The sequence below is a fragment of the Peloplasma aerotolerans genome, assembly GCF_030012175.1.
GTDB lineage: Bacteria > Bacillota_I > Bacilli_A > Acholeplasmatales > Acholeplasmataceae > Peloplasma > Peloplasma aerotolerans.
The window spans coordinates 57672-115342 of the sequence record NZ_JASCXW010000001.1 but is presented as its reverse complement, the minus strand read 5'-3'; the positions used below and the strand labels follow the sequence as shown (position 1 = coordinate 115342).

General features: G+C 32.8%; 52 protein-coding genes and 1 other RNA gene (1 of these 53 only partly in view). 21 read left to right on the top strand and 32 right to left on the bottom strand.

Going from position 1 to position 57671, the window contains the following annotated elements; genetic code table 11:
- Positions 1–745, top strand: partial view of an RluA family pseudouridine synthase gene (locus QJ521_RS00515; protein ID WP_282838420.1) — the 3' portion only. 176 nt of this gene lie to the left of the window's left edge; only the last 745 of its 921 coding nucleotides appear in the window; its start codon lies off the left edge, out of view; its stop codon occupies positions 743–745.
- On the opposite strand, the gene rnhC is transcribed toward QJ521_RS00515, so the two are convergent.
- A complete protein-coding gene (gene rnhC / locus QJ521_RS00510) occupies positions 723–1580 on the bottom strand; it encodes a ribonuclease HIII (protein WP_282838419.1) in 858 nt (285 codons plus the stop codon). The genes QJ521_RS00515 and rnhC overlap by 23 nt on opposite strands.
- A 57-nt stretch (positions 1581–1637) precedes the next feature.
- On the opposite strand from rnhC, the gene QJ521_RS00505 reads away from it, so the two are divergent.
- The 9 genes from QJ521_RS00505 (at position 1638) to rnpB (ending at position 10292) form a co-directional block, all read left to right on the top strand.
- The gene (locus tag QJ521_RS00505; RefSeq protein ID WP_282838418.1) at positions 1638–3959 is read left to right on the top strand and encodes an endonuclease MutS2; all 2322 of its coding nucleotides are present in this window, start codon (positions 1638–1640) and stop codon (positions 3957–3959) included.
- Between the two features lie 77 nt (positions 3960–4036).
- Positions 4037–4345, top strand: a complete 309-nt coding sequence (gene trxA, locus QJ521_RS00500) for a thioredoxin (protein ID WP_282838417.1) — start codon at positions 4037–4039, stop codon at positions 4343–4345.
- Positions 4346–4406: 61 nt separating this feature from the next.
- On the top strand, positions 4407–5255 hold the full coding sequence (truB, locus tag QJ521_RS00495; protein WP_282838415.1) for a tRNA pseudouridine(55) synthase TruB: 849 nt from the start codon (positions 4407–4409) through the stop codon (positions 5253–5255).
- 8 nt (positions 5256–5263) lie between these two features.
- Positions 5264–6154 (top strand): bifunctional riboflavin kinase/FAD synthetase, encoded by an 891-nt coding sequence (locus QJ521_RS00490; RefSeq protein WP_282838413.1) that lies wholly within the window; start codon positions 5264–5266, stop codon positions 6152–6154.
- Between the two features lie 36 nt (positions 6155–6190).
- Complete coding sequence (locus QJ521_RS00485) at positions 6191–6514, top strand: cyclic-di-AMP receptor (protein WP_282838412.1); 324 nt, start codon at positions 6191–6193, stop codon at positions 6512–6514.
- A 111-nt stretch (positions 6515–6625) separates the two neighbouring features.
- Complete coding sequence (rpsO, locus tag QJ521_RS00480; protein WP_282838410.1) at positions 6626–6895, top strand: 30S ribosomal protein S15; 270 nt, start codon at positions 6626–6628, stop codon at positions 6893–6895.
- 117 nt (positions 6896–7012) lie between these two features.
- On the top strand, positions 7013–9145 hold the full coding sequence (locus QJ521_RS00475; protein WP_282838409.1) for a polyribonucleotide nucleotidyltransferase: 2133 nt from the start codon (positions 7013–7015) through the stop codon (positions 9143–9145).
- Positions 9146–9293: 148 nt separating this feature from the next.
- Positions 9294–9920 carry a 50S ribosomal protein L25 gene (locus QJ521_RS00470; RefSeq protein ID WP_282838408.1) on the top strand — a complete coding sequence of 209 codons (627 nt, stop codon included), beginning with the start codon at positions 9294–9296 and terminating at the stop codon, positions 9918–9920.
- Positions 9921–9959: 39 nt separating this feature from the next.
- Positions 9960–10292: RNase P RNA component class B (rnpB, locus tag QJ521_RS00465), an RNA gene on the top strand.
- Between the two features lie 74 nt (positions 10293–10366).
- Here rnpB and QJ521_RS00460 read toward each other — a convergent pair.
- Positions 10367–11368: a calcium/sodium antiporter gene (locus QJ521_RS00460; RefSeq protein ID WP_282838407.1), complete on the bottom strand. Its 1002-nt coding sequence runs from the start codon at positions 11366–11368 to the stop codon at positions 10367–10369.
- A 435-nt stretch (positions 11369–11803) separates the two neighbouring features.
- Between QJ521_RS00460 and QJ521_RS00455 the strand changes: the two genes are divergently transcribed.
- Together QJ521_RS00455 and QJ521_RS00450 are read left to right on the top strand one after the other, a co-directional pair.
- Complete coding sequence (locus tag QJ521_RS00455; protein WP_282838406.1) at positions 11804–13111, top strand: hemolysin family protein; 1308 nt, start codon at positions 11804–11806, stop codon at positions 13109–13111.
- Positions 13112–13122: 11 nt separating this feature from the next.
- A complete protein-coding gene (locus tag QJ521_RS00450) occupies positions 13123–14391 on the top strand; it encodes an HlyC/CorC family transporter (RefSeq protein ID WP_282838405.1) in 1269 nt (422 codons plus the stop codon).
- 90 nt (positions 14392–14481) lie between these two features.
- Here QJ521_RS00450 and QJ521_RS00445 read toward each other — a convergent pair whose 3' ends face one another.
- Positions 14482–15426 (bottom strand): hypothetical protein, encoded by a 945-nt coding sequence (locus tag QJ521_RS00445; RefSeq protein ID WP_282838404.1) that lies wholly within the window; start codon positions 15424–15426, stop codon positions 14482–14484.
- Positions 15427–15629: 203 nt separating this feature from the next.
- Between QJ521_RS00445 and lepA the strand changes: the two genes are divergently transcribed.
- The 5 genes from lepA (at position 15630) to QJ521_RS00420 (ending at position 21668) form a co-directional block, all read left to right on the top strand.
- Positions 15630–17453 carry a translation elongation factor 4 gene (lepA, locus tag QJ521_RS00440; RefSeq protein ID WP_282838403.1) on the top strand — a complete coding sequence of 608 codons (1824 nt, stop codon included), beginning with the start codon at positions 15630–15632 and terminating at the stop codon, positions 17451–17453.
- A 64-nt stretch (positions 17454–17517) separates the two neighbouring features.
- Complete coding sequence (gene hemW / locus QJ521_RS00435; protein ID WP_282838401.1) at positions 17518–18615, top strand: radical SAM family heme chaperone HemW; 1098 nt, start codon at positions 17518–17520, stop codon at positions 18613–18615.
- On the top strand, positions 18612–19523 hold the full coding sequence (gene xerD, locus QJ521_RS00430; protein WP_282838400.1) for a site-specific tyrosine recombinase XerD: 912 nt from the start codon (positions 18612–18614) through the stop codon (positions 19521–19523). The genes hemW and xerD overlap by 4 nt, the downstream gene beginning before the upstream one ends.
- The gene (gene deoB / locus QJ521_RS00425) at positions 19516–20697 is read left to right on the top strand and encodes a phosphopentomutase (RefSeq protein ID WP_282838399.1); all 1182 of its coding nucleotides are present in this window, start codon (positions 19516–19518) and stop codon (positions 20695–20697) included. The genes xerD and deoB overlap by 8 nt, the downstream gene beginning before the upstream one ends.
- A gap of 2 nt (positions 20698–20699) precedes the next feature.
- Positions 20700–21668, top strand: a complete 969-nt coding sequence (locus QJ521_RS00420; protein ID WP_282838398.1) for a hypothetical protein — start codon at positions 20700–20702, stop codon at positions 21666–21668.
- Between the two features lie 75 nt (positions 21669–21743).
- Here the strand turns inward: QJ521_RS00420 and QJ521_RS00415 are convergent, their stop codons facing one another.
- From QJ521_RS00415 to QJ521_RS00355, 13 genes are all read right to left on the bottom strand, one after another.
- The gene (locus tag QJ521_RS00415) at positions 21744–22115 is read right to left on the bottom strand and encodes a hypothetical protein (protein WP_282838397.1); all 372 of its coding nucleotides are present in this window, start codon (positions 22113–22115) and stop codon (positions 21744–21746) included.
- 328 nt (positions 22116–22443) lie between these two features.
- On the bottom strand, positions 22444–23424 hold the full coding sequence (locus QJ521_RS00410) for an asparaginase (RefSeq protein WP_282838396.1): 981 nt from the start codon (positions 23422–23424) through the stop codon (positions 22444–22446).
- A gap of 1183 nt (positions 23425–24607) precedes the next feature.
- Complete coding sequence (phaZ, locus tag QJ521_RS00405) at positions 24608–25495, bottom strand: intracellular short-chain-length polyhydroxyalkanoate depolymerase (protein ID WP_282838394.1); 888 nt, start codon at positions 25493–25495, stop codon at positions 24608–24610.
- Between the two features lie 17 nt (positions 25496–25512).
- Positions 25513–26334, bottom strand: a complete 822-nt coding sequence (locus tag QJ521_RS00400; protein ID WP_282838392.1) for an alpha/beta fold hydrolase — start codon at positions 26332–26334, stop codon at positions 25513–25515.
- 2 nt (positions 26335–26336) lie between these two features.
- Entirely contained in the window at positions 26337–27647 is a 1311-nt protein-coding gene (locus QJ521_RS00395; protein WP_282838391.1) for an acetyl-CoA hydrolase/transferase family protein, read from the bottom strand.
- 77 nt (positions 27648–27724) lie between these two features.
- Complete coding sequence (locus tag QJ521_RS00390) at positions 27725–29467, bottom strand: ABC transporter substrate-binding protein (protein WP_282838389.1); 1743 nt, start codon at positions 29465–29467, stop codon at positions 27725–27727.
- A gap of 75 nt (positions 29468–29542) precedes the next feature.
- On the bottom strand, positions 29543–30316 hold the full coding sequence (locus tag QJ521_RS00385) for an ABC transporter ATP-binding protein (protein ID WP_282838388.1): 774 nt from the start codon (positions 30314–30316) through the stop codon (positions 29543–29545).
- A gap of 1 nt (position 30317) precedes the next feature.
- On the bottom strand, positions 30318–31751 hold the full coding sequence (locus tag QJ521_RS00380; RefSeq protein ID WP_282838387.1) for an ABC transporter ATP-binding protein: 1434 nt from the start codon (positions 31749–31751) through the stop codon (positions 30318–30320).
- Positions 31738–32814 carry a branched-chain amino acid ABC transporter permease gene (locus QJ521_RS00375; protein WP_282838386.1) on the bottom strand — a complete coding sequence of 359 codons (1077 nt, stop codon included), beginning with the start codon at positions 32812–32814 and terminating at the stop codon, positions 31738–31740. The genes QJ521_RS00380 and QJ521_RS00375 overlap by 14 nt, the downstream gene beginning before the upstream one ends.
- A 2-nt stretch (positions 32815–32816) precedes the next feature.
- Positions 32817–33746: a branched-chain amino acid ABC transporter permease gene (locus tag QJ521_RS00370; protein ID WP_282838384.1), complete on the bottom strand. Its 930-nt coding sequence runs from the start codon at positions 33744–33746 to the stop codon at positions 32817–32819.
- Between the two features lies 1 nt (position 33747).
- Complete coding sequence (locus tag QJ521_RS00365; RefSeq protein WP_282838382.1) at positions 33748–34773, bottom strand: 3-oxoacyl-ACP synthase; 1026 nt, start codon at positions 34771–34773, stop codon at positions 33748–33750.
- 32 nt (positions 34774–34805) lie between these two features.
- The gene (locus QJ521_RS00360) at positions 34806–35528 is read right to left on the bottom strand and encodes a beta-ketoacyl-ACP reductase (protein ID WP_282838381.1); all 723 of its coding nucleotides are present in this window, start codon (positions 35526–35528) and stop codon (positions 34806–34808) included.
- Between the two features lie 26 nt (positions 35529–35554).
- Positions 35555–36763 (bottom strand): acetyl-CoA C-acetyltransferase, encoded by a 1209-nt coding sequence (locus QJ521_RS00355; RefSeq protein ID WP_282838380.1) that lies wholly within the window; start codon positions 36761–36763, stop codon positions 35555–35557.
- A gap of 435 nt (positions 36764–37198) precedes the next feature.
- Here QJ521_RS00355 and QJ521_RS00350 point away from each other — a divergent pair, with 435 nt between their 5' ends.
- Positions 37199–37804, top strand: coding sequence for a TetR/AcrR family transcriptional regulator (locus QJ521_RS00350; RefSeq protein WP_282838379.1), 606 nt, complete (start codon positions 37199–37201; stop codon positions 37802–37804).
- 45 nt (positions 37805–37849) lie between these two features.
- Here QJ521_RS00350 and QJ521_RS09695 read toward each other — a convergent pair whose 3' ends face one another.
- The 7 genes from QJ521_RS09695 to parE all read right to left on the bottom strand — a co-directional run bounded on the left by QJ521_RS09695 (position 37850) and on the right by parE (position 48880).
- On the bottom strand, positions 37850–38065 hold the full coding sequence (locus QJ521_RS09695; protein ID WP_430757343.1) for a YgaP family membrane protein: 216 nt from the start codon (positions 38063–38065) through the stop codon (positions 37850–37852).
- A 47-nt stretch (positions 38066–38112) separates the two neighbouring features.
- The gene (locus tag QJ521_RS00345; RefSeq protein WP_282838378.1) at positions 38113–40572 is read right to left on the bottom strand and encodes an ATP-binding cassette domain-containing protein; all 2460 of its coding nucleotides are present in this window, start codon (positions 40570–40572) and stop codon (positions 38113–38115) included.
- Positions 40573–40670: 98 nt separating this feature from the next.
- Positions 40671–41522, bottom strand: a complete 852-nt coding sequence (tsf, locus tag QJ521_RS00340) for a translation elongation factor Ts (protein WP_282838377.1) — start codon at positions 41520–41522, stop codon at positions 40671–40673.
- A gap of 89 nt (positions 41523–41611) precedes the next feature.
- A complete protein-coding gene (locus tag QJ521_RS00335; RefSeq protein WP_282838376.1) occupies positions 41612–42664 on the bottom strand; it encodes a hypothetical protein in 1053 nt (350 codons plus the stop codon).
- 15 nt (positions 42665–42679) lie between these two features.
- On the bottom strand, positions 42680–44317 hold the full coding sequence (locus QJ521_RS00330) for a nucleoside kinase (RefSeq protein ID WP_282838375.1): 1638 nt from the start codon (positions 44315–44317) through the stop codon (positions 42680–42682).
- Between the two features lie 10 nt (positions 44318–44327).
- Positions 44328–46916 carry a DNA topoisomerase IV subunit A gene (gene parC, locus QJ521_RS00325; protein ID WP_282838374.1) on the bottom strand — a complete coding sequence of 863 codons (2589 nt, stop codon included), beginning with the start codon at positions 46914–46916 and terminating at the stop codon, positions 44328–44330.
- Entirely contained in the window at positions 46916–48880 is a 1965-nt protein-coding gene (parE, locus tag QJ521_RS00320) for a DNA topoisomerase IV subunit B (RefSeq protein ID WP_282838373.1), read from the bottom strand. Before parE ends, parC begins: the two co-directional genes overlap by 1 nt.
- Before the next feature lie 144 nt (positions 48881–49024).
- Here parE and plsY point away from each other — a divergent pair, with 144 nt between their 5' ends.
- Positions 49025–49702, top strand: a complete 678-nt coding sequence (gene plsY, locus QJ521_RS00315; protein ID WP_282838372.1) for a glycerol-3-phosphate 1-O-acyltransferase PlsY — start codon at positions 49025–49027, stop codon at positions 49700–49702.
- A gap of 23 nt (positions 49703–49725) precedes the next feature.
- On the opposite strand, the gene QJ521_RS00310 is transcribed toward plsY, so the two are convergent.
- Both QJ521_RS00310 and QJ521_RS00305 read right to left on the bottom strand, forming a co-directional pair.
- The gene (locus tag QJ521_RS00310) at positions 49726–50643 is read right to left on the bottom strand and encodes a hypothetical protein (RefSeq protein ID WP_282838371.1); all 918 of its coding nucleotides are present in this window, start codon (positions 50641–50643) and stop codon (positions 49726–49728) included.
- A 61-nt stretch (positions 50644–50704) separates the two neighbouring features.
- Positions 50705–50923, bottom strand: a complete 219-nt coding sequence (locus QJ521_RS00305; RefSeq protein WP_347568064.1) for a YneF family protein — start codon at positions 50921–50923, stop codon at positions 50705–50707.
- Between the two features lie 135 nt (positions 50924–51058).
- Between QJ521_RS00305 and QJ521_RS00300 the strand changes: the two genes are divergently transcribed.
- Both QJ521_RS00300 and QJ521_RS00295 read left to right on the top strand, forming a co-directional pair.
- Positions 51059–51898, top strand: coding sequence for a hypothetical protein (locus QJ521_RS00300; protein ID WP_282838370.1), 840 nt, complete (start codon positions 51059–51061; stop codon positions 51896–51898).
- A gap of 103 nt (positions 51899–52001) precedes the next feature.
- Positions 52002–52454 (top strand): VanZ family protein, encoded by a 453-nt coding sequence (locus QJ521_RS00295; protein ID WP_282838369.1) that lies wholly within the window; start codon positions 52002–52004, stop codon positions 52452–52454.
- Between the two features lie 19 nt (positions 52455–52473).
- On the opposite strand, the gene QJ521_RS00290 is transcribed toward QJ521_RS00295, so the two are convergent.
- From QJ521_RS00290 to infC, 7 genes are all read right to left on the bottom strand, one after another.
- Positions 52474–53007 carry an RsmD family RNA methyltransferase gene (locus QJ521_RS00290; RefSeq protein WP_282838368.1) on the bottom strand — a complete coding sequence of 178 codons (534 nt, stop codon included), beginning with the start codon at positions 53005–53007 and terminating at the stop codon, positions 52474–52476.
- Positions 52998–53189 carry a heavy-metal-associated domain-containing protein gene (locus tag QJ521_RS00285; protein ID WP_282838367.1) on the bottom strand — a complete coding sequence of 64 codons (192 nt, stop codon included), beginning with the start codon at positions 53187–53189 and terminating at the stop codon, positions 52998–53000. Before QJ521_RS00285 ends, QJ521_RS00290 begins: the two co-directional genes overlap by 10 nt.
- A 121-nt stretch (positions 53190–53310) precedes the next feature.
- On the bottom strand, positions 53311–54378 hold the full coding sequence (locus QJ521_RS00280) for a M42 family metallopeptidase (protein ID WP_347568063.1): 1068 nt from the start codon (positions 54376–54378) through the stop codon (positions 53311–53313).
- A 307-nt stretch (positions 54379–54685) separates the two neighbouring features.
- Entirely contained in the window at positions 54686–56143 is a 1458-nt protein-coding gene (locus QJ521_RS00275) for a hypothetical protein (RefSeq protein WP_282838365.1), read from the bottom strand.
- A 64-nt stretch (positions 56144–56207) separates the two neighbouring features.
- A complete protein-coding gene (gene rplT, locus QJ521_RS00270; RefSeq protein WP_282838364.1) occupies positions 56208–56816 on the bottom strand; it encodes a 50S ribosomal protein L20 in 609 nt (202 codons plus the stop codon).
- Between the two features lie 15 nt (positions 56817–56831).
- On the bottom strand, positions 56832–57032 hold the full coding sequence (gene rpmI / locus QJ521_RS00265) for a 50S ribosomal protein L35 (RefSeq protein ID WP_282838362.1): 201 nt from the start codon (positions 57030–57032) through the stop codon (positions 56832–56834).
- Positions 57033–57049: 17 nt separating this feature from the next.
- Positions 57050–57580 carry a translation initiation factor IF-3 gene (gene infC, locus QJ521_RS00260; RefSeq protein ID WP_347568067.1) on the bottom strand — a complete coding sequence of 177 codons (531 nt, stop codon included), beginning with the start codon at positions 57578–57580 and terminating at the stop codon, positions 57050–57052.
- Positions 57581–57671 lie beyond the last annotated feature (91 nt).

The following is a 57671-nucleotide window of genomic DNA, read 5'->3' as shown; positions in this document are numbered from 1 at the left end:
TGATTTTATTCAAATAGAAGAAATCGAAGCGAAAGAACTGGACTTAAAAGCAGTCGATTTAAACCTTGATATTGTTTATGAAGATGATGACTTATTAGTGATTAATAAACCTCAAGGAATGGTTGTTCATCCTGCTTCGTCTTATCATGAACCTACTTTAGTACATGGATTACTTCATCAAGTAGATGAGTTAAGTTCAATCAATGGAATTATTCGACCAGGAATCGTTCATCGCATTGATAAAGATACTTCAGGATTGCTTGTTGTAGCTAAAAATGATACAGCACATCAATCTTTGAGTTCCGATTTAGCACTTCATGAGATTGAAAGAGAATACATTGCTTTAGTTTATGGTGATTTCACAGAAACTGAAGGAACAATCACAGCCCCGATTCAAAGACATCCTAAAAACAGATTAAAAATGGCTGTTATTTCAGGTGGAAAAAAAGCAATAACACATTTTAAAGTTCTTGAAAGATATGGTAAGTATACTTTAGTATCATGTAAATTGGAAACTGGAAGAACACATCAAATCAGAGTGCACATGGCTTACATTAACCATCCTGTTGTAGGTGACCCAATCTATGGTCCAAAAGAAGTTGTTGGCTCAACTGGTCAGTTTTTACATGCTCAAAAACTATCCTTCATGCATCCGACAAAAAAAGAGCAAATGACTTTTACAGCCGAGTTGCCCCAAGTGTTTACAGATTTTATAACGGAACTTAAGAAAGATTCTGTTTCGTAATATTTTTGAAATTCATTTTCGCGATCAAACCTAAAGTTTGTAATCCCTTCTTGTCATGAAGTTCATTAATTTGTTCATCAACTTCTTTACTTGCACCTTTGAGTAATGTCACTCCAACTTTTTCACTATATTCATTCATTTTCACTAAAAATGCATATCTTGCTACGATTGAAGCTGCAGCAACACTTAAGTGAATTTGTTCAGCCCTAACATGAAAATCAATATCTCTATAAATTAGGGTTTCATCTTTAATATAATTAAAGTATAATTGAGGTGTGCAGAATTGGTCAACAATTACAGGGACTGTTTCTTTTAACTTAGAAGAAGTCTTGACAATTGCTTGATTATGAAGCAACGCCTTTATTTTATTTAAGTTATAACCTTTTGCTACTAATGAGTTATACTTCTTAGGTGTTAAAATAAGTAATGAGTGAATCAAACGCTTTGCAATTTTAGGTGCAACAGCAATAATTGCTTTATCATTCATATTTTTAGAATCTCTTACGTTAAGACTTTCTAAATATGTAATGTCTGTTTCACTTGCGTATGCTGCACAAACCACAATAGGTCCGAAGACATCACCAGTACCAACTTCATCTGATCCGATTGCTGCATAATCTTCACGATTTAGATGAGTTTTAATTGATACTAATTCATGAGTGACTTCCTTACCTTGCATTAACACCTTTCCGGTCTTATATGCAAGAATATCGATGCCATTATGAACAGCATGAAAAAGCAAATAGGGGTTATTATCCTCTATTTGGTGATATTGATATACACGATTGAGTTTTTCTAGTTCGCTATCTGTAACAGATATAGTATAATGTTTCATTTAAAATCTCCTATCAAAGTATATTATACCATAAAAAACGAAAAAAAGGTGTTACTTATGCGATTCATGACAAAAACATTAGAATTACCCCAAATTTTGGATATGATTTCTAAATATGCCAAATCGGATACGATTAGAAATGAAATTCTAAACATAGAACCTATGACAGATTTAGTTATGATTAATAAGCAGCTTGATGAAGTCATGGACATGACCACGCTTATCCAAAGAGCTGGTCTTTTACCGTTAATTGAAGATTATGATGTCCATGAATTGTTGAAATATGCAGGTATGGACCGTGTTTTTTCAATTCAGGAATTACTCTATATTAGATTGTTTTTAGTTATGGAAAGAGATATATTAAAATACTATAAAGAGATTCAAAAAAATAAGATATCAACATTGTCTTTATCTGAGTATTTTTCATCTCTACATTCACATGAAAGATTATTAGAGTATATTCAATCTAAAATAGATGAAGATGGACAAATATTGGATGATGCAACACCAGAGCTGCTAAAAATTAGAAGAGATTTGAGTAGATTTGATAAAAATCTTCAAGATAAATTACAGAAACTTTTAACAACATATAGTTCATATTTAAATGAAATGGTTATTGTTATTCGTAATGAACGGTATTGCATTCCAGTAAAAGATACATTTAAGAATCGAATTAAAGGTGTTATCCATGATGTTTCATCTAGTAAGCAAACAGTTTATATCGAACCAGAAGCTACTAGACAAATCACAGCAGAAATTGAGCAATTAAAAATCCAACAGGAAAAAGAAATTCAGAAAATTATTGCAATGATGAGTGAAGAAGTACACCAAGCTCACGCATCTTTAAAGGATAACTTAGATTTATTTTTAACATTTGATTTCATTTCAGCAAAAGCACAATATGGCATTTTATTAAATGCCGTGAAACCCAAAGTAAATACTGAAGGAACGATTTCATTAATTAAGGCAAAACACCCCTTATTAGATCAAAAAACAGCGATACCTATTCAGATGGAGCTGAATAAAGATTTTAAAACGCTTTTGATAACAGGTCCAAATACAGGTGGTAAAACAGTAGCTTTAAAAACCGTTGGGTTATTAACATTAATGACACAATCTGGTATTCTAATACCAGCAAATGAAGCTTCAAATATCGCTATATTTGATCAAGTGTTCGCAGATATTGGTGATGAGCAATCCATCTTACAATCTTTATCAACATTTTCATCACATTTAAATAAGATTATAGAAATGATTAACCATGTTCAAGATAATACTTTAGTTCTTTTAGATGAAATCGGAAGTGGTACAGATCCTAATGAAGGTGTTTCTTTAGCAATAGCTTTATTAAATTATTTTAAATCATTTGATGTTCGGATGATGGTAACTACTCATTATTCTGAACTAAAAAGCTATGCTTATGAACAGAGTCATATGGGAACTGCTTCAGTAGCCTTTGACAAAAAAACTTTAAAACCATTATATTATCTTCAAATGGGAACAACAGGATCATCACATGCTTTCTTAATTGCAAGACGATTAGGGTTAAAAGAAGAAGTTGTTGCTGATGCTGAAACAGTTTATCAAGGCAGACAAACTGACTTGGCCAAAGTGATGGAAAAGTTAAATGATGAAATGCTATATATTGAAAAGCAAAAAGAAAAGCTCGGTCAAGAGATTAATGAACTTAAAACAGCGAAGCAAGAATATCAACTATCTCGCGAAAAGTTAATGAAAGATCAAGAAAGAATTATCGAAAACATTAAGATAAAAGAACAGAAAAAATGGGATGATTTAAAAGATGAAGTCAGGGATCTTATCAAGGAACTTCAAAATAAGCAAGAACTATCAAAACCAGAAGTTGCAGCCTTGAAACACCAAATAAATCAAGGTATAGATCCAGATCAATCACATCGATTCATCGATGAATTAAAAATTGGTGACGAAGTTTATATCATTCCTTATCAACAATATGGTAAAATAGAATCAATTAAAAATGATGAGTATCGAGTCATCTTTGGAAAATTCGATCTAGAGTTTCAAGCATCAAATTTGAGAAAAGAACAACCTAAGATAGATTCAAAAAAGCGAGTACAACCAGTAAAGACAACACAAGGAGAAACACCAGAAAGAAATGCAAAACTTGAGCTTGATTTAAGAGGCTATAGATTCGAAGAAGTTAAAGATGCGATGGAACAAGCTATCGATCGTGCTTTACTTAGCGGCTTATCATCTTTAAGAGTTATTCATGGCTTCGGTAGCGGAGCAGTCAGGAAAGCTGTATATGATTATATCAAGAGTTCTCCATATGTTAAAACTCATCGATTTGGCGGTGAGGGAGAAGGATTAAATGGGGTTACTATTATTACCCTAAAATAATGCGAAAGGCTTGAATTAATCACTTATATAGCATATAATGAGATATATAAAATTGATAAAGAAATGAGGAAAATTGAATGATTGAATATCAAGGACAAGAGTATCAAGAAGTCATTGGACAACAAGGGTTAGTTGTTGTTCAGTATTATGCAACATGGTGTGGACCATGTAAGATGCTTAAACCAGTTTTAGATGCTTTAAGTACTGAGATGCAAGAAATTAAGTTTTACCGCTTAGACATCGATCTTTATAGAACACAAGCAATCGAAGCTGGTATTCGTAGCGTTCCTACAGTTGTTTTATACAAAGATGGAGAAGAAGTAGATCGTCAAAGTGGATATCAACCAAAAGAAAGAATTTCTGCTTGGATGGATCAATACAAATAATTAAAGCACTTTGGTGCTTTTTTTATTGTTATAAATTTAGTATAATAGATATGGTGATATCATGGATGGATTCTTATTAATTAATAAGCCTAAAGGATTGACATCACATGATGTCGTTTTCAAGATTAAGAAAAAGCTTCATGTTGATAAAATTGGTCATACAGGAACCTTAGATCCATTTGCTTGTGGTCTTTTGATTTTATGCCTTGGTAAAGCGACTAAACTTGCGTATATGTTTTCAGATTTAGATAAAGCATATGAGGGGACTATTGTTTTTGGCAAGCATTATGACACATATGATACAACCGGTCAAATCATGGATGAAAAAGAACCTCTTTTTAATGAAGAAGACTTAAAGAATGCAATGGATTCACTTAAAGGTAGATATCAGCAATTACCACCAATGTATTCTGCGATAAAAGTAGATGGTCAAAAACTTTATCAACTTGCTAGAAAAGGTCTAGATGTTGAAAGAGATACTAGAGAAGTCCAAATTTATGAGTTTGATATGAAGTCCAAATTGAGCACTAATCAATTTGGTTTTTATACATCAGTTTCTAAAGGTACTTATATTAGAAGCTTAGCTGTTGATTTAGCTAAAAAACTTAATACGTTTGCTGCATTATCATCATTAAATCGTTTATCTATTGGTAATTATCATCTTAAAGATGCAAAAACGATTGAAAATGTAGCGCCAGAACATTTAATATCTTTAAATGATTACTTCAAGACATATCCAAAAATTGCATTAAACGATTATATGATAAAATTAGTAAAGAATGGTGTATATCTTGATGAAAGACAAACAACGATAAACAAGCCTTTTATTGTTATTGATGAGCATAATCAAATGATTGCATTTTATGATGTTATTGGGCTTAACAAATATAAACCTATGCTTATTTTTTAGGAGTTTACATGAAAATTATTTCCGCAGCTTACAATTTAATACAAAATACAGATGCATTAACATTAACGCTAGGTAATTTTGATGGCTTACATTTAGGTCATCAACAGCTTATTGAGCGTGTTTTGTCTTATAAAGATACTAAACATGCTGTATTAACATTTGATCCACATCCTTCATTAGTTTTGAGAAAACAACCTTTTCGTACACTAACCCAAAAAGATGACAAAATAGAGTTATTCGCAAGATACCCATTAGATTACGCATTTATTGTTGATTTTGATTCGAAATTTTCAGAGTTATCGACAAAAGATTTTATCGATTTTTTACGAGGTATCAATGTTAAAAGATTAGTCATCGGACGTGATGCACGGTTTGGGTATCGTGGAGAGGGCACAATCCAAGATTTAAAAAGATATTTTATAGTTGATGTCGTTCCTGATCTCGTATATAACCACACAAGAGTCTCTACTACGTATATTAAAGACTTTTTATCAACAGGAGACCTGGGATCAGCAAGAAAGCTGTTAAATCGTCACTATCATATAAAAGGTTATGTCGTTCATGGTAACAAAGTCGGTCATAAATTAGGTTTTCCAACAGCGAATATTGATTATGATCATTACTTTTTACCAATGAGTGGTGTATACTATGTAAAAGTACTTGTTGATGATGTTTGGTATCATGCAATGGCGAACATCGGAAATAATCCGACTTTAAATTTTACCTTTGAAAAAAGGCTTGAAATCTACATCCTAGATTTTAACAAAAACATTTATGGTAAAAACATAAATATCGTATTTATGCACTACTTACGCAACGAATTGAAGTTTAAATCCCGAAATGAACTGATAGAACAACTAAAAAAAGATGAAACTTCAGTACGGAAATTAACAATTTAAAAAAATATGCTATAATAATTATAACGAGGTGGTATTATGAAGTTGATCATTGCTATTGTATCCAATGATGATGCAAACAAAGTTCAAAAAGCATTAGTGAAAGACAGATTCTTTTCAACTCGCTTGTCAACTACAGGTGGTTTCTTAAGAGCTGGTAATGTGACATTCCTCATTGGTGTCAATGATGAAAAAGTTCCACAAGCCTTGGAAATTATCGAAGCACACAGTAAAAAACGTACAAAACTGGTACCAAACACAATCGTAAACGAATTTGGTTCATTCTCTGCTCTACCAATTGAGGTTGAAGTAGGAGGAGCAACTGTATTTGTGGTCAATGTAGACCAATTTGTAAAAATATAATTGAATATCGTTGCATTTAAACAAAAAAATGCTACAATATAAAAGGCGGTAACAAGGATTAGGGAAAGCCAACCCAATCTTTAGTTATTCGAGAAAGGAAGAATACATCATATGGCACTATTAAAAGAAAAGAAGACAGAAATCATTAAGAAATACGCAACCAAAGAAGGTGACACTGGTTCGCCAGAAGTTCAAATCGCAGTTCTTAGTCAAGAAATTGCTGATTTAAACGCTCACTTACAAATTCACATTCATGATTTCCATTCACGTCGCGGTCTTTATATGAAGATTGGGCAAAGACGTCGTTTACTTAAGTACTTACGTAGTAAAGATGTTGATCGTTATCAACAATTGATACAAAAATTAGGATTACGTCGGTAAAAAGGTTGCTTATGCAATCTTTTTTTTTAATTTCTATACATCTAGGTGTTTTTGTGGTAATATATATAAGGCTATAGATAAGAAAATAGACATATAAAATGAAGGAGATTTTATATCATGGAAAGAAAAATTTATGAAACGACGCTTGGCGGTAGAGTTCTACGTGTCGAAATTGGTGAGGTAGCAAAGCAGGCAAATGGTGCTGCATTGATAACTTACGGAGACTCTACAGTATTAAGTGTTGTAACAGCAAAAAGTGAAGCTTCAGCTCAAGATTTTTTCCCTTTAATGGTAGTTTATCAAGAGAAGCTTTATGCAGCAGGTAAGATTCCTGGAGGATTTTTAAGAAGAGAAGGTAGACCATCAGAACACGAGACATTAACTTCTCGTTTGATTGATAGACCACTTCGTCCATTGTTTCCAGAAGGATTCAAGCATGACGTACAAATCATTAATACGGTATTATCTAGTGATCCACAATGTACTACTGAAATGGCTGCAATGCTAGGTTCATCCCTAGTATTAGGTATTTCTAACATTCCATTTAATGGTCCAGTAGCAGCTGTAATGGTTGGTCGTATTGATGGAGAATTTATCATCAATCCAACACCGGAACAAGAATTATTAAGTGATATTGATTTGATTGTTGCTGGGACAAAAACTGCGATCAACATGGTTGAAGCAGGTGCAAAACAAATCGCTGAAGATGTTATGTTAGATGCTATGATGTTTGCACATGAAGCGATTAAAGAATTAGTTGCATTCCAAGAAAAGATTCAAGCAGAAAATCCTAAGGAAAAAATGGCATTTGATGATTTTGCGATCCCTGAAGATATTCAAAAAGATGTTTCTAACTTTGCAGAAAAACGTTTGGTTAAAGCAGTATCTATTTTTGATAAATTAGAAAGATATCAAGCACTAGATGCAATTACAGAAGAAACTGTAGAACATTTCTCTAAAAAGTCGTTTTTTAAAGAAATTGATGGCATCAAAGTTTACGATGAAAAAGCTCAAAAAGAATATTTAGAACAAGTTGAAAAAACATTAAATCAAATCGTAACAAAAGAACTAAGAAGATTGATTACTGAAGACAAAGTACGTCCAGATGGTCGTAAAGTTGATGAAATCAGACCCTTATTTTCTAGAGTTGATGTATTACCTAGAACACATGGTTCAGCACTATTTACTCGTGGTCAAACACAAGCTTTAGGAGTTGTAACATTAGGTTCATTAGGTGAAAATCAAATCATTGATGGACTTGGTTTAGAAGATAGAAAACGTTTCATGTTACATTACAACTTCCCACCATTTAGTGTTGGAGAAACAGGTCGTTACGGTTTCGTAGGACGTCGTGAAGTTGGACATGGAGCACTTGGAGAACGTGCATTACTTCAAGTTTTACCAAATGAAGAAGAGTTCCCATATTCAATTCGTATCGTATCTGAAATATTAGAATCTAACGGTTCTAGTTCACAAGCAACTATTTGTGCTGGTTCACTAGCATTAATGGCAGCAGGTGTACCAATTAAAGCTCCAGTTGCAGGTATTGCAATGGGTTTAATCATGGAAGGTAAACATTATACGATTTTAAGTGATATCCAAGGAATGGAAGATCATGAAGGTGATATGGACTTCAAAGTTGCTGGTACTAAAGATGGTATTACAGCGCTTCAAATGGATATTAAGATTTCAGGGATTACTAAAGAAATCTTAAAAGAAGCATTAGAACAAGCAAGAATTGCTAGATTGCACATTCTTGATCATATGAACGAAACAATACCTACAGTACGTGAAGAATTGTCTCAATATGCACCTAAGGTGATGATGATTCAAATCAATCCTGATAAGATTAGAGATGTTATCGGTGCTGGTGGAAAAATTATTACTCAAATTATCGAAGATAACAATCAAGTTAAAATTGATATTGAACAAGATGGACGTGTATTCTTAATGCATTACGATCGCGCATGGTTACTTAAGGCAGCAGAAAAAATCAAGCAATTAGTTAGAGTAGCTATTGTTGGCGAAATCTATGAAGGTAAAGTTACAAGAGTTGAAAAATTCGGTTGCTTTGTTGAGTTATGGCCAGGAACAGAAGGTCTTGTTCACATCTCTAGATTAGCTAAAGAACGTGTCGAAAAAGTTGAGGATATCGTATCAGTTGGAGATCAAATTTTAGTTAAATGTATAGGTATCGATGACAAAGGTAGAGTTGATTTATCAAGAAAAGATGCATTGGTTGCCAAATAAAAACAATAGAAAATGAAGTTCAATGAACTTCATTTTTTAACAAAACGGCCTTATTAAGCCTTTATATTTAAAGTATTTATGTTTGTTAATTTACAACAAATGATAAAAATGATATAATATTATGGAGAACAATAAAAGGAGCACTAATATGAAATTAGAATTAAGAACTCAGAAATTAAGAGAAGTAAGAAAACAAGGTTATGTACCTGGTGTTATGTATGGAAAATCAATTCAATCGACTTCTGTACAAGCACTAGATAAAGACTTTAAAAATGCATTAAAAGAATTTGGAACAAGTATGACATTTAAAGCAAAACTTGATGGGAAAACACATAACGTATACATTAAAAACTTTCAATCAAATATTTTAAAGCCTAGTGAAATCATACACTTTGATTTACATCGTGTTACCGCTACTGAAAAGATTTCAGCACACATTCGTATTGAATTGATCGGTAAAGAGCAATTTCATGACACTGATGTATATCCAGATTTACAATTAAATGAGATTGTAGCTGAATACGTTCCAGGTCAAGGTATGTCACATATTGACATTGATGTATCAAACCTTGTATTGGGTGATGTTGTTTATGTCAAAGACTTAGTCATTGGTGAAAATGTCACATTAAAAGAAGATCCTGATAAGGCAATCGTTGTCATGAAGGAAGTTCATATCGTTGAGGAAGAAGAAGTTACTGAAGATACAGATGCATTAGGCGATATGATTAGAGAAGAACAAGAAGCTCAAGAAGAAGATACAAAAGAAAAAGAGTAACTATCAATTCAAAAATGAATATGATATAATAATTCAGTCAGTGGAAGTGATCGAGCCTGTTTTAACAGGTTAGGAAAGTCCATGCTAGCACATCCTGAGATGGATGTAGTGTTTGTGCCTAGGGAAATCATAACCTAGGGTACGAGAAATCGTAACGGCGATCGATGATCTAAGGGAAACTATGATCTAGACTTAATGTGCCACAGAGACGAGCTATTTAGAAATAAATAGATGAAACGCGGTAAACCCCTCAAGCTAGCAACCCAAATTTGGTAGGGGCACGTATATAGATGAATCAAAATCGATATACGCTACTTATGTAGAGATAAATGGTCACACCCTTTTTAAGGGAACAGAACATGGCTTATGAACATTGACAAAAATTAGGTCCCTCGCGGGACCTTTTTCTTATGTAAAAAAAAACCTCCATGTGGAGGTTTGTTTGATTAAAATGGTAGAATACTTAATGCTCTAAGGATGATATACAAAATATATGAGAAGTAAATACCTAGTAAGATATAACCTTCAAGTTTTGATATTTTACTACCCGTGATACAAAAGAAAATGGTTATTGCAGTTATACCAATCAGTAAGACTGTATCAATTAAGACATCATTGTTAAGCCCTAATGGTGTCACTAATCCAGCTAGACCTACGATAAGAAGCGTATTAAATACATTCGATCCAATAACGTTACCTAATGCAATTTCACCTTCACCTTTTTTAGCTGCCATAATGGATGTTACAAGTTCTGGAAGTGATGTACCTAATGCGACAATCGATAAACCAACAAGTGTCGTTGCTCTTGATATATTCATTGAAAATGCAGAAACCAAGAGTTCAATGGCTATAAACTCAGCACCAGTAGTAACTAAATATCCGCCTAATGATACACCACCTAAACCAATAAGTAACAAAACAATAGCTTTTTTAGTGTCAACAACGTGTATCTCATCAACCTCAGAAGGCGTTCGTTTAGTTCTAAACATTAAATACATATAAAAAGCAAAGAATAAAAGTAAAATTAGTGATTCCCACCAAACGATTTGTGCATCACTTTGAAAAAAGAATGCAAGTACTGAGATTAATATCGTAATAATAACTAAAAATGGGAACTCTTGTTTGTGCATGGATTTTCTAACAGCAATTGGCATCATAATCGCACTGAAACCTAAAATCAACGTTAAATTAGCAACATTAGAACCAATGACATTACCCATTGCAATGTCAGCTGTTGTCCCAGCTGCTCTAGCTGAAATGGATGCTGCAAAACTCACTGCCAACTCAGGTAAACTAGTACCAAATGCGACTAATGTTAAACCAATAATTAAAGGAGAAACATTTAGTTTTTTTGCAATGGACACAGATGAGACGATAAAGAAGTCTGCACCTTTTATTAGAAAAGCAAATCCCACAAGTAAAAACAAAATATGAATAAATATATCCAAAATGTTAACCTCCTGATGATCTGATAATTTGATTGACTTTTGTCTTTCCCATATATAAATAAAAACCATTCAAGACAAGAAAAAAGTCTTGAAGGTCTCGTTACAAGGTATACTTGAAATTAACCGGGTTTTTCAACCGTACTGACGATTAATTTAGGGCTAACTACTCCCCTTCATGTCTCTATTTTAGCATACTTTATAACACATGACAATATTAAATAAAATAATGTTATTCTGGCTCTTAATCCAATCATTTTATTGACTTATACGACAAAAAATAGTATGATATATCTATCACCATGTGATGGAGGACTGAACAACTAAAATGGAAGATTGCAGTAGTAGGATCGACGATCCAATATATCCGAGTCTTAAAACGAATGAGCATGACGCTTTTTTTGGTGTCTTTTTTTGTTTAGAGAGTGAGGAGCATATATGATAACATCTAGTGTTTTCATGCTCTTTTTGATTATTATGTCTGCTGTTTTTGCAGCATCAGAAGTCGCTTTGGTTGCGATTAGTGACAACAAAGTTAATGTTGATGCAGAAACCGGAAATAAAAGAGCTTTAAAAGTTCAACGATATACAGAAAACCCTAAAAGTTATATTACAACGTTAAGAGTTCTTATAACATTAATAGCCATTGTTAATGGTGCGATTGCCTTAGATACATTTAGTCTTCATGTTATCAGTTGGTTTAATGTAACGAACCCGATTGTTGAGCCATTAGTTATTACAATTATAGCTTTGATATTGCTTGTTTTTCACGTTGTTTTGGGTCAAATGATTCCAACAAGATTAGCCAATAAATACCCTAATCAAATCGCTTATGGAACGATTGGTTTTGTCACTTCAATGACTAAATTTATTTCACCGTTTGTTTGGGTTCTTGACAAGCTTTCAAGCCTTGTAGGTCGGTTAGTTGGATTGGCACCAAACGAAGGGACTAGAACGGTTACTGAAGAAGAAATTAGAACAATTGTTGAGGAAAGTAGTAAAACCGGAAATATCGATGAACAAGAAAGTGAAATGATTCAAAATATATTTGATTTCAGTGATACTGATGTCGATGATATTATGACACATCGTACTGAAATATCTGCATTAGATGTTAATGCAACTAAAAAGGAATTATTTGAATATGTAAGTAAGGAGCAATTCACAAGATTTCCAGTGTATGAGAAAGATATCGATCATATTGTTGGAACTTTGCACGTTAAAGATTTACTTAAATACATAGATAACAATGAAGAAACATTTTCAATTAGAGCATTACTTAGACCACCTTATTTTATTCCTGAATCAAAAAATACAAGTGAACTTTTTAAAGAAATGCAACAGCAAAAAAACCATATCGCTATTGTACTTGATGAATATGGTGGGACGGCAGGTATTGTAACGATTGAAGATTTAATAGAAGAAATCGTTGGTAATATATTTGATGAGTACGATATTGATGAAGATGAGATTAAACAAGTTGATGATTTAGTTTATGAAATTCATGGGTTAATCAATATTCATGACGCTGAAGATTTCTTAGATGCGAATCTACCAGTCGATGATTATGATACATTAAGTGGTTTTATGTTAGGGCAGTTAGGAAGATTTCCTGAAGAAAATGAGCATGTATCAATCGTATATAATCAGTTTACATTTGAAGTGATTAAAGCAGAAGATAAAGTGATTTCTAAGATAAAAGTTACAAGACCAGAAATCTTTGAAGATAGCAATGATGCATTGTAGAGTGAGGTATTATGGGTAAAGAAGAGTTTATAAAAATAGGTATACTTGCAGTATTGATCTTGTTGTCATCATTTTTTTCTGCAACTGAGACAGCTTTTTCATCACTAAATCCTATTAAATTGAAACATCGCATTCAAAATAAAGAACATAGAGCTAATAAAACTTTAGCTTTAACATATGATTTTGAGAAAGTATTAACAACAATCTTAATCGGAAATAATATCGTAAATATTGCTGCTGCATCGCTTGCTACAGTGTTATTTGTTCAATATTGGGGAAATGCAGGTGTAACCATTTCTACAGCTGTTATGACAACATTAGTTCTTATTTTTGGTGAAATAACACCAAAAAGTATTGCTAAAAAAATGCCAGAACAATTTGCGATTGCAGTGACACCAATTTTAGTGTTTTTTATCTATCTCTTAATGCCGCTAAACTTAATTTTTGGCTTAATTCAGAAGTTAATGAATAAATGGTTTAAATTTAAGAAAGAGCCGGCTATTACTGAAGATGAACTTTTAACTTATGTATCTGAAGTTCAACAAGAAGGTGGGATTAACGAAAACGAAGGTGAGTTAATTCGTAGTGTTATCGATTTTGATGATTTAAAAGTAGAAGATATTTTCACTCCACGGGTTAAAGTTATTGCTGTGAATGAAAAAGATGATTATAAAAAAATAACTCATGCATTTAAACATTCAGGGTATTCTAGATTACCAGTATATGGGACCAATATCGATCATATTGTTGGAACAATCAATCATAAGGATTACTATAATAAAGTTTTAATCGATAAAGAACCACTAGATTCGATTATAAAACCTCCAGTTTTTGTTACAGAATATATGCGTGTTACGAATTTATTAGAAATGCTTAAAGAACATAAATCACATATGGCAATTGTAAAAGATGAATTTGGGGGAACGCTAGGTGTCGTGACAATGGAAGATATCTTAGAAGAAATTGTTGGTGATATTTGGGATGAGCATGATGAAATTGTCGAACAAATAAATGAAATTGATGAAAACAATTATCGAGTTAAGGGAACAGCTGATCTAGAAGATGTATTCGAGCAGCTCCATATCGATGAAGACGAAGACGAGTTAGAATATTCTACAGTTAACGGTTGGGTTCTTGATGAGTTAGGAAGAATTCCAGTTATTGGTGATATGTTTGAGTATAAAAATTTCAAGATTACAGTGACAAGTGCAGATACGAAAAGAGTTCTTGAAGTTAATATAGAAGTTTTACCTAAAACAAAGGAAAATATGGAAGAATAGAGTTTTTAACTCTATTTTTTTAATTCAAAAATAAACAAAAAAAGGCTGTACTTTCGTACAACCTTAATTTTTTAGATAACTACTAGTTATTTATTTTACTGAATCTCCAGCAAAATCAAATAAAGTCTTAAGAATAGTGAAGTAACCACCAGTGCGGATTGTTGCAGCTGCTAATTCATCAATTAACGTAGTTCCATTAAGTGATCCACCACGTTGAGCAACAGGTTGTAAATTATCATTCCAGCCATTTGCTAAAACATAATCAGTAATTAATGCAGCTTGTTCAAACCACTCTAATGTACAAGTTCCTTGAGCAACCCATGCACCATCAACGAATGCATAACCACCAGCTCCAACCATACCATAATCAAATCCTAATTCTTGCTTAGTTTTTTCATTCCATACGAATGTACCAGCAGAAGCATCTCTAGTTGATTGACGTACATCTAATAGTAACTCTTCAATTTCACCTTTTGGTGTAACGATCATATGAGCACTGTATAAGTCAGTTCCAGAAGTGTAAACAGCTTGGAATTTTCCTAATTTAGCAAGTTCAACTGCTTCTTGAGCTAACTTGATGTATTGATCAACAGTAATAGAAACGCTTGCACCTAAATCAGTTGTATATCCATCATTATCAAAAGTGATAGAATCAACACCATTTTCAAGTAAATGTGCTTCAATTAAAGCAGCTTGTTCGTACCATTCAAGTTGATCTGGTTCAGTAACCATACCATAATCATCACCTAATTCTTTCTTAGTCATAGCATTCCATGCCCATGAATAAGTTGTTACAGCATCTTCACCTTCACCAGTAGTCGTAGCTGTTCTACGAGCTTGGCGTGTGTCAATATTGTAACCTACAATTTTTCCATCTTCAATGGTAACTGTAACCATTGTAACTTGTGGTGCATTTCTAGCAACTGTTTCTTCATATGCCATGAATTCACCATCTACTTTAAACTCGCTGCTGTTGCAACCGATTAGCGTAATTGCTGCAAACGCAACAAAAAACATCAATAATACTTTTTTCATTTATTAAATTCCTCCTATGAATTGTTTCTTAACACACTTATTATACTACAAATGTCAAGTAATTTGCAATCTATTTTATGCATAATTAAGTAAAAGCGTTTTACTAGTTAACAAATAGAAGATATTTAACAAAATGAGCGATTTATACTTTCATATTATATAAAATAATGATACAATAATTAAGCGGAAAGGTATGTGTATAAATGAATAAAACAACTTTGAATGAAAGACAAAAGAAAATCAGAAACTTTTCGATTATTGCTCACATCGATCATGGCAAATCTACGCTTGCTGATCGTTTGTTACAAATGACAAATACTGTGAGTGCAAGAGAAATGAAAGAGCAACTTTTAGACTCTATGGATCTTGAAAGAGAACGTGGAATAACGATTAAATTAAACGCAGTTGAGATGCTTTATAAAGCCAAAAATGGTGAAGAGTATATTATGCATTTAATTGACACTCCAGGTCATGTCGATTTCACTTATGAAGTCTCAAGATCACTAGCAGCTTGTGAAGGTGCTATTTTAGTCGTAGACGCTGCTCAAGGTATTGAAGCACAAACATTAGCGAATGTCTATTTGGCGATTGATAATGATCTAGAAATCATCCCTGTAATTAATAAAATTGACTTGCCAAGTGCTGAACCTGAGAAAGTAAAAAAAGAAATTGAAGATATCATTGGTATTCCAGCTCAAAATGCAGTATTAGCTTCAGCAAAAGAGGGCATTGGAATTGAAGAAATATTGGAAAGAATTATAACTGATATTCCTGCTCCAAAAGGAGATTCAGAAGAACCTTTGCAGGCACTTGTTTTCGACTCATTATTTGATGCCTATAAAGGTGTAATTCCTTCTGTAAGAGTTGTAAATGGTACAATAGCAAAAGGTGATCAAATTCAGTTTATGGCATCTGGAGCAAAATACGAAGTTGTTGAAGTTGGTGTACTTACACCTAAAATTTTAAAAAGAGATGTATTAGGTCCGGGTGATGTAGGATATCTAACAGCAGCTATTAAAGACATTAATACTGTCCGTGTAGGTGATACAATCACTGGTTTACATAATCGTGCAAAAACTGCTTTACCTGGTTATAGAACGATGAACTCTGTTGTATTTTGTGGATTATATCCAATTGATAGTGACCGATTCAATGATTTAAAAGAAGCATTGGAAAAACTCAAATTAAATGACGCATCTTTAATCTATGAACCTGAGACTTCGCAAGCCCTGGGTTTTGGATTTAGAACTGGTTTCTTAGGATTACTTCACATGGAAATCGTCCAAGAACGTATTAGTCGTGAGTTTAATATTGAATTAATCGCAACCGCACCATCGGTAATCTATAATATTTACTTAACGGATGGATCAATGATGAGTATTGATAACCCGTCTAAACTTCCGGATCCTCAAAGAATAGATTATATTCAAGAACCATATGTCAAAGCATCTATTATGACGCCTAAAGAATATGTTGGAGCCGTTATGGATATCTCACAAAAGAAACGAGGTATATTTGGCAACATGAATTATGTTGACCAAAACAGAGTTCATATCACCTATGAGCTTCCGCTATCAGAAATTGTTTATGACTTCTTTGATAAATTAAAATCATCAACAAAAGGTTATGCATCATTTGATTATGAAATGTCAGGGTATAGAACATCAAAATTACAAAAGATGGATATCTTATTAAATAACGAAGTGGTAGATGCATTATCAGTCATCGTACATAGAGACTTTGCTTATCAAAGAGGAAAAATCATTTGTGAAAAAATGGTTAAATTAGTTCCAAGACAAATGTTTGAAATTCCTGTACAAGCTGCTTTAGGTAATAAAATTATAGCAAGATCAACCATCAAGGCAATGCGTAAAGATGTCTTAGCGAAATGTTATGGTGGAGATATTACTAGAAAGAAAAAACTTCTGTCCAAGCAAAAAGAAGGTAAGAAGAAAATGAAGTCAATTGGGCGTGTAGACGTACCTCAAGAAGCATTTATGGCAATCCTATCCAATAGCGATGAGTAATTACTCTTCGCTATTTCTTTATTATGTAAACCAAATAGGGTATAATGAATATAGAAGGACGTGATTGATTTTGAAGGGACTTTATATCCATATTCCATTTTGTGAATCGATTTGCCATTATTGTGATTTTGTCAAGAGGGTTCCTAAAAATAAAGAAATGATTGAAACATATATAAATGCGCTGATTAAAGAGATTAAAAGCTATAAAGATCACTTCAAAACTATTGAAACGATCTATATTGGTGGAGGAACACCAAGCATGTTAGATGTTAATCAGTTCGAATTATTATTTGAATCGATTAAGGACATATCTCCAGTTGAGTATACAGTAGAAGTCAATCCAGAAAGTTATACAAAAGAAAAGGGAAATCTTTTTAAGAAATATGGAATCAATCGAATCAGTTTAGGCGTTCAAACGTTTAATCAAAAATTATTAGATTATTTAAATAGGAAACATACAAAAGAACATGTTTTTGATGTTGTTAAACATCTAAAATCGATAGACATACCAAAGATCAGCGTTGATTTAATTTATGCAATTCCTGGACAGACACTAGATGTTTTATATAAAGATCTTGAATATATCAATGAATTAGACATTACACATGTTTCATGTTATTCATTAATATTAGAAGAAAAAACATATTTTTATCATCAATATTTACGTGGTAAATTCGAACAAATGGATGAAGATATGGAAGCGAAAATGTATCAAATTGTTATGGATGAGTTAAAAAAACAAGGTTTTGAACATTATGAAATATCTAATTATGCAAAACAAAATCATTATTCATTACACAATATGATCTACTGGACATTAGGTGAATATATTGGCGTTGGTTTAGGGGCTCATGGCTTTATTGATCAGTATCGGACTCTAAATCATAAAGCTTTACCTAAATACTTAAGTCAACCTCTTGAGAAAAAAGATCTACAAAATCAAGAAACGATGCTGCAAGATGAAATGATTTTTGGATTAAGAAAAATGAAGGGTATTTCATTGTCGTATTTAAAAGAAAGATATGATGTAGATATTTTTGTTAAATACCCCAGACTTAAAGAAAAAATAGAACTAGGACTTATTAAAATTGAGGATGGACGACTGATGCTAACGGATAAAGGCATATTCTTAGGAAATCAAGTCTTTATGGTGTTTATATGAAATATTTGTTAAAAGATTTTGAGTATTATTTAAAAAACGAAAAAGGTTCTAGTAAAAATACCATTGAGTCCTACTTAAGAGATTTAAAACAATATGCACTATTTCTGGAAAAATATCATTCAATTACTAAACCTAGAGATATCGAAAAAAAACATATTGAAGGATTCCTAAAAAGTTTAAAGAAACAAGTTGGATCTAAGAGTTTAGCAAGAAAGTTGACAGCACTCAAGAGTTTTCATCATTTTTTAAGTATTGAAAATGAGATTGAAGAAGATATTACAAAAAAAATAGTGTCGCCTAAAGTTCAAAAGTCTTTACCTAAGGTTTTATCGGTAGATGAGGTTGTAGCAATCCTAGAACAAGTCGATAAAAGTAAACCTTTAGGGTTAAGAAACCTAGCTTTATTAGAACTAATTTATGGTTCAGGATTAAGAGTTAGTGAGCTCTTAGATATACTCATGGAAGACATTCATTTAAACCAAGGATACATTATGGTTAAAGGCAAAGGTAGTAAAGAACGTATGGTACCTATTTCTGATATGTCAACAATTGCATTAAGAAATTATATCGTTAAATCTAGAGATCAACTTATAGCAGATACAAAGGTTAATTATCTGTTTGTGAATCAAAATGGACAGCGATTATCGAGACAAGGCTTCTTTAAGGTATTGAAAAGACTTGCTCAAGATGCTGGTGTTGAAACTGATTGTTCACCACATACGCTTAGGCATTCATTTGCCACACACCTATTGGAAAATGGTATGGACTTAAGGACTTTGCAGTCATTATTAGGTCATGAGGATATATCAACAACTCAAATATATACACACATAAGTCAAAAAAGAATAAAAGAGATTTATAAAGGCGCACATCCACGCGCTCAAAAGAAGGAGGAAGAACATGTATAATAGAATATTTTTAATCATCTTGGATAGTTTGGGAATTGGAGAAGCTCCAGATGCTAAAGCTTATAACGATGAAGGAGCTAATACACTAGGACATATTGCAGAGTTTATGAACCTAAATATACCTAATTTACAAGGGTTTGGTTTAGGTAATATTGCTCCTATTAAAAATGTAGAACCAGTAGATACACCAAAAGCTTTTTTTACAAAAATGCAGGAAGCATCTTTAGGTAAGGATACCATGACAGGTCACTGGGAATTGATGGGTTTATACATAACTAAACCTTTTCAAACCTTCACTGAAACAGGATTTCCTAAAGCATTAATTGATGAACTAGAAAAAAAGACAGGTCGGAAAATAATTGGGAATGTTAGTGCATCAGGTACGGAAATCATCAAAGAACTTGGTGAACAACACATGAAAACTGGAGATATAATCGTCTATACTTCCGCTGATTCAGTGTTACAAATTGCGATGCATGAAGACATTATTCCGATTGAAGAACAATATCGAATTTGTGAAATAGCAAGAGAAATAACGATGAAACCAGAATGGAAAGTCGGTAGAGTTATCGCAAGACCATTCAAAGGAAAGAACAAAAAAGATTTTGCAAGAACTTCAAATAGACATGATTATGCTTTAAAACCAAGTGAAAAAACAACACTTAACTTTTTGAGTGAAGCAGGATATGACGTCATTGCATTGGGGAAAATCAACGATATTTTTGATGGTTATGGTATAACAGAATATAGTAAAACTGTCTCTAATGATGACGGAATGAGACAAGTTACAAAAACCGCAAAACGAGAGTTTACAGGATTATGCTTCTTAAATTTAGTGGACTTTGATGCACTATATGGTCACCGTAGAGACCCACTAGGTTATGGCAAAGCTATAGAAAAATTTGATGAACAACTTCCTAAATTAATTAAAGAGCTTAAAGAAGATGACTTACTAATTTTGACTGCAGATCATGGAAATGACCCTACAGCACCTGGGACAGATCATACAAGGGAATACGTTCCATTACTTGTCTATTCTAAGAAATATTTGGTCGGTAACAAGATGCCGATATTGAAAACTTTTGCGGATGTTGGTTATACAATTGCTGACAATTTTGGAACCGAGAAACCGAAAAATGGAAGCTCGTTTTTGAAGCATATCGGAGGTAAATGATTATGCTAGAATGGATTCAGGAGTTAGAACCAGAGTTTCTAATTATATTTATTACTTTGTTTTTCTTGTTAGTATTTTCAATATTTACAATCGGAAAAGTACAAAGAGTTTTAAACTTAATTGGAAAAAGAGCTTTAAACTTAACAGAGGATTTATTGGTTAGAGACGGTGAAGATGTCGTTGACATTATCATCGCAAACACGAGTTTTGTGAATGTAGAAACCGGTGGAATTGGGTTTGTCTACAAGAAGGTTTTGTTACCTCTTAACGAGGAAGGAATTATGGTGCTTGCTAGAAATACGCATAAGATTTCTATCCCTTTGAAAGACTTGAGATCGTTTGTATTAGGTACAAGTGATAGAGTTAAAAGGGTTAGTATTTATGTTGAAGATACACTAGGAAGACGTAGTTTCAAGAAAGCAAAAAACAGCATGAGGATGCTAAAAAAAATAATGAGAACTGAAAGAAAATTAGCAAGAAAAGAAGCAAAACGTGAAAGATTCGAGAGCGGTAATTACCTGTTTTTCGAACGGATCGGACTTGCATTTAAGTTTATTTTTAGTCCAATAACTAAAGGTGTAAGAGCATTTAGAGTATGGACAAACCGTAAATTTAAAGAGCGAGAAGTTAGAGTTGAGATTAGAAAAAAAGAGAAAAAACATCAAATTGAAATGCAACTTTTAGCTGATGAAGAAAGACATGAAAAAGAAATGGTTGAAGTAGAAGCACGAATCAATGAGGAAAGAAAAGCTAAAGGTGTTGACGTTAGACAAGCTGCATTGCAACGTAAAGAAGATGAACGAAACGATGAGAAAGAAGCAAAAATAGCCTCAGAAGAAAAGATTGAATCTGATAAAAAAACAGTTAAAGATGATGCTCAAAAAGCGAAGTTGAATGAAGAAAAAGTTAATGCTGAAGAAGATAGCACACAGGGAAAATCGTCGAAAATAGATGAGGAAGATGGGAAATAATTTTTAATAATACAATCAAATATAACAAAAGAAGACTATTAATTTTCATGTTAAAATAGTCTTTTTTTCATGTTCTTATTGATTGAATTTTTTATCAAATAGTCGTTTAAAATAAATGATTAAAAGAGATGTAGTACATATGATTGGTGTTAGTATACCAAAAATAAAACCTATCAAACCGAGAAAACTTCTTTCATAATTTCCAGGATCCAAGAAAGGGTATACATATCTAATACCTGATATATCACCTAACATGTTTTCAAACATATCACCGAATATTGGTTCGATTAATGTGTATAAAAATAGAAGGAAAATAAGTGGGTGAATCAAGGAAATCCAAAAATACTTGTACTGGATTTGGTCATCTAAAAAGATGAAGTATAGACCGAAATAAAGGATGGGAATAATCGTATGTAATACTTGCTGTAAAAATGAAACTTCTGTCATATATGGCACAAGCAATATATGAAAAATGAGACATGTAATAACTATGTTTATCAGTCCAATAAAAGACAGATATTTAAACCAATATTTTTTTGAAAATCCTAGAAGAACTAGTAATGAAATGATTGTGATTAACACATTACTTTGAGTTGTAAAATATGTCGCTGTAATAATAAATGAAGCGGAAGTATCTTCCGCTAAAAGTGCTCTTAAAATGAGAAGTACAATACCTGTAATTCCCCATAGAAAAACGAAAAGAGAATAATAAAATTTTAGGTAATCATTGTTTCTAATTTTAAGATATGCGTTACTCAATATTCATCACTCAATCTCATTTAAAATATTGGACTAGTTTTGTAAGGTCACTTGTCATACCTAATGCAAGCATTAATTTAATTCTCGCTTTTTGACTTGATAGATTATTAGTAAAAATTACACCAAGTTGTTTGAGGTGATGTCCACCACCTTCATATCCGTAGCTATCAAGTACTCTACCTTTCGGGCATCGAGAAGTTATAAGAACAGGAATACCCTTTTCAATTGCCCTTGTTATACCAGGTATCATTTGTGGAGGAACGTTACCTCTGCCTAGTGCTTCGAGAACAATTCCTTTTACATGACTGTCTATAAGTAAGTTTAGTATAAGTGAACTAGATCCTGAGTAGACTTTAACAATTTCAATTTCAGGGATGATATATTTTGGAGATAATAAAACGCGTGGATAATGTGTTTGTCTATAGTATAAAACGTTCTCTTGCTCAACAATTCCGATAGGACCAAACTCCATTGACTTGAAAGTATCAAGTGCTAAAGTGTGAGATTTTGTAACTTCAGCTGCAGAATTGATCTCGTCATTCATCATCACAACAACACCTCTTTTGGTTGATTCAGGAGACGCAGCGACAAGAATTGAGGAAAGCAAATTACTTAATCCATCAAATCCAAGCTCTGAAAAGTTGCGCATAGATCCTGTAAAAACTACAGGTTTTGTAATGTCTAAATAGAGGTCCAAGAAGTAAGCTGTTTCCTCTAGAGTATCGGTTCCATGGGTAATAACGATACCATCAATCTCAGGATTATTCAATTGTTCTTTGGTAAGTTTAGCAAGCGTAAACATATCTTCAGGCGTAATCGCTGGAGATGGTTTAAGCGAAAACTGAATTGACAATAAGGAAATATCGCTTAGTTCCGAGGATATACTCTGCAAGAGCTCATCTTTATTATCTTTAAGTATTGTTTTACTGGTCTCAATATTTTTCGCCATGGATATGGTTCCACCAGTAAAAATGATTAAAATCGTCTTATTTTTCATATGATCACCATCAATATTGTATCATAAAAAGCCATTTATTGAGTATTGAAAAAGATAAGTTTACTAATAGTCAATTTTCGATAGTTCACACCATACACACCATCAAGAAGCCGAAATTAGAAGGTAAGCGATTAACAAACATATCCACATAAAACCCAATGTTCGCACAACTAGTGTATTAACTATAGGTTAACATAATATATATTATACGAACAAATAAAGATTAAAAAAATGTATGAATAGAGGTTTAATCATCTTTATGATTTCCTCATTCATATGTTTGTTAACACTTTTGGGTGCTTCTATTGTTGATAAATATGCTCATATATTCGATATGAGTATAATAAAGAATGTGGAGAGTACGTTTTAAGGGATTGAAAATATAAAACACGTATTATTGTCCTTCTGGAGCTTTCACAGGCTGAAATTACGTATTTTAGTGTTTTTTGCTATTTTCGAACTTTCTCTAGTTTCACTCAAGTTCTTCTTCTTTTGATGGGTATACATGTGTGTATGATTTAGAATTGGTCAATGTACTGTTTATAAAAATTCGATTGCTCAAATCACGTTGTCTAAATTTGCATAATTGCGATGACCTTTATTTTCGTTTTATAAAATTTGACAATCATAGTTTATGGATGTAACTGTAAAGTTTGATTTTTGTAAACTTAGATTTCTTGTCACTTACAAATTGTTACCTTTTGTTATTGGAGGTTTCAGGTATTCCTATTTTATGATTCTCAAAATTTTTGATATGTAGATTTTTATCAGAATTGATTTTTATACGCGATTGTATTTTTCTCACATAGAATTTTCAAATGATCTACTATATCGTATTTCACATCTTTTGTTTTTATCCATTGATCTAATTACAGTTCGTTTTTATTGTTTAAGATTCTGATGTCATGATGGATTTGATTCGATCAACTATTTAATTTGCTAGGATACATACCTTACATCTACTATTATTATATAACATCATCAGCTCTTTTTGATCTACTAGAATTATGTTTATTTTTATATCCACCTACTTAAAATTAATTTAAATAGAAATAATTCAAATAATCAAAAACAGCAAAAATGTTTATAAATACTAAACATATATTTTTTATTGTTTGTTTTTCCTAATGTCTTCTTTCTATCTATATAAGAGGATATATAACAAAAAAAGGGTTTTACCCCCTTATTCATTTATAAATTCTAAGATGTTTTTTGTCAATTGATCAGGTACATCAACCAATGGTGAGTGACCACAATCTTCATATACAACGAGTTTTGATATCTTCTCTAATGCCTTTACATTTTCCAATACCATATACTCAGGAACGACAATGTCCTTCTTTCCCCAAGTATGTAATATAGGACATTTAATCTTATTAATGTTTTGTGTACCAGCATTATAGAAGTTATGTTGATCCGACATATTTAAGTTTGCAAGTGCCCAATCAGCATCAATTAAATTTCTTTGTTTTAACGATTCATTAATCCATAATTCGTTTTGTTCTTTTGTAGGTTTTTTAACAGTATAAATGGTCTTGTCAAATATATAACTCATTACATCAAAATTCTTATTTTTTTGAGCTTCTAAAAGTGGAACAACTTGGATTGGATCTTTAGCTAATGCTTCTGGAGACTCATAGGTTTGTCCTACCAAAAATCCTCCGTTTTTATCCTTCTTAAATATTGGATATCCTCGGTGTGTAGTCGAGTTAATAAGTACCATTTTCTCAACAGCTTTAGGATGTGCTGCAGCAAGTTCTAATGCTACTCCACCACCTAGTGACCAACCAACTATAAAAGCTTTTTTAATGTCCTTTTCTTTCATGAATAAATAGATATCTTGTGCGAAGTCTGACAAGCTAGAAATCCTCCGATAATAACTTGAATCACCATAACCTCTTAGATCAGGTGCAAGCACTTTTATATCTTTAGGACATCGCTCAAAGAATGGTGAAAAGTGCTGACTCGATGAAAAGTTACCATGAATTAAGATAATGGTTTTTTCACCTTGACCTTGTTCTAAGTATTTGATGACTTCTCCATTCGATAAAACTATTTCTCTTTTTTCCATAAATCTCACCTGCTTTTTTATATTTGATATTTTGTTTCTAGTGTGTTGATAAATCCTAAAACTAAACTTACAAAAAGTAATGGAACTTCATACATGGATGCATGACCAACTCCAGGTAATATTACAAGCTCAGAATTTTTGATTGCTTGATGTAATTCTTTTTGATTTGCAATCGGTGTTAAGTAATCTTCATCAGCAGCAACAATCAATGTTGGTGCACTAATTTGATCTAGCCCATTTCTAGCATCATAAGATTCAGCACTGTTTGTCAATCTTTCCATAGCATCTAAGAAAACTGGATTTGAAAAGATTGGAATTAAGAATGCTTCACGCTTTTTCATCCAGTCTAATTTTGATGCATAATAACTTGGTGAATAGATGACTGGTATGGTTGCCTTATAATAAGTAGCACCATCTCTTAATTTTCCAATCGCATTCCATTGTCTACCAATTTCTTGTAGCCAAGGTGACGTGTAAGGCGTTGTGTTGAACAAGACCAAACGTTCAACTAACTCAGGATGTTTTATCGCGAATAATATCGCGACTTCACCGCCATATGAAATACCTACAATATTGATTTTTGAAATCTTTAATTCTTTTAATAAGGCTTCAATAATATCAACTTGGATGGATTGTGTATATTCACTATTTTCTAACTTATCACTTTGACCTTGATCTATAAAATCTAGACGGACTAATTGGTTTTGATGTGTAAAACTTTTCAAGAAAGGTTCCCATGATTTCGTAGACATCATAATGCCGTTTAAAATGAGTATAGGCGTTCCTGTACCGTTAACTTCATAATATATGTTTCTTCCTTTAAAATTCATTAGAGCCATGATTACGCACCTATATATTGAAGTCTAATAGCTTCACGTCTTAGTTCATCTCTAAACTTAGGATGAGCAATACTAATTAAGAGTTCTACACGTTCTGAAATTGATGTACCCCTTAGTGAGACACAACCATATTCAGTAACAACATAATCAACATCAGCTCTAGATAATGTTACCGCTGCACCTGGTTTTAAGAAAGGAACGATTTTAGAGATTTCTTCTCTTTCTCCTGTTTCAGGATTCTTAACATTTGCAGTCGAATAGAGTGTTATAAAGCTCATGCCACCTTTTGAATTTTGAGCACCAACTGCTGTGTCACTTTGACCACCAGTTCCTGAAAACTGTTTGTGTCCAATAGACTCTGATGCCACTTGTCCAGTTAGATCAACTTCAATGGTTGTATTAATGGATACTTGGTTATCATTAAGTCCAATGATTGCTGGATCGTTAACGTAGTGACCATTAAGAATTTGAACACTTGGATTGTTATCAATAAAATCATAAAGTTCTTGAGTACCTAAAGCGAAACAACAAACATGTTTACCATTATGTATTTTCTTCTTGAGTCCGTTTGCTGCACCTGATTTAACTAACTCCATTAAACCAGTTGTAAACATTTCGGTATGAATACCTAAATCTTTTTTATGCAATAAGGCATGTGCAACAGCATTAGGTATACCACCAATGCCAAGTTGCAATGTAGAACCGTCTTTAATTTTATCAGCAATGTAGTTACCAATCTTAATGTCTTTTTCATTAGGCTCAATATTTGGAAGTACTGGGGCTGGATAATCGACTTCAATTAAATAATCGACTTCACTGACGTGAACTTCTAAATCACCAAAAGTTCTTGGGAAGTTTGGGTTCACTTCTAATATCGAAATATCTGCAAGTCTCAACGCTTCTTTTTCATAGACATTAGATAGTGACAAAGAAACAAATCCGTGTTTGTCAGGTGGTGTTGCAGTGCCTACATATAAATTAGGTCTTGCATGTTCAAATCGTTTACGACCAGCTAGGTGTAAATGATTAGGTATAAAGCTTATATTTCCATTCTCATGCGCTTTTCTTAACGATGCTGCATAGAACCAGCTGTCAACTGAAAATGATGATTTATAAACAGGATTTGTAAAAAACTCAGCATTTTCAAATGGTAAACAATTTGTGACGCGAACGCCTTTAACTTCATTTGCACTCATGTGCAAAATCTTTAGAAATTCTTTAGGTTCAGCACCTGCCATACCAGATACAATGATATCGTTTGACTTAACAAGTTTGATTGCTTCTTGCACTGTGATTGTTTTTGGAGATTTCATAGTATGCCTCTTTTCTTAATTTAAATTAAGATGAGGGGAGAGTTTCCCCTCCCCATCATTTTAACATTTTTTATAAATTATCCTCTAATTTGTCCGATAGTTTCGATTTCTCTAACTTTGTCGAATGTGTTTGTAGTTGTATTGAATAACAATAATGACATTGCATCGATACCATGACGTTTACCGCCACCGAAATCTACAGTACCACCCATAGGGATATTGATTGGAGCTGATTCCATTGCCTTGATAAATGATTCCCAAGTTAATGTGTCATCACCAACACGTTCTAAACCTTGAATAAATACTTTCGCTGCGATATAACCAGCAATTGCAAATGAGTTCACCAACATTTGTTCTTTAGTAGGTTGATCTAAGAATGATGCATTATTAATTGCAGTCGCAAAATCAACAACGTCAGCTTGTCCAGATGTACTGAATACATCAACCCATGCGTTTGTATAAATTGGGAAACCATAATCAGTATCAGGATCAACAGCAGTTGGATCAGCATTTACATATGATGTGAATACTGGAACTTCCATATCTAGAGTTTCCATAACACCAATAGCAGCCTTGAATGGAGCTTGGTTACTTGCAACGATAACTGCAGCTACACCTTGAGAACGGAAGTTTTCAATCGCAGTACTTAATGCAGCAGTTTCAGCAGCAGCAAATGAACTGTAAATAAAGTTTGCATTTACGCCTAATGTTTTAGCTTCAATTTCAATACCATCTCTAATTGAAACGCCATCATCTGTTAAAGTGTATAGTACACCAATTTTTGCATTTGCAGGAAGTGCTTGATTGCCAGCAGCTCCATAAACTTCTTCATTGATTGCACGAGCAGTCATAATACGACCATCAGTTAAGTAGATTGGTTGAACTGGCATAACAGGATCTAAAGGAGCTCTTTCACTATATAGAACGTTAACACCTGTTGCAGCATATACCATAGGTATACCAGCTTCTCTAATGACACCAAGTGTACTACTTACTGTAGGTGTTCCAAAATGTCCAACTAATGCGAAGACTTTGTCTTCATTAATCAATTGTCTTGTGTTTGTTAAACCAACTGTACCATCAAATCCATCATCTCTATTAACATATTGGATTTCACGACCACCAATACCACCAGCTTCATTCACTTCTTCAAATGCAGCACGCATACCATAACTAAATGGCAAACCTACAAATGATAAAGGACCAGCTAGTACTGCAGTATTACCAACTTTGATTGTTGTGTCAGTGATACCTTGAACAGTTACTGCACGAACTTCAGCATAGAAACTAGTTGAAACATCTTCAAATGTTACAGTAACATCGTAGATACCAACAACACCAGCAACAAATCCTGAAAGTGTGTAATCAGTTGAATTAAGAACAGCTTTTCTACCTGTATTGTAAATAACTTCTACAGATAAACCAGCAGGATTAAATTCTTCTTGACGATTGTAGATTTGTTGAGTAGGAACAGATAAGATGTTCAATCCTAATGCTTCTTCCTCAGCTTCTGGATCAAATACAGCAACACCAAATGTTGCAGTTTTGCCTTCATGAGTTACTGTTACAGTTTTTAAACCTGTAGTTGCAGAATTAAATCCACTTACAGTATATTCTGAAGACGTTAATACACGATCAGTGCCATCTGTAAAAATGACAGTGACAACCATACCAGCAGAACTAAACTCTTCACCAATGATGTATTCTACTTTTGTTGGTGGAGTTACAGTTATGCGGTCAACTCCGACTTCTGTTTCGCCGCAAGCAGCCAAACCGAATGTAGCAAGTAATACGATAAATAAAGCTACGATTCTTTTCATAAATATTTTTCTCCTCTTTCTTTTGCCTTATTGGCAAGTTATTATATTTTCTTGTTTCTTTGAAACAATTGAACCCTAATGTGATGAACCTAAATAAGCGTTGATGAGCTGCTCGTCGTTGAGTAGCTTTTCTCCAGTGCCTTCTGTGATGATTTTGCCTAATTCTAATATATAAGCATAATCAGCAATTTTAAGCGTTTGATAAGCATTTTGCTCTACGATCAAGATGGTTCGTCCTTCGTCCTTGATCCGTTTAACAATGTCAAATATGTCTCTTACAATCAGTGGTGCTAAACCTAGTGATGGTTCATCTAACAATAAGACTTTTGGATTTCCCATTAATGCTCTACCGATGGCTAGCATTTGTTGTTCACCACCTGATAGTGTAGATGCTTGTTGTTTTTTTCTTTCTCTTAAGATTGGGAAATAGCCATAGACTTCATTAAGCAGTTGATTGACTAAGTTTTTTCTTTTTGTAACTTCAATTTTCTCTACACCATCTTGGTCTTTAACTGTTTTTTTGGTGTTCTTTAACGAGTATGCACCAACCAATAAGTTTTCTTCAACCGTTAAACCATTTAAGATCATACGTCCTTCAGGTGCTTGGACAATACCTTTTGCTGTGATTCTAAAAGGATCTTTGTTTTCAATGTTCTCTCCATCAAAGCGAATATGTCCTGATTTAACTTTGACAACACCAGATATGGATCGAATGGTTGTTGATTTTCCTGCGCCATTCGCACCTAAGATAGCAACAATACTGCCTTCATTAACGTCCATATTGATACCTTTAACTGCACGAATAATACCATAGTCAATGATTAAGTCACGTATTTCTAAGATTGCCATATTATTCGCCTCCTAAATAAGCTTCTTGAACAACTTTGTTGGTCTTAATTTCTTTTGGAGTACCAATTGCAAGTTTCTTACCAAATGATATTGCACAGATGGTATCGCAAAGTTCCATAACTAATCCCATATCGTGTTCAACTAAGAAGATTGTGCAGTCATACTCTTTTTGAATCTTTCTAATCGTTTTCACTAATTTTTTAGATTCTAGATCATTTAGACCAGCTGCAGGTTCGTCAAGAATAATCAAATTTGGATTTGACATTAATGTTCTTGCAAGTTCTATGAGTTTTAAGACACCATAAGGTAGACCGATTGGATAAAAATCTTTATACGCTATGAGTTCCAAATCGGTTAAGATTTTAATAGCTTTAGCTTTTAGGATTTCATCTTCACGTTTAAATTTTGGACTGTGAATTAGATGACCGAAAAATCCTGTTTGATATTGACGATGTGAAGCAACCAGTAAGTTATCTAGTATGGATAATTCCCAAATAAGTTCAACATTTTGAAAAGTTCTCACAATACCATGTTTGATGACATCGTGAACATGATATTGTGATAGATCAACAACATCATTGGTTTTATCACGATATAACATCCGACCACCAGTTTGTTTATAAAACTGTGTGATACAGTTGAAGACTGTTGTTTTACCAGCACCGTTTGGTCCGATCAGTCCGAATATTTCACCTTTTTTTACATCAAATGATAATTGATTTACTGCTGTTAAACCACCAAACTTCATCGTTAGTCCTTCTAGTTTTAAAATGACATCATCATTCATTTCTAGTAGAGGGAGATCTTTTTGTAGATCTTTTTTCTTTTCAATTGCTCGAATCAGTTTTTTGTTTAATAATTCATTAGCTTGATTCACTTTTTCTTGTTGGTTTATCAATTTTTCGTTATCTTCTTGAATCAATTTTTGCTCATATGCTTGATATTCAAGATTAAGTCTTTGTTCTTCAGCGTTAAAGAATTTTTTATTTTCTTCAATTTCTTCAGGTGAATAACCTTCAATTTCATACTTAGTAACGATTTTTTCTTTCTTTTCGTTATAAGCTTCATTGAGGTGGTTGAGTTGTTCTAAATGTTTTTCTTCATGTCTCTTCATTTGATCGGGTTGTTTTTTGGTTTTTCTCTTTAATGTTTGATTGATTGCTCTTTTCTTCCAATAAAACCATTGATCAAGTTGATCCATCTCTTTTTTTGAAAATGTTTCTAGATACTCTTTTTTAGATAATGTCTTACTTACCAATTCTAGTAAATACGCGTGATGTTTATCTTTGAGTACTTGAAGACTTTTTTCTCTTTTTTCAGTATACTTTTCATTTAAGACATCTGGATAAGATGTGTTGTTTTCAATCTTTTGTCTAATATTTTCAATTTTTTGGTTTAATAACTTGTTTTCAAATGTTGATTTAATTTTTGCCATAACGATACTCCTTCCATGATGTCGCTAGTTTGTTGTAGAGTCGTTTTGCATATCCACTTAAATCTTTAAAGAGTCTTATTAAACCACCTGGATAATACATAACCACTAAGATGATTAATACACCATTAATGATATAAGAAGCATTACCATAGGTTTGGAAAAATGGAATACTCTTTAAAACGAGTTGATCAAAACCAAAAATAATAAATGTCCCTAAACCTACACCCCAAATAGATTTAGATCCTCCAATAACTATGGCTGCCAATATATTCAGTGATAAAGCTAAATTCCACAAGTTAGGAATCGTTGATCGACTATATGACATATAGAGCATACCACCAATAACAGCAAGAACGGTTGCGATAACAAAGGTTAATAAACGATATTTTAAAACGCTTATACCCATTGCCTGTGCGGCTGATGTCGAGTTTTTAATCGATAACATTGCTCTACCCGTAGGGCTGTTCACAAGATTGACAACAGCAATCATCGTTAAAATCAAGAATAAGACTAAAATATAATAAACCATATGTTCTCGAAATAGAATGCCAAAGATAGAAAAGCGATCAATTTGAAACCCTAGTAAACCATTTGTAATAGGGGTTGCAAATTTAAAGAATTCAACTAAGACTTCTGATAACCCCAATGTAATGATTGCTAGATACATACCTTCAATCCTAAGCGAAATAAACCCAACAATCGTCCCTAAGATGATTGCGATAACGATACCCATAATAAATGCAACCAATAAAGGTAGTCCTAGTTTGCCTAAGCTAAAGGCTACTACATAAGAGCCAACACCAATGAAACCAGCAGTCCCTAATGATGCTAAACCTGCATAACCAAGTAATAATGTAAACCCTAAACCAACAATCATATAAATCCACATGTTTGCTAATATATCCACAGCTGATGGTCTAATGAGACCAGCGGTACCTAAAACTTGAACTAAAATCATTAATAATGCTGCGATAAAGATTCCGAAAAATGGATGCTTCGTGAATTGAACTATTTTTTGGTGTATTTTATTCTCTTTGCTTGTTTTATATTTTTCAAGTATCATCATTACACCTTCTTCGCTATCTTTTTCCCAAATAAACCAACAGGTTTAATTAAGATGAGTAATAAAACTAAGATATATACAATGGCGTTTGCCCACGTATTAGAGATAAATTGCCATGCCAATACTCTAGCAAATGGAATAATGATTGCAGCTATAACTGGACCACCAAATGATGAGAAACCACCTAAAATGGCTGCTAAGAAACCATTAACCTGAAGACCAATCATCATATCTGGAGCTAATGTATAAACAGTTGGTGCATATAATGCTGCAGCTAAAGCTCCAAGACCACCAGCAATACCCCAACTCATTGCAGTAATGAACTTCGTGTTGACGCCCATCATGCTCGCAACAACTTCATTAGATGCAGTTGCGCGTACACCAAGACCCCATTTCGTATACTTAAGCATAACGAATAAGACGATTAAAACAACTGCTGCAATAATAATAGATATCAAGTTATGACTAGGAATAAACCAAGGAACTGTACCGCCAACGTTGACTCTAAATACTTTAGTTGATAAAAATCTTGGCGTTGCTAAAGGAAATATTCCAAAAACAATTGGTAATATACCTGAAATCACTAAAATAATACCCATTGTAATCATTTGCTTGGTTACAGCATTTGAATACTTCGCTTTTCGAATAATAAAGACATCAATAAACATTCCAAATAGAAATCCAACAATAATCCCAATTAATATTGAAATTATTAATAGTATCAAAGAACTCATATTAGGAAATTGCACAATAAAGAATTTGCTAAACAGTGAAGTTATTGTATATGCCGAAAACATCGCTATCGAACCTTGTGCAAAGTTCGTTGTAAACGATGTTCTAAAGATTAAAACTATTGCCATGGTAACAAGTGCTAAGAATGCTGCACCGGTTAATCCTTGGAAAAACATTGATAAAATTTGCTGTAAAGTCATGTCAACCCCACCTTATTATGTTTGCAGCCCAAACATAGCCAATACCAGCTGCTAGCATACAAACGACGCTACCATCTTTTACTTGTCCAGTCTCTAGAGCTAAATGAAGTGATAATATTTGATCAATTTGACCAATATGACCATAATCTTCTAGATAAATCGATTGTTTACTTGTTAAACCTAATTCCTTAAGCATTGCTTCATGACCAGAGCGTTTGATATGTAGTATACCTAAGTAATCAATATCTTTTCTCGTCATATTAGATTTTCTAAGTGCTTCATCAATACATTTATACCAATTCGGCATTGAAACCTCATTTAATCGATTTTTCATTTTAATAGGATCCATTAATCTTAATGATTTTTTAGATTCTTTTAGATTTTCAGGCGTAATTGGATTGCATAAGCCCCCAATTTCAACACCTGCAGTTCTTGATAATGAACCATCTGAAATCATATGAGATCCTAAAAGTATGTTTTTGTTGTGGTTTTTCTTTAAAATAATTGCACCACCACCAGCTCCAAGATTGTACATCATTGACATATCTTTATCAGCATAGTCCACAAAATCTCCATTGCGGTATCCACCAACGACCATAATGATATTGATTTCATCATCAGAAATCAACATATCCTTAGCCATCTTCATCGCAGATACAGTAGTACAACAACGGTTTTGAACATCTATGCCCCAAGCATTCAATGCACCAATACGATCTTGAATATATAAAGCTGAAGTTGTTAATGGATATTCTTTCCATTCTTCAGTGACACTTAAAATAACGTCGATGGTCAATGGGTCGATACCAGTATTCTTAATGGCATCTAATGCAGCAAGTGCACCCATTTCTTGAGTTCCATCCATAGGAAGTTTTCCTGGAACCACTTTTTCTCTAATGCCTAACTTGTCAATAACAGCTTGTTCACTCCATATACCTTTTGTAGCTTCAGCAATCTTGCTAGCTTGCATTCTATCTTTTGGTAAATAGATACCTGTTCCGACGATTCCTACATTGTTTTGATTCACAAGGAACCCCTTCTTTCTTTTGAAATTTTCGATTATAAACGCATGCCACCATTAACATTTAATGTTTGACCAGTAATATATGATGATTCCTTTGATGCTAAGAATACTGCAGCATCAGCGATTTCTTCAGGTTGTCCAAGGCGTCCTAACATTGTCATTTTTGCAAAACTATCTAATAATTCTTGAGGAACTGTTTTTAAGATGTCAGTCATGATGTATCCAGGAGCGATTGCGTTTACTCTAACGTTAGCACCTTTCCTAGCAAATTCTTTAGCCCAAGTCATGGTTAAGCCAATAACGCCTGCTTTAGTTGCTGCATAGTTTGCTTGACCGATATTTCCAAATAGTCCAACAACAGATGAGATGTTAATGATTGAACCATATTGATTCGTTTCCATCAGTGGACCAAATAAGCGTGTCATATTAAATACGCCTTTTAGGTTCACATCAATAACAGCATTCCATTGATCGTCCGTCATTTTTCTTGTCATCGCATCACGTGTAATGCCTGCGTTGTTTACTAAAATATCAACTTTACCATATTTTGCTACAACATCATCATAAAACATTTGTACACCAGGTACATCAGTTACATTGAGTTTATAACCAAATACATTTTTTTCTGTATATTCTAAATCACCCATATCAGCTGCAATCACTGTTGCACCTTCTTTAGCAAAAGCAATAGCGATTGCCTGGCCGATTCCTTTTGCACCACCAGTAATGACAGCAACTTTGTTATCTAATCTTCCCATAATAAGTCTCCTTTATATTTTTTTACTTAAACTTTTTTTAAAATAACTGCAGTACCCATACCGCCACCAATACATAGACTTGCTAAACCGTATTCGATTCTAGGTTGTTTAAGCATTTCGTGTAGAAGTGTAACCATAATACGATTTCCACTTGCCCCAACAGGGTGACCTAATGCAATGGCACCACCATTAATATTTGTTTTTGACATTAAATCTTCTTTTGTAATATCAAATGCGTCTGTTAACTCTTTAACAACACCAAGAGATTGAACAGCAAATGCTTCATTCAATTCAAACAATCCAATATCTTTAATGTTCAATTTTGCTTGTTTTAAAGCTTGTTGAATAGCAGGTGTTGGACCTAAACCCATAATGGAAGGATCAACACCACCTTGACCGACACCAACGATTTCAGCCAAAGGTTTTAAATTATATTTTTTAACAGCATCTTCACTTGCAAGCATCATAAAACTAGCACCATCATTAATTCCTGAGGAACTACCAGCAGTTACTGTACCATCTTTTTGAAAAGCAGGTCTTAAAGTTCCTAACTTCTCCAAAGATGTGCTTCTATTAATATATTCATCAGCATCAAAAGTGATGTCTGCTTTTCTCGTTTTTATAATAATAGGTACGATTTCTTCTTTAAACTTACCTTCATCTTGCGCTTTAGCTGCTTTTTGCTGTGAATCCCATGCAAACGCATCTTGCTCTTCACGAGTAATACTATACTTTTGAGCAATATGTTCAGCAGTAACACCCATATGATAACCTTCAAATGCATCTGTTAATGCATCATAAAGCATATGATCTCTTAAAGGCTGTTCACCCATCTTTAATCCTGATCTTACCTGTGCAGGTACTAAATAAGGTGTGCCACTCATAGATTCAACACCGCCAGCAACAACCAAATCATGTAAACCTAATGCGATATTAGAATATCCATTCATCACAGCTTTCATCCCACTACCACATACCATATTAACACCATACGCAGGTACAGTTGAAGGAATGCCAGAGTAAATCGAGATTTGTCGTGCGACACCTTGTTTCAATCCAGCTGGTAAAATATTACCTACTAAAACTTCATCAATCTTTTTAACATCAACTTTCGATTCCTCAAGAAGAACTTTTAAAACTTGTGAACCGAATTCAGCGGGATGCATCGGTGATAGTGTACCCATAAAAGAACCGATTGCACTGCGCTTTGCACCAACTACAAAAACTTTTTTCATTTTTAATTTCCTTTCTTAAAAGCGTTTTCAATAACTCCGTAAAAAATTGATTACACAAATTAAAAACAATACAATGGCTTAATCAAGTTGTTCTTAACCGTGTAACTCAAATTTCCTAACATGAATAGATGTTCATATTTCGATTTTATTTTATCATAGTGCATCTATAATGTCAATGATTTGCATGCGTTTTATGAATAATTGTACACCTTTATAAATAACAAAGATTTCAATTGTCCTTATCCATATAAAAAAAACAATTATAAGATGGAAGTAGGCCATAAAAAATAATCATTTTTGTAGATATCTTTGTTATACAAAGCATAAAGAAAACCCATCAAATGATTGATATCAAATGAATTAAATGCAAATTTATAAAAGATTTTTTCATTGTTTTTTTTCAATCTTTGATATACACTTATATTAGGTGATAACATGAATCAAACGAATTATCGTCTTCCAAAACGAAAAGATGGACAAAAAACATTTGATAACATTATTGAAACTGCAAGAAAGCTGTTTTCTAAAAATGGGTATCAAGCAACTTCAATCAACGAAATCATTGAAAAATCACGTATTGCTACGGGAACTTTCTACTTATATTTTGACGATAAATTCGCTTTATATTCTTATTTACTAAGCAAATACCGTAGATCCATCAGAAAAGCTATCTCAGAAGGCATTAAACACGCAGACACCCGTTATGAAAAAGAACGTTTAGGGATAAAAGCATTCTTAAAGTTCGCATGGGATGATCCTCTTGCATATCGTATCATTTGGGAATCAATGTTTGCAGATAAAGAATTATTCAAAGAATATTATCAAACATTTAGCCACGACTATGTCAGACAGTTAAGCCATGCAGTTCGAAATGGTGAGGTTAAAGATGATATCGATTTAGAAACATTATCATACATTTTAATGGGAATTTCAAACTTCGTCGGGTTACAAGTTTTATTTAGAGATACTTTAACTGATGCGGATTTAGAAAATATTACCGATAATGTGATGAAAGTCTTAAAATCAGGTATGTTCAGATAAGCTCAATTGAGCTTATTTTTTTAATAAAAAAGGCCTTAATCAGGCCTAATCTATGTCCTCTTCGGAGGATTCTTTTATTTTGTTAGTGCTAATACCAAGTAGCTTATAGAGACCGCTAAATTTGAAGTAACCAGTTACGAACATAATGATTGTTCCAACAAAGAACCACAAATTTACAATAAAAGATAATACAAGGAATACGATCGCTAAGAAATAACGAATGTACTGATCAATTGTTCCAATGTTTTCATTGTACTTCATACCATCACCTCTTTATATCTATATTATATTACAGATTAAAGATAAAGTCATAAATGATTTATTTTGAGTTTCGAAAGCTTTTTTAAATGAATGAGTCTTAACAATCCAAAAGTAAGTAGTATTATTGGAATGATGATGATTGTAGCAAAGATTAAGTAACTAGCTTTTGGTGCTAAATTAAAGTACATATATTCATAAATTTGTAGACCACTTTGGTTAAGATTATTTAATAAATAGCGTAGCATCAACACGGATAAACCAATCGCTAAAATCATCCATATGGACATTCTTAAAGTGTAGAATAAACTTAATTTTTTATCACTATAACCATTTGAACGACTCAGCAATGTATCTTGATAACTCCATCTAATAGATAGTCTAGATAAGACATAAGATGTCATGAGGGTTGTGACGAGTAAACCAAATGAAATCAAAGCATAATTTAATGAAAAACTATTAATGTAACTTTGCGTTTGTGAAGCCATCAAACGGTCAGCAGCATAAATTCCAATATCTTCATTTAAGAAACCAACATTTTCATAGAAAAATGCGACAGCTTTATCTTCTGGCCATACAAATAATGCCAAGATTTTTTCATTGAGTTCCCAATCATCACTTAGTGATAAATATAATCTTCTTAACTCACCATTTGTGTTGAAAGGTTTTTGATTTGGAAAGTAAACATGCATTTGATTTTCATCTAATGTATCACTTTCATATATACCATATACGGGTAATGAAATACTACGATATTGTGACTTAGATTGCAAGTAATTATAATGAAATGTCCCAGCACTAAATTCAAAAGATTCATATAAATCTAAATCGTTGACAAACGATTCGGTTATTTCACCAACATCAACACCTAAAAGATGAGCAAGTTGATGATTAGAAATCAACATTCCACGAGGATTTCTGAAATCTGGAGAAATATCACCAATAAATGTTAAGTGATCAGTTGAAGTCACTACATTTAACTTTCTAATATCTGTATCAATCATATAACCATATTGTTCAGAAGTATAAAAGGCTGTTTCCATGACGGAATATGATTTGGATTCAGCAATGACAGATGATAATAATGAGGAACTACCATATATAGATTGCAATTCAGCTAAATATATTTTTTCAATTGGATAATCTACATGGTTGGTTTGTTTAATATAATCAAACTGTGTATAAATACTTTTTAGAATACCAGATATTTCAATCGTTAAATTGGTATCTCGATCATTTAAGACTAAACCAATCATATCTTCTCTTGTTTGTACGGATAATAACCCTGTTTGAAGCAATTGGTCAGCCATATAATCATAAATGAGAATTTGTTGAGATTGACTTGGTAATGACCCATATAATAAAGGTTCATGGAATCTTGAATAATCGTCTACAACAATGATCTCAGTAAAATGGATAGCATCATAGGTCTTTGAAAAATCAAAAGTTGCTTCAGAAAAATCATATTCAAAGAAATCCTGTATTGACTTATTAAAGTAATATGCAGGATAAACCGGTAATAAATTCCCAGTTTTACCTCTAATACCTGATATATAATTTAAACTGACATCATCAATAGCATGTGTTCCAGCACGGACAATAAATGGCCAACCAAATGTATAAGCACGCTCTTGATATTTTTGGAGTGGAACAATATATGACTCATTTTGTTCCATCGTATAAGCCATGGTTTGATTCAAATCAAAATCTCTTAAAGCGAAAAATGAACCAAGAAATGAAAGCACAAGCGTTAAGGATAACGTAAATAGCATCAATCCAACAATTCTTTTACCCAACTGCAAAACAGAAAGGTTTGGTATGTTTTTTGTGTTTTCAGTATCTTTAGTAAGCTCAATAAGAGAACCTTTTATTTTTTTCTTCTTGATAATAGTATCTGATATAATCTTTCCGAATTCAATTTCAATCACACGATCAGCATAGACTTGTGCAAGCTCTTTTTGCTCAGTTGCAATGACAACCAATCGATCTTTAGATAATTCATTTAATGAATCCATCATATCTATATCAGGATCATCAATGATAATAACTTTCGAATCTTTTGCTATTGCTTTAGCTAAACCTGCTTTTTGTCCCTCTAAACGCGTTAGAAGTAATCCTAACGACTTTGCTTTATCATTAATCTTTGCTTGGTGAAGCGATTGATTCACTAAATCTTGATCACGCTTAACTTGTTTAACAGATTGTTTAACGGTTTGTAATCTTTTAACATTATGATTTTCAAAAATCGTAGATACATAAGTAATTAAATGCTTGCTTTTTTCGCCTTTGCGTTCAAAGCCAGCTAAAGTACCATCATAAAAAACATCTCCAAAAGAAGGTTTATCTAAACCACTTAAGATTTTTAGTAATGATGTTTTTCCACTTTTCTTAGGGCCAATAATAAAAACCATTCCTTTTTGCGGGAATGTTAAAGACACGTTATGTAAGGCAATAACCCTCTCTTTTTTAGAAGCTGGATATAGCTTCGTTACCCATTTAAGTTCAATCATCGTATGTACCTCGCTTTTCTTATTGTAGCATTAAAAAGACAATAAGTAAATGTGATAAAACAAAAAAAGGAAACGAGTTCCTTTGTCTGATCATAAACCTAATATATGGGTGTTACAGTTATTTTAGAACCATCACAAGGTATATCTAATCTGCAATTGAGTTTGTCTTCAATACCTTGACCGAGTTCAAATCTAAAGAAATCGATGATTTGAACATGATGTTCATATAGAATCGCTTCAACAGTTTTATCATCTTCATAAATAAATGGTTGTGTATACAATGTAATACTTTCTAAATATTGATGAAATGCTTTTTCATCAAACTGACCGTGTTTTTTCTCAAACATAAATTTCTCATAATTCATCGTGTCAATATCAATATAAGATAGATCTAAATAAATAGGTGAAGTTGCAGCAATCTGTAAAGCTAAATCACGTGCTAACTTTTCATTTTGTTGGTTTAAGATGACTAAAGTAACGACCCTTCCACCGCCATGAAAATAAGTGCCAAAGGTTTGATTTGATGCTTTTAGAACACGATAAAAACGTCGCAAATTAACCTTTTCTTGAATCGTTGCACTCACTTTCTTAATATGTGATTCAATATTTGTCTCAAAGATGTCGAGCTTTAATGCAGATTTAGCATTGCTAACGTCTGAGTCGATTAACCTTTCACCTAAGTCATTAACGAGTTTCAAAAAGTCTTCGTTTTTAGCAACAAAATCAGTTTCTGCATTCACTTCAAATAAAATAGCTTCATCATCTTTTATAACAACATGACATAAACCTTTAGAAGCGACTCGGTCATTTGTTTTAGGAGCTTCATATGTTTCATTTAAATACGCTAAAGCTTTGTCATAATCGTTGTGATTTAATGCCAATGCTTTTTTACATTCAAGCACACCTCTATTCGTTTGTTCTCTCAGTTTTTTAATAAGATTTGTGTCCATAGTTCCTCCTTGTCACAATATCTATTATATCGAATCATTAACTTTTTGCTGACTAAATGCTTGTTAAAAACAAAAAAAGGCTAATGCCTTTAATCGCCAAACAACGAAAGTTGTTCCATACCATACTTTTTATTACCTGTAACGATACGCTGCCATTTGGAGCTTCTGCCTTTACCTAAAGGACGTATCTTATCTTCATCCTTTAATCTCTTCAGCGTTCGATCAATGGTTGCATCACTTACATTTGGATGTTTTTTTCTAATGTCCTCTTTAGCAAAAATTTCTTCAAGTTTCATCACAGTATTTTCAATATTATCAGATTTATTCAAATCCTTTTCAAAGCGATATTCATGTGCCATATCATCGACTTCTTCATATGATTTCAATAATAGATTCAATAACATTCGTGATAACATCTCTGTTTGTGCAAACCCTGAAGACCAATAATAATTTGCGGTAACAATGCCTGATTGCCAGCCATCTTTATCGACTAAAAAGTGCTTAAAGAAACTAACATATTTAAAAACATTGAAATATTTAGCTAATAATGAGTATAACATAATTAAAGCAACCAAATCATTATGTTTCGATACGATATCTAAATTCAAGAAATCAACATAAAAATTGGTAATCAGTTGGGTCAACTCATATTTTTTAGTCTTAACGTTTCTTTCAAACAAATGCATCAATTGTTCTAAATCTTCTTTTTTTGAATGTTTCTTAAGTCTTAACATGCCCTCTTCTTTAATCTCATAAGTATTAAATTGAATGGGATCAGTATTTTTAGATAAAAGCTTAATCAAATTCCCAACTTCATTAACTAAAAGTTCGAAAGATTCAGGACTCTTATGCAATTGATATAAAGCAGTTTTTAAGTTGAATAATAAATGTTCATCTTTTGTTCTTGGAGACATCGGTTTTTTAGCGAATAACTTAATTCTTGCATCTGTCATTTTTAAATCAAGATAGCGCGCTAAAGCGATTAAGTTGCTCTCCATTGTGTTTTTTTCAAATGCATGGGCATCCCGACTAAAAAGGTCATCGTAATAATACGATTTACCTTTTGATTCATAAAGTGACAATAAGAGTAACATCACTTCATTTGAGATTTGAATGCGATCCATATTTGCTAAAGCTTTCATACATATATTCCTTTCTTAGTTGAAACTTGATCCTCCAATAAATTCACGAAGTAATGAATTACATGGGACGATATCATCGTCGATGCTAGAAAAATATTTTAAAAATTTGAGTAAACGGTTTGCTGTTATATAATGTCTGTTATCTCTAGATATAGCTTGTAGTTGTGGAACTGCATGTTTTTTCAAGACAGCAAACTCATAAGTTAATTCTGAATTGAAAACATAATTGGCTTGTTTCTGGGTTGGATAAATCCACTTGAACTCGCCACGTCTTACTGATGGCCACATATCTAGTGTGTCAATTGCAGAAGAATTACGGTATTTTTGGTCTCTAACAAGCCTTCTAAGCAATCTTAATTCAGTAATGCTAATTGGATTATGATCATCAATATGTAATTGCGTCTGAGGTGATATATATATATTAAATTTTTGATGTTTTGGAATACTGCTTGTTAATTTTTCATTCAATGCATGGATACCTTCAATAATAATTGGAGAATCTTTAGGCAAGTGAATGGTATGACCTGCTTCACGTTTTCCAGACATAAAATTAAAGTGTGGTAACACAACTGTTTGACCTTGAATTAAAGCAAGCATATCATGATTGAATAATTCAACATCAAGTGCATCAACATGCTCTAAATCAGGTGACCCATCTTCATTTTTTGGTGCGCTATCTTTACCTAAATAATAATCATCGATTGAAATCATAACAGGCTTAATGCCTCTCGTCATTAATTCAACACGTAAGCGATTTGAAAATGTCGTTTTACCTGATGACGATGGCCCAGCAATACCGATTAAACGAATACTATCGATATTACTTGCGATCATCTCACCTAATTCTGCAAGTTGATGTGCATGTTTTGTTTCACACATATTAACAAAATCAACAGATAGTTTTCTTTCTTTAGCATATTCGTTAATTTTAGGAATCGTATTCCCTTGGATAATCTTACCCCACTTAGCAACTTCTTTAAGTGCTGAACCAAAAGTTGGTTCATCATTAAATGCAGGGATTTGCCCGTTAAATTCAGCTCTAGGATATTGAATAATGAATCCCGGATGATATAAGAAAAGCTTGTAATCTCTTAAAAATCCTGTTGAAGGTAACATATAACCAAACATGTAGTTAATATATTGTGAGCATTCATATAAGTTGACGTAATCTTCTTCACGATATCCTAAAATAGATATTTTATCTTGCATACCTAAATCATTATAAATTTTAATAGCTTCACCAATGGAGACACGTTTTCTAGTAATCGTTAAATCTTGTTCAATCAGCCTTTTAACTTCTTGATCGATTTCTAAAACGATTTGCGCATTTAAAATCTCATCTAAGCCATCTAATACAGCTAGAATCGATCTTGAAATACTGTAATTAAACTTTATTTTAACTTTTGGATACAAGTTCCTTAATGCCATGGCGATCACATAGCGTAGCGTCGATTCATAAATACGAATGGCATCACTATGATTAAACTTTAAGAACTCAACATGACTATCTTTTGTTGGAATATAACTTAATTCTCTGAGTCTACCATTTACGGTTGCTGCAAGCATATCTTTTTCTTTTAAGTCTTTGGCAACATCCTTAAGTGATAATGGCTGTTCGTATGTATAATCTTTTCCATCAATGGTTAATTTCATCGTTTACTCCTTATTCATCATCTTCATCGAATAAATCAAGTCTATTCAAATGAATCTTCTTATCATCTACAGTAACAATCTCTTCTTTAAGATCAATGGTTTCTATAGGGTTAGGTGTTTTTTTTGGTGGTAACTTTGTTACTTTTAGCTCAATATCATCATCTTTTGCATCAAATACTTCAATAATAAAGCCTTTGCCTAATGCTTCTTCATCAAACAGTTTTTTACCGAACTTATTTCCAGAATACTTTAAATCACTTACAGTAAGCATGAGTGATCCGTTTTCTGTAACGATTCTAACATCAACATTTTCTTTTTGTTGCTGTTTGGATAGTCTCGCTCCAGAAACAGCATAGTGTGGATTTGTTTTTTGATGATCGATGACTAAGATACCACGTCTATTACGGTTATAAATTGGTAATTCTTCAACAACATCTTTAATCACGTGACCTCTTGAAGTTAATATAACAAAATCATCGGATGTATTCACGTAAAGTGCTGCTGCAACTTGATCTCCTTCTGATAAAGACATACTCTTTACACCACCTGCTTGTAAGCCGTATAAAGGCAAATCATCAGTTCTAAATCGTAGAGCATAACCTTTTTTAGATAAAGACAAGATGTTTGGTTTTTCATGCATATCAACATGGATTAACTGATCATCATCAGATAGTTTCATCGCTTTAATAGGTTTACTATATCTTGTGACTTCAAAGTCTTGAAGTTTTGCTTGTTTCATCATCCCATGAAGCGTTGCTAAAAGAATCGTTTCATCAGTTTTAAAGTTAGAAACCGCGATAACTTTTATAATTTTTTCATTCTTTTCGATCGGTGTAATGTTATTGATATAAATACCTAAATCTTTCCATTTTTGCTCATCAATCTTAAAGACTGGTAAATAGATGTAATTACCTAGATTGGTAAAGATTAATAATGTATCAAGAGTATTTAATTCTTTTTCAAAGATTAAAGCATCCTGTGCTTTTAATCCTATGGTTAGTGAAGCCTGATGACTTCTTGTACTAGCACGCTTGATATAACCTTCTTTGGTAATACCTATCATAACTCTTTCTTCACTAATTAACTCTTTTTGATCAATCTTAATCACATCAATTTCAGCTTCAATTTCAGATCTGCGATCTTCACCAAGTAAATTCACGATTTCAACTAATTCACGCTTAATAACGCGTCTTAATGCTTGTTCACTTGATAAGATGTGTTCTAATTCTTTAATAAAAGCAAGTAAATTATCGCTTTCTTGTTGCAGTGCTAAAATATCAGTATTTGATAAACGATAAAGTTGTAATGTAACAATCGCTTCAGCTTGAACTTCAGTAAAACCGAATGCTTCCATAATGTTTTCTTTTGCGTTTTGCTTGTTTTGTGATTTTCTAATAATTTTTATAATGTCTTCAACAACTGAAACCATTTTAATTAAACCTAAAACGATATGTTGACGTTTATTCGCTTTAGCAAGCTCATAATTTGAACGGTTTGTTATGACATCTTTTTGATGATCAACATATGCTTTAAGGATTGGTAAAACACCGACTAATACAGGTCGATGATTAAGGATTGCTACCATATTGTAATTATAAGCGACTTGTAAATCTGATGATTTAAACAAATAGTTTAAAATAAACTGTGCATCTGCACCTTTTTTTAAATCAATGGCAATTCTTAAGCCTTGCTGATCAGATTCATCTCTTATTTCTAAAATATCATCTATTTTTTTATCAATACGAAGCACATCAATTGATCTAACTAAATCTGCTTTATTCACTTCATAAGGTATTTCAGTAACAATAATTCGATCTTGGCTTTTAGAAATCTCTTCAATTTCTGTCTTCGCACGGATCACAACTTTTCCAGATCCCTTATCTAAGGCTGATAAAATACCAGATTGTCCTTGGACAATACCACCTGTAGGAAAATCAGGACCCTTAATCATTTTAGTAATTTCTTCAATCGTTATGTTTTCATTATCTAAATAAGCAATCGTAGCTTCAACGACTTCTCTTAAATTATGAGGAGGTATTTTAGTCGCGTAACCTGCACTAATACCGGTTGCTCCATTAACTAATAAATTAGGAAATTTTGCTGGTAATACCGTAGGTTCTAATTCTTCATCATCAAAGTTAGGAACGAAAGGTACAGTTCTTTTATCAATATCGCCTAATAAGGCTTCAGAAGCTCTTGAAAGTCTTGCTTCTGTATAACGCATTGCAGCTGCTGAGTCACCATCGATAGACCCATTGTTACCATGCATATCGATTAAAGGAACTCTCATCTTAAAGTCTTGACTTAAACGTACCATCGCTTCATAAATCGATGAGTCACCATGTGGGTGATATTTACCCATAACTTCTCCAGCAATTCTTGCTGATTTTTTATAAGGTTTATTGTGAAGCATTCCCATTTGTTGCATGGCATACAAAATACGACGCTGAACAGGCTTTAGCCCATCTCTAGCATCTGGGAGTGCGCGATCTTGAATAATATATTTCGAATATCTTGCAAAACGCTCAGAAACAATATCTTCAAGGGTAGATTCAATTACTTTTTCAACATATTTGTCGATGCGATCAATGACTGACATTATTCTAATCCCCCATTTTGCAAGTCGAAATCATCGCTGATTTCAAAATCTACATTGTCTTCAATCCAAGCACGTCGTGGTAAAACATCATCTCCCATTAAAATAGAGATACGTTTATCAGATGCGCTTAAATCATCAATCTTTACTTGAATTAAAGAACGTGATTCAGGATTCATTGTTGTTTCCCAAAGTTGGATAGCATTCATTTCGCCTAAACCTTTGTAGCGTTGAAGGTTATATGGATTTCCATCTAATAATGCTTTTAACTCTTCATCGCTCCATGCATAATAAATTTCTTCTTTTTTACCTTTTTTTCTCGTTAATTTATATAAAGGTGGTTGTGCTAAATATAACCTTCCATCTTCAATTAATGGACGCATATATCTGAAAAAGAAAGTTAATAGTAATATTTGAATGTGAGCACCATCGGTATCTGCATCCGTCATAATAATAACTTTATTATAATTACATTTCTTTAAGTCAAAGTCAGCACCAAAATCAGCACCTATTGTATGAATAATCGTTGAAATTTCTTCGTTTTTCAAAATAGTATCTAGACTGCTTCTTTCAGAGTTAATGACTTTACCACGCAGTGGAAGGATTGCTTGAAAACGACGGTTTCTACCTTGTTTAGCTGAACCTCCAGCTGAATCCCCTTCGACTAAGAATAATTCGTTTAAACTCTTATCTTTACCTTGAGCAGGCGTCAATTTACCACTTAAGGAAACTTCTTTTTTCTGTTTAGACTTTCCATTTCTTGCTTCATCTCTTGCTTTTCTTGCAGCTTCTCTAGCACGTTGTGCTGATAAAGCTCTATTGATAATTTGACTAGCAACTGTTTTGTTTTCTTCCATATACGTTGTCATTTTTTCATAAACAACTGTATCGGTTGCGTTTCTTGCTTCAGGTGTTCCAAGTTTACCTTTGGTTTGTCCTTCAAACTCTAAGACATCTTCAGGCATTCTAAGCGATATAACAGCTGTTAACCCCTCACGAATATCAGAACCATCTAAATTGCTATCTTTATCTTTTAAAATGGCATATTTTCTTGCATAATCATTTAATGACCTTGTTAGTGCTGATTTAAAGCCTATTTCATGTGTCCCGCCATCTTTGGTACGAACATTATTAACGAAAGATAAGATATTTTCTTGATAACCATCCGTAAACTGTAAGGCGATTTCAATATCTATTGTTTTCTTTTTCTTATCTGGAATATTGTAGATAGAAGAAATCAAACACGTTTCATTAATTGCTTTTTTATCTTTATTTAGCAATTCGATATAAGCTTTAATACCATCATCATATTTAAAAGACTCTCTTTGAGGCTTTCTTTGATCAATTAAATTGATTTTCAACCCTTTAATTAAAAATGCAGCCTCTCTTAGCCTTTCTTTAATCAAATCATAAATAAAAAGTGTTGTTGAAAATATTTTAGGATCTGGTTTAAACCAAACGGTTGTTCCAGATTTTTTAGTATCGCCTATGCGTACTAAAGGACTTATCTTTGATCCACCTTCAGAAAAGCGTTGATGCCAAATGCCATTGTCACGATAAATCGTAACTTCTAAAAACTGTGACAATGCATTAACAACTGAACCACCAACACCATGAAGTCCACCAGATACCTTATAACCACTTGCATCAGAAAACTTCCCACCAGCATGTAAAACAGTAAAAATGATTTCTGTTGTAGGTCTGCCTGACGTATGCATTTTATACGGCATACCTCGACCATTATCAGAAACCTCAATGCTATTATCAGCTTTAATTGTCAAAGTGATTTCAGTTCCATATCCCGATAAGGACTCATCAATTGCATTATCGACGATTTCCCATACGAGATGGTGCAATCCCTTTGCATCTGTCGATCCGATATACATCCCAGGTCTTTTGCGTACAGCTTCTAACCCTTCAAGTATCTGAATCGATTTTTCATCATAAATTTTGTTTGTTTTATTCACGTCATCACCATCTTCATTTTATGTCTCTATTATACCAAAAAATATAGTCAACTACAATCTTTGATTATGTTTTAATTTTGTTTTGTTTTTTCATTTTAATCTTAAAGCACTCATGATATAATGATTAAAGAGTGGGGTGCTTATATGACATATTTATGGATTGGTCTACTGATGTTGTTGTCCTATTTTCTAGGATCAATACCAAGTGGACTTGTAATTGGAAAAGTATTTAAAAACGTAGATATTAGACATTATGGTTCAAAAAACACAGGAGCAACCAATGCAATCCGTGTTCTAGGATTTAGATATGGCATCTTTGCCTTTATCTTTGATGCCCTAAAAGGTGCTTTAGTCATTATGTTAGTTTTCTTTATTGGTGATACAAGCTTATATTTAGTCAGTCAGTATCAAATCAATATTTCAAGCATTTACGGGATGGCAGCTGTATTAGGACACGTATTTCCAATTTATATCAATTTCAAAGGTGGAAAAGCAGTCGCAACCAGTGCTGGTATGATATTTGCTATTGAACCATGGTTAGCTGTTGCAGTTATTGTTATTTTCCTTATCGTTTTCTTTACAACTCGTTATGTGAGTTTATCATCAACGATTGCTGCATCAAGTGCTTTAATTTATTTCATTATTCGTGTCTTCTTAGACGTTCATGAGTTTAACTTAGCGACCAGGATTATGGATCTATGCGTCGTAGCTGTGCTTGGAACATTAATATTTATTAGACACAAAGCAAATTATAAACGATTACAATTAGGTACTGAATATAAATTTGTTCCTAAAAACAATAAAACAAAAGAATCTGAGTAAACAAAAAGTGCGAATTTCGCACTTTATTTTTTTATATAGCCAAATTCATACATCATTTTTAAGTAACCGAGTGCGATAATGGCTTCCCAAATGAATGCAGCCTCTTTATAAATGCTAGGATAATCATCCCAAGTCCATGTAATAGACCATAAACCATCTTCATTTCTGTTTTGTACGGCTAAATCAAGTTCTTCTAGGACTAGATCAAAAAACAATTCAGATCCAATAGAAGGATGAGAGTTAATCAAAAATGAAGGACGAACTGAATATTCAGTAAACCATTTTGATCGATCTTTTTCAATGGTGTTTTCAATATGCAATATCATGTTCTGTTTTGCTTCTATATAAGGTTGATAATGTTTAAATAAATCACTGACATCATTCATCATTTCAACCAAGCAATTGAGTTCATGAACTTCTATTGCATCTTTTGTATTGTTTATATAATCAATTGCTCCTCTAGCAACCTTATTTGCGTATTTAAACGCTTTATTTAAAGGATTGGTATATCTAATCAAAAATCCTGCAATCGATGCTGATGGGTTAAATTGAGGCTCCATCTCGCGATATGACCACCATGGTGCATGCGGATACTCATCGTTTGAGGGAATTAATAAAGGCCATCTTAATGTTTTTTCATCAAATGTGTTTTCTAAATAGTCAACAAGCTTATTGACTAAAGGTGCATTTCGATCAAAATTTAGTTCTCTTAAAATATTAATTGCAGCCCAACACTGAATAGGACTTGAATTAGGATTCCATAAGTCAGGTTCTAATGCGTGTCCAAATCCCCCATCTGGATTTTGGAATCTCGATAGTTCCTTGATGACATCATCTGCAGAACCATCAAAAAAAAGATGTTTCACACGCGCTTCTTCTAATGGTCTACCATGATGATAGATCATATTTAACATTCTTTGTATCTCTTTTGTTTCTAACATTTTTAGCATCTCCTTCTAGAAAAAAAGACATATTAAAATATGTCATTTTAATGAAATAAAATTATTTGTATTGATTCATTGAAGCTAAGATTTGACGTACTTGTTTTTCTGATGGGGTTCTACCCATTTGTCTCATCATTTCTCGAATCATTAATTCGTTAACTGGTGGATTTTTTTCAAGATATTTTTTAAACCAACGACGTGCTAAGAAAAACCCAAGAACGCCTCCAACCAATAACGTTACGACCATCAATACGATTGCTAACCATAATGCTATCATATGCATCACTCCTAACTTGCTAACCATATTTTACTTGATTAACTTCTAAAATACAAGTATTAAAGAGCCAAGTTTGACATATTCACATAATTTCATTATAATTGTGGAGAATAGCACATTTTAAGGGGTGAAAACATGCAAGATTTCATCAATTTTGTCATGAGTTTAGCAAGTTATTTTATTCTTTCTTATTTCATATATAGTATCCTACGAAAAAACCGTAAAATACCTATCATAATGTTAGGTGTCTTTTTTGTTTCATCATTTGTTGATTGGCTGAATGTTTTTCGTGCTGGTTATGAATCAACCATTGTCATGCTATACTTTATGAGCCGTGTTTTACCTGTTATTTTCGCATTTGTTTTGTTTATGATGTTTACCGGTGGTTTTAAATTTGGTAAACTGAAGTTTAGAAAAAAACTTAAAAACTTCTCAAGTGATATTCAAACCAAAAGATTAAATGATTTAATGAGTTATGGTATCCTAATAGGCTCAGTTCTCATAGGTATTGGATCGTATTATTTTATGCAAGATTCTATCCGATATGTTTTAATGGCAGTTTCAGGAGTCGCGTTTATATTAGGTATCGTTATATTAATCGAGAACAAGAAAATCAAAAATGAATATGTGATTCTTTTTATCGGTAGAAAAAAGGAATTGACATATGAATATCACATTCCCAAGGATAAAATCCGTCTTGAAATCAAAGACTTCTTTCAAAATGATATATATATCGTTGACCCAATTGGTGAAGTCGTTTTAATTCATAACAATAAAAAGATCGAAAAACACTATTTATATTGGATTGCTACTGGTGATCAAGTCAATATGGAAAATGAACGATTAACAAAAATAAAACCTGTCAGTTATGCTAAATATCTAGACAGTTTAGAAAAATATCACTACAATAAATTATGGTTTAAAATAGATGAAAGTCAAAATATAGTTAAGTTGAAAGAAAAATTGATTAAGTAATAAGCAAAAGACTTAAACAACAGTTTTTGTCTTTTTTTTAATTCACATCAAACAATCGGTGATACAATAAAACTGAAGTTTGATTCTATTTAAGAGGATGCTTATGAAAAATATCAATAAAGGTTATTTGCTAACCTCGATTTTAGTCACAGTCATCATCTGGTTCAACTCATTTTTACCAGCAGACATCTCAGGAGCTCAAAGTGGTTTCATTGTTTCTAATGTAATGAGTGTTTTAAATGTATTTGGCATCCAAGTTGATTTAAGCTTATTATCACTGATTATTAGGAAACTAGCACACTTTGTGCAATTCTTTATCTTAGGGTTTCTATGGTTTAAAACATTTCATGCACCTAAGCGAATGATAAGCATATCAGTTTTATTAGCAATCGTTATTTGTTACATGACCGCGATTATCGATGAATGTATCCAAATCTATTCAGATGGCCGTGTCTTTTCAGTCATTGATATTTTAATCGATCAGCTAGGAGCAACCCTCTCAATATTGATAACAGCACATTTTGCACAAAGAAAAAAGAGAAAATCCATCCGTTGATGAAACTTCTCTTTTTTTATTATTTTTGATAAATCGTTATTTTTTTACGCCCATAAACTCTTTCTTTTATTTTCGTGTATCCAGCAACATCGCCTAATTCAGTAAACTTATTGGTCTCGCAGACAACTTTCGCCGATGGACTTAAAAAAGCGTAGAGCTTGATTAATATATCTTCACATATATTCATGAAATAGGGAGGATCTAAAAAGACAAGATCAAATCGAACATCTTTATTTAATTTATTTAAAAAACGATCATAAGGACGGTGTAGTGCCTTTAACTTATCGGTTTCACCCATGTTTTTTGCATTTTCAACAACCGTCAAAATCGCTGCAATATCACTATCAACTGCATATAATAAACTTGCTCCTCGACTAATTGCTTCTAGCCCATACGATCCTGCACCAGCAAACAAATCTAAAACAATACCAGGAGTTCTACCACCTAATATTCCAAATACAGACTCTTTTACAAAATCAGAAGTTTCTCTTGTTGTCGGTTTGTTTACTCTTAAGAGATTTCTACCGCGATGTTTTCCACCAACTATACGCATACTCGAATTGAATAACCAGCCTTAGCAACAGTGTCTCGAATACGATCTAATTCGTGTTCTCCTTCAAAGCTAATACTCTTATCAGTCAACTCGACTTTTGCTTTCAATCCTTCTTCAAGTAAAGCTTCTTCAATTTTTTTCACGCAACGTTTACATGTCATGTCTGGAACTTCTACTTTCATATGTAAACCTCCTTAAATGGTAAAGATTTATCTAATCTGGCTGCACCATTATTATATCAAAACATATTTAAATGTTAAACCATTAACACCATCTTTAATAAAAAAAGCACTCATAGAGTGCTTACTGAGCCAATATCTGATCTACCGTTTGACGATCTAGTTTTTTAATAACTGCTAAAACAAGCTTCACTGTATTCTCATAATCATCATAATGGATAATGGATGTATGAGAGTGCATATATCTTGTAGGAACGCCAATCGATAGAGCTGCTGCACCACGATGTGCTAAATGCATATGCCCTGCATCTGTTCTTCCACCAACAATAAATGCTTCCTGATAAGGAATTTTTTCTTCTTTAGCAACTTCAATAACAAATCTTCTCAATGCTTGATGAGGAACAAGTCCCCCATCATACAATAAGATTTGAGGTCCTTTACCTAGTGACTGCTCACTAGCTTCACCACCAGGCACATCATTTGCTAATCCGGTATCAATAGCGAGTGCGATTTCAGGTTCTACAACATAAGAACTAGTTTTAGCACCTCTTAATCCAACTTCTTCTTGAACAGTAAATGTTCCATATAAAGCATTAGGATGCTGATCTAACCTCTTCAAGACTTCCATAACCACTGCACTACCAATACGGTTATCCCAAGCTTTATTGAGCAAATATTTTTCATTACCTAAAACCATAAATTCTGCGTGTGGTGTTACCATATTACCTGGTTCAACACCTAACTTCTCTGCCTCTTCTTTAGAAGAAACACCTAAATCTAAATACATCGTTTCAATTTCGATGGCAACATTTCTTTTATCTTTAGGAATAATATGAGGTGGCTTGACGCCTGTTACAGCATGAACAACACCTTTTTTTGTATGGATTTCCCATATTTGAGCAAGCATCACTTGTGAAAACCAACCACCCAATGTTTGAAACTTCACAAATCCTTCTTTAGTGATTTGAGTGACAAGCAATCCAATTTCATCCATATGCCCGGCAATCATCACTTTTGGTCCATTTTGTTTTTTCACACCAATAACAGATCCTAAATTATCATATTCGATTTGATCAACATGATCTTTAATTTCTGAAACAATGTATTGACTTACTAGTTTTTCATTGCCTGGAACACCAGGTAAAGACGATAATTTTTTTAAGATTTCAAGTTGTTTATTCATAAGTACCATTTCCTTTACTTTAGTTGATGAAATTATATCATATTTTTAGGCATAATAAAAGCCTAGAAAGCTGTGAGAACGAAATAGTTCACGGGGGTACTATCTTGTCAATGCTTTGGGATTCCAATTGCTTGGCTTTCACACCCGCATTGTTTTAGTATCCAAAATAATGGTTTGGGTTCCACGGCTGCTTCCTAGGTTCATCTTCAATTTATCACTAAATATGCATTATGTCAAGACATTTAAAAGCGCTTTCAAGTATTGAAAGCGCTATTTACTCTTTTAAATCTCTTTATTTGGCTATTATCTAGAATGATTAGTAATAAACAGAAATTCTAACAAATTTTCCGTGATTGATCATTAAGGATAATAAGACTTCTCGAATCTTAGATTCGATCATATAATCGACGTTAATTGTTGGAATATTAACACGTACAGTTAAGTAATCTTCCTCACTTAAATCATCAAGACGAATAACAGGATGATCTTCACTAAATGCTTCAAGTTCTTCTTCTAATTCAAAGTAAACAATCATAGAAACAATGATTTTAGTTTTTATTTCTAATTCCTTTAATAAAGAAGCTAGATTTTGAGCACGTGCAATAATGTAATCAGGTCGATGGAAAAAGTTTTTTTCATAGAATTCTTTATTAGGATCTTCTTCTACTTGTAGTGGAATTTCAGATTTAAACTTTGTTTCTAAAAAAGCTTTAAATTTTTCAGCACGTTTTTTCTTTCGGTAATGAAAATCTGCATGTAATTCAACAAATTGTTTATCATATGTATAAGCTGTAATAATGAATTTAAAATAATTTGCGTAGACTAGAATATCGTGAAAATGTTTTTGGAATGTATCTAAATCAACTTTAATTTTATATTGTGCACATAAAATGTAGGATTCATTATAAACTAAAGGCTCAAATAAAGCATTTGCGAAAACTTCTTTTTGCAAATCAACATCATGATAATGATAAACATCATATGCAACACGCTGGAAATACTTGATTAATTCAATAACACCTACGATAATTCCAATTAAAAACATTGCTCCAGCTAAGCTGAACTTTAAGGCAATTGGAAAGGTAGATATAAAGATTAAGAAGATAATAGGTAAAAACAAAGAAATCACAAGCGTTCTAAACGTGGATGTAAATCCTTTCTTATAAAGAAAGAATGCCAGAATAAAGATAATAACAACATTATAAAATATAAAGAAGTTAATCCAATCAAAGTTATCTAATGAGTTCGCGATATTGTTAATTCCTAAGATGAATAAAAAGATACCCAAAGTAATCAAGAACAATGTCGTTAATTGTCTTAATTGTAAATACCATTTCTTCGTATAAAGTTTTCTTGCTTGTGGCAAATGATAAAAGTTCTTCATTTCTTTTTGGTAAGAGAAAAATGGCCAAAAAGATCCACGAATACTGATTCTGATTGGTAATACATCTTCATCATTCATTTTTGATTCCATATAACTTTCAAATCCTGATAAAGGATTCAAAACAAATAATAAAGTACCAATAATAATAAAAGGTAAATGATAGGGTTCTTCTAGTAAGTATAAAAACATAAATGTGATAAACCCATAAATAAAAGCGATAATCAGCTTAGGCACACCACCAAAGACATAAACACCAACATAAACCAGTGTTAAAATTGCAGTAATCATAAAAATGCCTTGACCTCGTAATTCGAGTAATATCAAAGCAATCGGCATCAAAACAAAGATTAAAATGGTCAATGATCCAGCAATTGCAACACGACGTTTCATATATAAGCTCCTATATGGTTATATTATACAAAAAAAGAGTAGGTTTTTCCACTCTTTTTAACTTTTATTTTAAGTTTGTTAAAGCCTCAACTAAATCTGCCTTAAGCATTGAACTGTAACCTTCAATACCTTTTTCTTTCGCAAGTTCTTTTAATTCCTTAACGAGCATGCTTGAATAGTCAACTTTTTCAACTTTTTTTGTTTCTTTTTTAACTTCTGCTTTTTCTACCTTTTCAGCTTTGACTTCTTTTTTAGGTTCAGCTTTTTTAGGTTGTGGTGTTTCTTTTACAACTGGTTTAGATGCTTTAGGAAGATTTCCTGCTAATGCATCTTTAGCCAACTTGCAATATGATGTGAAATCTTCAGGTTGAAACACTGCGATATCAGCTAACATTTTACGGTTAACTGCAACATTTGCTAATGATAAACCGTGAATCAATGTAGAATATTTCATTCCATTTTGCTTTGCAGCTGCATTGATACGTGTAATCCAAAGTTTTCTGAATTCTCTTTTTCTTTGCTTTCTATCTCTATAAGCATAGCTTAATGAACGCATTACTTGTTCATGAGCTGTTCTATATAATGTTCTTTTTGATCCAAAATAACCTTTTGCTAATTTTAATATTTTTTTACGACGACGTCTAGCTACGCCTCCACCTTTAACTCTTGGCATATGTTTTCCCTCCGATTACATTAAGTTAGAAATCAATGATTTAATGCGCTTCTTATCTGAAGGGTGCACTTCTGTTGATCCTCTTAATTGTCTATTTTGTTTTGTTGTTTTCGATGCTGCTAAATGGTTTTTATAAGCGTGTCCACGCATTAATTTTCCAGTACCAGTAACTTTAATTCTTTTCTTTAAACCACTATGTGTTTTTTGTTTTGGCATTTCTGTTATCCTTCTTTCTAAATGTTTGTGTTTGGTGCAAGTATTGCGATTAAACTTCTACCGTCCATTTTTGGTCTTAATTCAACGTTGGCTTTAGGTCCGACATTTTCAATAAACTTCTCCATAACGCCTCTACCGACGTCTATGTGCGTGATCATTCTACCAAAGAAACGAATACTTAGTTTAACTTTATGTCCTTTGTCTAAAAATTTGATTGCATGTTTAAGCTTAGTGTCTAAGTCATGTTTATCAATAGTTGGGCTTAAACGAATTTCTTTAAGTTCAACAGTTTGTTGGTTTTTCTTTATTTCTCTAAGTTTTCTTTGTTGCTCATAACGATATTTTGAATAGTCCATAAGTTTAGCAACCATTGGCTTAGATTCAGGAGAAACAACAACAAGATCCAACTCTTTTTCTTCAGCAATGTCTAATGCTTCTTTTCTAGATATAATACCTAGTTTAGTTCCAGCATCATCGATCACTAGAAGATTTACGTTTGGAATGTTTTCGTTTACGAGTTCAGTAGATTTCCCTTTGTTTTGTTTAATACAGTCCACCTCCGTTTGTGGCAATTTTTAAAATAAAAAAGTGTGTACATATAGCACCCACTAGTAACGTCAAATGATTGATCGTGACACA

Coding starts and splice junctions, on each gene's coding strand:
- QJ521_RS00445 (WP_282838404.1), bottom strand. CDS start 15,426: ATGAAAAAAGTATTATTGATGTTTTTTGTTGCGTTTGCAGCAATTACG.
- truB (WP_282838415.1), top strand. CDS start 4,407: ATGGATGGATTCTTATTAATTAATAAGCCTAAAGGATTGACATCACAT.
- tsf (WP_282838377.1), bottom strand. CDS start 41,522: ATGGACACAAATCTTATTAAAAAACTGAGAGAACAAACGAATAGAGGT.
- rpmI (WP_282838362.1), bottom strand. CDS start 57,032: ATGCCAAAACAAAAAACACATAGTGGTTTAAAGAAAAGAATTAAAGTT.
- phaZ (WP_282838394.1), bottom strand. CDS start 25,495: ATGGAAAAAAGAGAAATAGTTTTATCGAATGGAGAAGTCATCAAATAC.
- QJ521_RS00355 (WP_282838380.1), bottom strand. CDS start 36,763: ATGAAAAAAGTTTTTGTAGTTGGTGCAAAGCGCAGTGCAATCGGTTCT.
- QJ521_RS00300 (WP_282838370.1), top strand. CDS start 51,059: ATGCAAGATTTCATCAATTTTGTCATGAGTTTAGCAAGTTATTTTATT.
- QJ521_RS00490 (WP_282838413.1), top strand. CDS start 5,264: ATGAAAATTATTTCCGCAGCTTACAATTTAATACAAAATACAGATGCA.
- plsY (WP_282838372.1), top strand. CDS start 49,025: ATGACATATTTATGGATTGGTCTACTGATGTTGTTGTCCTATTTTCTA.
- parC (WP_282838374.1), bottom strand. CDS start 46,916: ATGTCAGTCATTGATCGCATCGACAAATATGTTGAAAAAGTAATTGAA.
- QJ521_RS00375 (WP_282838386.1), bottom strand. CDS start 32,814: ATGATACTTGAAAAATATAAAACAAGCAAAGAGAATAAAATACACCAA.
- QJ521_RS00470 (WP_282838408.1), top strand. CDS start 9,294: ATGAAATTAGAATTAAGAACTCAGAAATTAAGAGAAGTAAGAAAACAA.
- QJ521_RS00330 (WP_282838375.1), bottom strand. CDS start 44,317: ATGAAATTAACCATTGATGGAAAAGATTATACATACGAACAGCCATTA.
- QJ521_RS00370 (WP_282838384.1), bottom strand. CDS start 33,746: ATGACTTTACAGCAAATTTTATCAATGTTTTTCCAAGGATTAACCGGT.
- deoB (WP_282838399.1), top strand. CDS start 19,516: ATGTATAATAGAATATTTTTAATCATCTTGGATAGTTTGGGAATTGGA.
- rnhC (WP_282838419.1), bottom strand. CDS start 1,580: ATGAAACATTATACTATATCTGTTACAGATAGCGAACTAGAAAAACTC.
- QJ521_RS00345 (WP_282838378.1), bottom strand. CDS start 40,572: ATGATTGAACTTAAATGGGTAACGAAGCTATATCCAGCTTCTAAAAAA.
- QJ521_RS00285 (WP_282838367.1), bottom strand. CDS start 53,189: ATGAAAGTAGAAGTTCCAGACATGACATGTAAACGTTGCGTGAAAAAA.
- QJ521_RS09695 (WP_430757343.1), bottom strand. CDS start 38,065: ATGAAGTACAATGAAAACATTGGAACAATTGATCAGTACATTCGTTAT.
- QJ521_RS00280 (WP_347568063.1), bottom strand. CDS start 54,378: ATGGTACTTATGAATAAACAACTTGAAATCTTAAAAAAATTATCGTCT.
- trxA (WP_282838417.1), top strand. CDS start 4,037: ATGATTGAATATCAAGGACAAGAGTATCAAGAAGTCATTGGACAACAA.
- xerD (WP_282838400.1), top strand. CDS start 18,612: ATGAAATATTTGTTAAAAGATTTTGAGTATTATTTAAAAAACGAAAAA.
- QJ521_RS00310 (WP_282838371.1), bottom strand. CDS start 50,643: ATGTTAGAAACAAAAGAGATACAAAGAATGTTAAATATGATCTATCAT.
- QJ521_RS00475 (WP_282838409.1), top strand. CDS start 7,013: ATGGAAAGAAAAATTTATGAAACGACGCTTGGCGGTAGAGTTCTACGT.
- QJ521_RS00290 (WP_282838368.1), bottom strand. CDS start 53,007: ATGCGTATAGTTGGTGGAAAACATCGCGGTAGAAATCTCTTAAGAGTA.
- QJ521_RS00410 (WP_282838396.1), bottom strand. CDS start 23,424: ATGAAAAATAAGACGATTTTAATCATTTTTACTGGTGGAACCATATCC.
- rpsO (WP_282838410.1), top strand. CDS start 6,626: ATGGCACTATTAAAAGAAAAGAAGACAGAAATCATTAAGAAATACGCA.
- QJ521_RS00450 (WP_282838405.1), top strand. CDS start 13,123: ATGGGTAAAGAAGAGTTTATAAAAATAGGTATACTTGCAGTATTGATC.
- QJ521_RS00275 (WP_282838365.1), bottom strand. CDS start 56,143: ATGAAACGTCGTGTTGCAATTGCTGGATCATTGACCATTTTAATCTTT.
- QJ521_RS00295 (WP_282838369.1), top strand. CDS start 52,002: ATGAAAAATATCAATAAAGGTTATTTGCTAACCTCGATTTTAGTCACA.
- QJ521_RS00455 (WP_282838406.1), top strand. CDS start 11,804: ATGATAACATCTAGTGTTTTCATGCTCTTTTTGATTATTATGTCTGCT.
- QJ521_RS00390 (WP_282838389.1), bottom strand. CDS start 29,467: ATGAAAAGAATCGTAGCTTTATTTATCGTATTACTTGCTACATTCGGT.
- QJ521_RS00485 (WP_282838412.1), top strand. CDS start 6,191: ATGAAGTTGATCATTGCTATTGTATCCAATGATGATGCAAACAAAGTT.
- QJ521_RS00505 (WP_282838418.1), top strand. CDS start 1,638: ATGCGATTCATGACAAAAACATTAGAATTACCCCAAATTTTGGATATG.
- QJ521_RS00305 (WP_347568064.1), bottom strand. CDS start 50,923: ATGATAGCATTATGGTTAGCAATCGTATTGATGGTCGTAACGTTATTG.
- QJ521_RS00395 (WP_282838391.1), bottom strand. CDS start 27,647: ATGAAATCTCCAAAAACAATCACAGTGCAAGAAGCAATCAAACTTGTT.
- QJ521_RS00385 (WP_282838388.1), bottom strand. CDS start 30,316: ATGGCAATCTTAGAAATACGTGACTTAATCATTGACTATGGTATTATT.
- QJ521_RS00335 (WP_282838376.1), bottom strand. CDS start 42,664: ATGAAAGCTTTAGCAAATATGGATCGCATTCAAATCTCAAATGAAGTG.
- lepA (WP_282838403.1), top strand. CDS start 15,630: ATGAATAAAACAACTTTGAATGAAAGACAAAAGAAAATCAGAAACTTT.
- QJ521_RS00415 (WP_282838397.1), bottom strand. CDS start 22,115: ATGACAGAAGTTTCATTTTTACAGCAAGTATTACATACGATTATTCCC.
- QJ521_RS00360 (WP_282838381.1), bottom strand. CDS start 35,528: ATGGGAAGATTAGATAACAAAGTTGCTGTCATTACTGGTGGTGCAAAA.
- QJ521_RS00350 (WP_282838379.1), top strand. CDS start 37,199: ATGAATCAAACGAATTATCGTCTTCCAAAACGAAAAGATGGACAAAAA.
- QJ521_RS00400 (WP_282838392.1), bottom strand. CDS start 26,334: ATGGCTCTAATGAATTTTAAAGGAAGAAACATATATTATGAAGTTAAC.
- rplT (WP_282838364.1), bottom strand. CDS start 56,816: ATGCCAAGAGTTAAAGGTGGAGGCGTAGCTAGACGTCGTCGTAAAAAA.
- QJ521_RS00420 (WP_282838398.1), top strand. CDS start 20,700: ATGCTAGAATGGATTCAGGAGTTAGAACCAGAGTTTCTAATTATATTT.
- QJ521_RS00380 (WP_282838387.1), bottom strand. CDS start 31,751: ATGGCAAAAATTAAATCAACATTTGAAAACAAGTTATTAAACCAAAAA.